39 protein-coding genes (1 of these 39 only partly in view) are annotated in these 57,671 nt (G+C 66.8%); 13 read left to right on the top strand and 26 right to left on the bottom strand.

The features are described 5' to 3' along the window. Positions 1-1,850 (top strand): FAD-dependent oxidoreductase (locus JSV65_00240; protein ID UCH34817.1); only part of this gene is annotated, 1,850 nt, incomplete at its 5' end. Positions 1,851-1,928: 78 nt separating this feature from the next. On the opposite strand, the gene JSV65_00245 is transcribed toward JSV65_00240, so the two are convergent. From JSV65_00245 to JSV65_00270, 6 genes are all read right to left on the bottom strand, one after another. Next, positions 1,929-4,709 (bottom strand): HAD-IC family P-type ATPase, encoded by a 2,781-nt coding sequence (locus JSV65_00245; protein ID UCH34818.1) that lies wholly within the window; start codon positions 4,707-4,709, stop codon positions 1,929-1,931. Positions 4,710-4,773: 64 nt separating this feature from the next. Next, entirely contained in the window at positions 4,774-5,142 is a 369-nt protein-coding gene (locus JSV65_00250; protein UCH34819.1) for a VOC family protein, read from the bottom strand. A 266-nt stretch (positions 5,143-5,408) separates the two neighbouring features. Beyond that, positions 5,409-6,413 (bottom strand): Gfo/Idh/MocA family oxidoreductase, encoded by a 1,005-nt coding sequence (locus JSV65_00255; protein ID UCH34820.1) that lies wholly within the window; start codon positions 6,411-6,413, stop codon positions 5,409-5,411. Positions 6,414-6,781: 368 nt separating this feature from the next. Next, on the bottom strand, positions 6,782-7,711 hold the full coding sequence (locus JSV65_00260; GenBank protein UCH34821.1) for a stage 0 sporulation family protein: 930 nt from the start codon (positions 7,709-7,711) through the stop codon (positions 6,782-6,784). 25 nt (positions 7,712-7,736) lie between these two features. Further along, a complete protein-coding gene (mfd, locus tag JSV65_00265) occupies positions 7,737-11,630 on the bottom strand; it encodes a transcription-repair coupling factor (protein ID UCH34822.1) in 3,894 nt (1,297 codons plus the stop codon). A gap of 171 nt (positions 11,631-11,801) precedes the next feature. Further along, positions 11,802-12,440, bottom strand: coding sequence for a phosphoribosylglycinamide formyltransferase (locus JSV65_00270; protein UCH34823.1), 639 nt, complete (start codon positions 12,438-12,440; stop codon positions 11,802-11,804). Positions 12,441-12,698: 258 nt separating this feature from the next. On the opposite strand from JSV65_00270, the gene JSV65_00275 reads away from it, so the two are divergent. The 5 genes from JSV65_00275 to JSV65_00295 all read left to right on the top strand — a co-directional run bounded on the left by JSV65_00275 (position 12,699) and on the right by JSV65_00295 (position 17,948). Next, a complete protein-coding gene (locus tag JSV65_00275; protein UCH34824.1) occupies positions 12,699-13,550 on the top strand; it encodes a ComF family protein in 852 nt (283 codons plus the stop codon). Between the two features lie 82 nt (positions 13,551-13,632). Continuing rightward, positions 13,633-14,511: a hypothetical protein gene (locus tag JSV65_00280; protein UCH34825.1), complete on the top strand. Its 879-nt coding sequence runs from the start codon at positions 13,633-13,635 to the stop codon at positions 14,509-14,511. Between the two features lie 15 nt (positions 14,512-14,526). Then, positions 14,527-15,630, top strand: coding sequence for a type IV pilus twitching motility protein PilT (locus JSV65_00285; protein ID UCH34826.1), 1,104 nt, complete (start codon positions 14,527-14,529; stop codon positions 15,628-15,630). Positions 15,631-15,785: 155 nt separating this feature from the next. After that, the gene (locus JSV65_00290) at positions 15,786-16,868 is read left to right on the top strand and encodes a type IV pilus twitching motility protein PilT (protein UCH34827.1); all 1,083 of its coding nucleotides are present in this window, start codon (positions 15,786-15,788) and stop codon (positions 16,866-16,868) included. 15 nt (positions 16,869-16,883) lie between these two features. Continuing rightward, a complete protein-coding gene (locus tag JSV65_00295) occupies positions 16,884-17,948 on the top strand; it encodes a type IV pilus twitching motility protein PilT (protein UCH34828.1) in 1,065 nt (354 codons plus the stop codon). A 74-nt stretch (positions 17,949-18,022) separates the two neighbouring features. Here JSV65_00295 and JSV65_00300 read toward each other — a convergent pair whose 3' ends face one another. From JSV65_00300 to JSV65_00320, 5 genes are all read right to left on the bottom strand, one after another. After that, a complete protein-coding gene (locus JSV65_00300; protein ID UCH34829.1) occupies positions 18,023-18,649 on the bottom strand; it encodes an aminoacyl-tRNA hydrolase in 627 nt (208 codons plus the stop codon). A gap of 289 nt (positions 18,650-18,938) precedes the next feature. Next, a complete protein-coding gene (locus JSV65_00305) occupies positions 18,939-20,525 on the bottom strand; it encodes a glycoside hydrolase family 9 protein (GenBank protein UCH34830.1) in 1,587 nt (528 codons plus the stop codon). 229 nt (positions 20,526-20,754) lie between these two features. Then, positions 20,755-21,951 carry a FecR domain-containing protein gene (locus tag JSV65_00310; GenBank protein UCH34831.1) on the bottom strand — a complete coding sequence of 399 codons (1,197 nt, stop codon included), beginning with the start codon at positions 21,949-21,951 and terminating at the stop codon, positions 20,755-20,757. A gap of 79 nt (positions 21,952-22,030) precedes the next feature. Continuing rightward, complete coding sequence (locus JSV65_00315; protein ID UCH34832.1) at positions 22,031-24,868, bottom strand: CHASE2 domain-containing protein; 2,838 nt, start codon at positions 24,866-24,868, stop codon at positions 22,031-22,033. Between the two features lie 115 nt (positions 24,869-24,983). After that, positions 24,984-25,442, bottom strand: a complete 459-nt coding sequence (locus JSV65_00320; GenBank protein UCH34833.1) for a CBS domain-containing protein — start codon at positions 25,440-25,442, stop codon at positions 24,984-24,986. Between the two features lie 497 nt (positions 25,443-25,939). Here JSV65_00320 and JSV65_00325 point away from each other — a divergent pair, with 497 nt between their 5' ends. From JSV65_00325 to JSV65_00335, 3 genes are all read left to right on the top strand, one after another. After that, a complete protein-coding gene (locus JSV65_00325) occupies positions 25,940-26,284 on the top strand; it encodes a hypothetical protein (GenBank protein UCH34834.1) in 345 nt (114 codons plus the stop codon). Between the two features lie 517 nt (positions 26,285-26,801). Continuing rightward, a complete protein-coding gene (locus tag JSV65_00330) occupies positions 26,802-27,809 on the top strand; it encodes a zinc-binding dehydrogenase (GenBank protein UCH34835.1) in 1,008 nt (335 codons plus the stop codon). A gap of 159 nt (positions 27,810-27,968) precedes the next feature. Next, positions 27,969-30,092, top strand: coding sequence for a hypothetical protein (locus tag JSV65_00335; GenBank protein UCH34836.1), 2,124 nt, complete (start codon positions 27,969-27,971; stop codon positions 30,090-30,092). Between the two features lie 431 nt (positions 30,093-30,523). Here JSV65_00335 and JSV65_00340 read toward each other — a convergent pair whose 3' ends face one another. The 4 genes from JSV65_00340 to JSV65_00355 form a co-directional block, all read right to left on the bottom strand. Continuing rightward, the gene (locus tag JSV65_00340; GenBank protein ID UCH34837.1) at positions 30,524-30,784 is read right to left on the bottom strand and encodes a BON domain-containing protein; all 261 of its coding nucleotides are present in this window, start codon (positions 30,782-30,784) and stop codon (positions 30,524-30,526) included. Between the two features lie 82 nt (positions 30,785-30,866). Next, a complete protein-coding gene (locus JSV65_00345; protein ID UCH34838.1) occupies positions 30,867-31,748 on the bottom strand; it encodes a hypothetical protein in 882 nt (293 codons plus the stop codon). Between the two features lie 296 nt (positions 31,749-32,044). Next, a complete protein-coding gene (locus tag JSV65_00350) occupies positions 32,045-35,056 on the bottom strand; it encodes a hypothetical protein (GenBank protein ID UCH34839.1) in 3,012 nt (1,003 codons plus the stop codon). 122 nt (positions 35,057-35,178) lie between these two features. Beyond that, positions 35,179-35,394, bottom strand: coding sequence for a hypothetical protein (locus JSV65_00355; protein ID UCH34840.1), 216 nt, complete (start codon positions 35,392-35,394; stop codon positions 35,179-35,181). Between the two features lie 200 nt (positions 35,395-35,594). Between JSV65_00355 and JSV65_00360 the strand changes: the two genes are divergently transcribed. Further along, a complete protein-coding gene (locus JSV65_00360; protein UCH34841.1) occupies positions 35,595-36,539 on the top strand; it encodes an aldo/keto reductase in 945 nt (314 codons plus the stop codon). Between the two features lie 74 nt (positions 36,540-36,613). Here JSV65_00360 and JSV65_00365 read toward each other — a convergent pair whose 3' ends face one another. The 5 genes from JSV65_00365 to JSV65_00385 form a co-directional block, all read right to left on the bottom strand. Beyond that, a complete protein-coding gene (locus JSV65_00365; protein UCH34842.1) occupies positions 36,614-37,009 on the bottom strand; it encodes a hypothetical protein in 396 nt (131 codons plus the stop codon). A gap of 165 nt (positions 37,010-37,174) precedes the next feature. Then, entirely contained in the window at positions 37,175-37,504 is a 330-nt protein-coding gene (locus tag JSV65_00370; protein UCH34843.1) for a hypothetical protein, read from the bottom strand. A gap of 666 nt (positions 37,505-38,170) precedes the next feature. Beyond that, on the bottom strand, positions 38,171-40,231 hold the full coding sequence (locus JSV65_00375) for a right-handed parallel beta-helix repeat-containing protein (GenBank protein ID UCH34844.1): 2,061 nt from the start codon (positions 40,229-40,231) through the stop codon (positions 38,171-38,173). A 136-nt stretch (positions 40,232-40,367) separates the two neighbouring features. Beyond that, complete coding sequence (locus JSV65_00380; GenBank protein ID UCH34845.1) at positions 40,368-41,480, bottom strand: PD40 domain-containing protein; 1,113 nt, start codon at positions 41,478-41,480, stop codon at positions 40,368-40,370. Positions 41,481-41,604: 124 nt separating this feature from the next. Continuing rightward, positions 41,605-43,380 (bottom strand): hypothetical protein, encoded by a 1,776-nt coding sequence (locus JSV65_00385; GenBank protein UCH34846.1) that lies wholly within the window; start codon positions 43,378-43,380, stop codon positions 41,605-41,607. Positions 43,381-43,831: 451 nt separating this feature from the next. Between JSV65_00385 and gyrB the strand changes: the two genes are divergently transcribed. From gyrB to JSV65_00400, 3 genes are all read left to right on the top strand, one after another. Next, positions 43,832-45,811 (top strand): DNA topoisomerase (ATP-hydrolyzing) subunit B, encoded by a 1,980-nt coding sequence (gyrB, locus tag JSV65_00390; protein UCH34847.1) that lies wholly within the window; start codon positions 43,832-43,834, stop codon positions 45,809-45,811. 168 nt (positions 45,812-45,979) lie between these two features. After that, complete coding sequence (gyrA, locus tag JSV65_00395; protein UCH34848.1) at positions 45,980-48,742, top strand: DNA gyrase subunit A; 2,763 nt, start codon at positions 45,980-45,982, stop codon at positions 48,740-48,742. Between the two features lie 148 nt (positions 48,743-48,890). Continuing rightward, entirely contained in the window at positions 48,891-50,210 is a 1,320-nt protein-coding gene (locus tag JSV65_00400; GenBank protein ID UCH34849.1) for a hypothetical protein, read from the top strand. A 225-nt stretch (positions 50,211-50,435) separates the two neighbouring features. Here the strand turns inward: JSV65_00400 and JSV65_00405 are convergent, their stop codons facing one another. From JSV65_00405 to JSV65_00430, 6 genes are all read right to left on the bottom strand, one after another. Continuing rightward, entirely contained in the window at positions 50,436-51,398 is a 963-nt protein-coding gene (locus tag JSV65_00405) for a hypothetical protein (protein UCH34850.1), read from the bottom strand. A gap of 254 nt (positions 51,399-51,652) precedes the next feature. After that, positions 51,653-54,292 carry an insulinase family protein gene (locus tag JSV65_00410; protein UCH34851.1) on the bottom strand — a complete coding sequence of 880 codons (2,640 nt, stop codon included), beginning with the start codon at positions 54,290-54,292 and terminating at the stop codon, positions 51,653-51,655. 90 nt (positions 54,293-54,382) lie between these two features. After that, positions 54,383-55,132, bottom strand: a complete 750-nt coding sequence (locus tag JSV65_00415) for a PASTA domain-containing protein (protein UCH34852.1) — start codon at positions 55,130-55,132, stop codon at positions 54,383-54,385. A gap of 65 nt (positions 55,133-55,197) precedes the next feature. After that, positions 55,198-56,259, bottom strand: a complete 1,062-nt coding sequence (gene mltG, locus JSV65_00420) for an endolytic transglycosylase MltG (protein ID UCH34853.1) — start codon at positions 56,257-56,259, stop codon at positions 55,198-55,200. Further along, a complete protein-coding gene (ruvX, locus tag JSV65_00425; GenBank protein UCH34854.1) occupies positions 56,246-56,683 on the bottom strand; it encodes a Holliday junction resolvase RuvX in 438 nt (145 codons plus the stop codon). The genes mltG and ruvX overlap by 14 nt, the downstream gene beginning before the upstream one ends. Then, positions 56,680-57,671 carry the 3' portion of a hypothetical protein gene (locus JSV65_00430; GenBank protein ID UCH34855.1) on the bottom strand. The gene runs 403 nt beyond the window's last position, so 992 of the gene's 1,395 nt are visible here — the last part of the coding sequence; the start codon falls outside the window, past its right edge; the stop codon is at positions 56,680-56,682. Before JSV65_00430 ends, ruvX begins: the two co-directional genes overlap by 4 nt.

Here is a 57,671-nt window from a genome sequence, read left to right on the forward strand (position 1 = left end):
ACGGGCATGTGGCCGCGCGCGGGGGCGCTGAGTTCCGCATGGGACGTGAGGCGCAGTCCGAGTTCGGCGAGCGCAGCGCGCCGGAGCAGGCGGACGGCATCACCATGGGCACGAGCATCACCGCGCTCGTGCGCAAGGCGTCGCATCCCGTCGAGTTCGTTCCCCCGCCGGGCACGCCGAAGTACGAGGGCGGCACGGACTGCCTGTACTCCCACGCGTCGTGGAATCATCGCGCCGAGTTCTGCTTCATGTGGGTGACGGAGACCGGCGGCAACCTTGACACCATCCGCGATGACCACGAGATCTACGAGGAGCTGCTGCGGCAGTTCTACAGCGTCTGGGATCACATCAAGAACGGGCCGCACGCTGACGAGGCGCGGAACTGGGAGCTGGTGTGGGTCAGCCCGAAGGCGGGCAAGCGCGAGAGCCGCCGGTTCGTGGGCGACTACATTCTGACGCAGACCGATATCGAGGAGGCGCGGCTGTTCGAGGACCGCGTGGCCTATGGGGGGTATGCGCTCGACATTCACGACCCAGTTCGCACGCGCGCGAGGATCATCTTCCACTGCATCCCGCCGCTATTCAGCATTCCCTACCGGTGCCTGTATTCGCGCACCATCGGGAACCTGATGCTGGCGGGGCGGCTGATGTCGGTGACGCATCTCGCGCTGGGGGCGGTGCGGCTGATGAAGACGCTGGCGACTGCGGGGCAGGCGGCGGGGGCGGCGGCGCATCTGTGTCGGAAGTACGATTGCCTGCCGCGCGATCTGTATCCGGAGCGGGTGGGCGAGCTTCAGCAGCTTCTGCTGCGGCGCGACGCGACGATCCTCGGCCTGCGCAATGAGGATCCGGACGACCTGGCGCGGTCGGCGAAGGTGACCGCGACGAGCGAGGCGGTGTTTGAGTGCGCGGAGGCCGGCGATTTCCTGCCGTTGGATTGCGCGCGCGGGGTGGTGCTGTGGAATTGGCCGGAGAAGCTGGAGCGCATCGAGCTCTACGCGCGCAACGAGTCGGACGAAGCGCAGCGGCTGGAGTCGTCGGTGTCCGCATTCGCGCCGGAGCGCAAGTGGAAAGCGCCGGAGGAGCACATCCCCTACTCCGACCCTGGGCCGGGCAATCGCATGGAATGGGGGAATGACAACACGATTGCGAAGTTCGCGGCGGTGGGTAGTGCTTCGGCTGAGATTGGGCCGCGCAGCGAGGGGTGGGCCGCGTTCGAGTTCTCGCCGCCGCTGGAGTTGCCGCCCAGGGATGAGACGAGCGACGAGGGCCGATGCGCGCTGGTCATCGCGCCGGCGGATGGCGTCAGCCTCGCGGCGAATCGGTGGGCGACGGACTTCGCGCAGCGCTGCGAGGCGCGGGAGGGTGACGCCGCCTTCACGACGATGCCGGAGCCGCTCGCGATACGCATTCAGCCCCGCCCGGTGCACGGCGAGGCGATGAACGTCATTAATGGTTACAACCGGCGCTTCTGCACCAATCCCGTAGACATGTGGATGTCGGCGCCGGGCGCGCCGCTGCCGCAGAGCGTGGTGCTGGAATGGCCGGAGCCGGTCAGACTCGGGCGCGTGCACCTGACGTTCGACACGCTCAATAGGTCATACCTCGGCATGCCGTTCAACTGCGGCGGGCGGGTGTCGGAGATGTGCGCGCGGGATTACTCGCTGGAGGCGGAGGTCGACGGCGAATGGCGCACGCTTGTTGAGGAGCGCGGCAACTACCGCCGTTTCCGCGTCCACGAATTCGCGCCGGTGACCGCGTCCCGCCTTCGTCTCACCATCCGCGCCGCGAACGGTGACGGCTGGGGCGCGCGCGTGTATGAGATCAGGGCGTACGAGACTCCGGGCTAGTCGCGGAGCGCCTGTCACTCAGGCGTCAGATGCCGACGGAGGCGGCACTCCCGATTCCACCTCCGGTGAATGCCGCATTCATCCTCGCTCCAGTGCGCCGCGGTTGCGGGCAAACCATTTGGATACTTCCATCGCGGCGACGCCGCCGAGTGACACGAAGAAGATGCACACCGCGCAGTTCAAGTGGATCGGTCGCGTGCCGAAGATGGCCTGAAGCGGCGGCCAGTAGATGACCAGGGCCTGCGCGCCGATCGCGGCGAACACCGACACCAGCAGGAACGGGTTCGTCCGCAGGGGGATCGCGAACACCGACCGCGCCAGGCTGCGGCAGCTGAAGGCGTGCCACATCTGGAACATGACCATGTTCGTCATCGCGACGGTCCTCGCGTCGGCGAGGGTCAGGCCGATCAGTTGGGCATAGCGAAACGTGGTCAGCGTGCCGAGGCTGAAGGCGGCGCCAACGACTGCGGTGTGCTGGGCGACGACCCAGTTGAAGAAGCCCGCGCGCAGGCCGCGCGGCCGGTGCTGCAGGAGATGCGCCTCCCCCGGTTCGACCGCCAGCGCGATGTGCTGGATGCCGTTGGTGACGAGGTTGATCCACAGGATCTGCGCGGCGGTGTACGGCAGCGGCCAACCCAGCGCGATGACGGCGAGAATCGCGACGACCTCCGCCGCCCCGCTGCTGATGAGGAAGAAGCTCACCTTGCGGATGTTCTCGAAGATGTAGCGCCCCTGCTTGACGGCTTCGTAGATGGTGGCGAAGCTGTCGTCGAGCAGCACCATGTCGGCGGCCTGCTTGGCGACTTCGGTGCCGACCTTGCCCATCGCGACACCGAGGTCCGCCTGGCGCAGAGCGGGCGCGTCGTTGACGCCGTCACCCGTTACCGCAACGATGTAACCGCGCTTGCGCAACTCCTGGACGATGCGCAGCTTGTGCAGCGGCGTGACGCGCGCGTACACGGCGACATCATCGACGTGCGCGGCGAGTTCCTCGTCGGACATCGCCTCGACCTCGCGGCCGGTGAGGATGCGCGGGTCGTCTTCCGGCGAGACCTCGGCTTCGAGGGGCTGCAAGATGCCGAGTGCCATCGCGACGGCGCGCGCGGTGGCGACGTGATCGCCGGTGACCATGACGACGCGGATGCCCGACTCCTGGCAGCCGCGCACGGCCTCCGCCGCCTCAGGGCGCGGCGGATCCATGAGGCCGATGAGGCCGAGCAGTGTGAGGTCGGTGACGGCGTCTTCCGTGACCCCGGGCTCGTGCCACGGCCGATGCGCGACGGCGATGACGCGCTGGCCGGCGTCGGCCATGCGGTGCGCTTCGGCGAGCCAGCGCTGCGCGTCGAGTGGCTCCTCCCCTTCCCCGTACGGCACCCACTGCTTGGCGCAGCGCTCGATGATGACCTCCGGGCTGCCCTTGGCGAAAAGCATCCAGCCGCCCCACCTCTCGTGCACGGTTGCCATAAACTTGCGCTCGGAACTGAAGGGCACTTCGGCCTCGGGCGGGTGGGCCTGCTTTTCCTCGAACAGGCGCGGCGCGCGGACCGCGACCATATCGAGCAGGGCGGCTTCGGTGGGGGCCCCGTCGAGGTGCGCGAGGCCGTGCTCGTCAATCATGCGCTCGGCGTTGTTGCAGAACAGCGCGGCGCGCAGCAGATCGCATAGGGCGCCCTCGCAGGCCGACTCGGAGCCGGGCGGCGTTTCCTCGACGAGCACCGGCTCGGACTCGCCGGCGCTGACCTGATCGGCGCCCGCTTCGAGCGTCCACGGCCCCCAGGCGACCATGCGCACGGCCATGTGATTGAGCGTCAGCGTGCCCGTCTTGTCCGAGCAAATGACCTGGGTCGAGCCGAGGGTCTCGACGGCGGGCAGCTTGCGGACGACGGCGTTGCGCGCGGCCATGCGGCTGACGCCGACAGCGAGCGTGATGGTGACCACGACGGGCAGCCCCTCAGGGATGGCGGACACCGCGAGCGCGACGGCGGTGAGGAACATCTCGGATACGGGAATCCCCCGCAGAGCGCCGAGGGCGGTGGCAACGACGACGAGGCCGAGAGTCGCGAGGGCGAGGACGCGGCTGAAGCGGCGGATGCGACGCTGGAGCGGTGTTTCGACGCGCTCGATGCCGGTGACGGTTTCGGCGATCTTGCCGAGTTCGGTGCTCGGGCCGGTGCGGACGACGACGGCCTCGCCGCGGCCCTGGAGGACGAGGGAGCCGGCGAAGAGCATGTTGCGCTGGTCGGCGGGCGGCACGTCGGGGTCGGGCAATGGATCGGAGGTCTTCTCGACCGGCAGCGATTCGCCGGTGAGCAGGGATTCGTCTGCGAGCAGTTCGTTGGCGCGGAGGAGCCGGGCGTCAGCATCCACGCCCGCGCCGGCCTGCACGAGCACGAGGTCGCCGGGGACGAGCTCTTCGCTGGGGACGCGGCGCGTACGCCCAGCACGGCGCACGCGCGCGGTGGGGCTGGTGAGGCTGCTCAGGGCGTCAATGGCGCGGTTGGCGCGGAACTCCTGAACGAACCCGATGATGCCATTGAGCACGACGACGAAGAGGATGACGCCGGTGTCGGTGTAGTGGCGCAGTGCGAGCGTGACCGCCCCGGCCACGAGCAAGACATAGATGATCGGATCCCTGACCTGATCGAGGAGCAGGCGCCACGCGGGCAGGGCGCGGCCGCGGGCGATGCGATTGGGGCCGTACTGCTCGAGACGCTCGCGGGCCTCCGCGTCATCGAGGCCGTCGGGCCCGACGCCCACGAGCAGCAGCATGTCGTCGGTTGTGGCCGTGAGAGTCCGCTCGCGGGGGATCTCCTCGGCCATTGCCGCTGCCTGTTCGGTTGACGTCGTTGCTGGGGTCATTATGGTGTGGCGTCGGCGCAGAGCGGCCGGCGGCGGCAGCGTGGTCGCTGGCGCCGAAGCGCGATTACGCAGCGTTCGGGTCGTCTGCCCACAAACCGACGGGGTTGCCCTCGGGATCGACGCAGAGGGCGAAATGGCCCATGCGAGGCACGGCCGTCTTGGGCACGACCACCTGTCCGCCGAGCTGTATCACTTTCTCCGCATAGTCGGCGACGGACTCGACGCTGACATAGTTGATGATGCTGTGGTGGGGCGTACGCTTCTTCATGAGGGCACCGTTAATGCCTTCGCCTTCGGGGGCGGCGTTGATCATCATGAAGTCGTCCATGCCCGGGGCGGCCTGTATCTTCCAGCCGAAGAGGCCGGAGTAGAAGTCCTTGAGCCGGTTCATGTCCTGCGCCGGGATCTCGAAGTGAACGATAGTATTGGGCATCTGCGTTCTCCTGGAATCGTGTTGCCTGGCGATAGGAGAAGCAGTTCGGGCGCGGGTGCGGTCATCCTCCGCGCGCCGTGGGCGATGCAAGTGACAATGCGGCTGGCGGACAGGGACAGGGCCGGCATTGCTGCCGGCCCTGAGGCGCAGAAACAGCGTGTGACGCGGGAAGGCGTCAGCCCGGACTGCTCACGCACCAGAGCGCGTCGGCGGGAACGCCGCGTGGCGTCGCGCGCGCAACCGGGACTGGTCAGGAATTATCCGGCTTAGACCTTGACCTTGACCGCGCGGCCCAGCTTGCCGGAATCCCAGGCCGCCTCGGTGAGCTGGATCACGCGCAGGCCGCCGACGGCGTCGGACTGTACCTCGGCTTTGCCGCGGATGGCCTCAATGAAGTTGCGGTCGGCGTTGCCGGTGCCTTTGGCTTTGCCGGTGACGTCCTGGAGCTTGCCGTCCTTCTGCAGTAGGATCTTGCCGCCGCGCAGGTAGAGCGCGCCCTTGTCGCCCCAGATCGAGAAGTCCTCCCACCAGCCCGGGGCATGGCCGACGACCGAGATGTTCGCCAGCGCGCCGCCCTGGAACTCGACCGATATGGCGGAGAGAATGTCCACGCGCGCGCCCATGTTGTCAATGTACGCGAAGACCTCCTTAGGCACGAGGCCGGTGGTCCATAGGATGATGTCTATGAGGTGGCTGCCCGAGTCGTTGAGCTGGCCGCCGCCGGCCAGCGCCGGGTCGCCGCGCCAGCCGTAGCCGGGATACCAGCTCTGGGCCTGCATGGCGGAGACGAAGTGAACCTTGCCCAGCACGCCTTTCTGCACGGCCTGGCGGACGTAGCGGTAGCCGCCGTCGTAGTGACGCTGGTAAGAGACGACGACCACGAGTTTCTTCTTCTTGGCGGTTTGAATGATCTGCTTGGCGTCATCCACGCGGCAGACCATGGGCTTCTCCAGCAGCACGTGGAGGCCGCGGTTGAGCGCCTCCATCGCCTGCTCGAAGTGAACGGTGTGCGGGGTCGCGATCTCCACCGCATCCAACTCCACTTCATCGAGCATCTGCTTGTAGTCCGAGTAGGTCGGCAGTTCGGCGGCTTCCGGCGCGCGCTCGACGAAACGCTTGAGGCTGTCCTCGCTCGTATCGTTGAGCGCGACGACCTCGCATCTCGGCACCTCCAAGAGGCGCTTGAAATGCCCGACAGCAATTCCCCCACACCCAATGAACCCGACGCGAATCTTGCCCGCCGGCTTGCGGGCCTTGGTGCTCTTTGCCACTGGCGCTCGCTCCTTCTACGCGCCTCCCCGGCGCGATTTGAAAGACACAGTTTCGACGCGCCCGCGCGGACGCCTCCACCGGCAGCAGAAAAACCCGGTACGCCGTTCCCCGGCACGAGCGGGCTCACGCCGTCCGAAATCCGGGCAACATCAGGAAGCGGAGATGGCCGGTGCGTTTGCCCGAGCGACCGGACCGCGCCCGCGCGGCCAGGAACCCCGGCCTTGCTGCTACCGCTGGGTCAACATTACGATGGCGGATCCCGCGTCTCGCGCGGTCAGGCGCGCGCACGCCCAGACAAGCGCACGGGGCGTGACTTCGCCTGAAGTCGCGAGGCGTAGCGACACATCGAAACATAATTGACGGAGCACTAGCCTTGGTTTCCCTTGGGCTTGCGGGAGCGGCGCCGACGCGGCCGACGCCGCCGCGAGCGCGGGCGCGCCTCGCCTTGCGCGTTGGGCTTGGATGACGCCTCAGGCCTCGGCTTCGGCTCCGGCTCGGGCTCAGGAGGAGCGCACTCCGCGGGATCCACCTCAACGCGTGTGCCGTCGTCGAGCACGAGAGTGATGGTGCGTTTGATGACGTTGACTTCGGCGACCTTGCCGCGGCCCTTGGGGATCTCGATTTCGCTGCCGACGCGCGGCAGTTCAGCCTTCGCCTGCTTGTAGCACTCGTACTCGAAGTTGAGGCAGCACATGAGGCGGCCGCAGCAGCCGGAGATCTTGAGCGGGTTGAGGGCCAGGTTCTGCTCCTTGGCCATCCTGATCGCCACGGGTTGCAGACTGGAGAGGAAAGACGCGCAGCACAGGGGGCGCCCGCACGGGCCGAAACCGCCGAACAGGCGGGCCTCGTCGCGCACGCCGACCTGATGCAACTCGACGCGGGTCTTGAATTCGCGGGCGAGATCGCGCACGAGCCGCCGGAAGTCCACACGTCCGTCGGCGCTGAAGTAGAAGACGATCCGCGTGCGGTCGAACGTGTAGTGGGCCTCGATCAGCTTCATCGGCAAACCGTGCTGCTGTATCTTCTGCGCGCAGACCTCGACGGCTTGGTGCTCCCGCTCGCGGTTTTCCTCCTCGCGCTGGAGGTCTTCTTCCGTGGCCTTACGTTTGATCGCCCGCAGCGGCTGCGTGATCTCCTGCTCGGGAATATCACGCGCTTCCGCGACGACCTGGCCCAACTCCAGTCCGCGCTGAGTGGGCGCGATCACGGCATCGCCTTCATGCAACTCGATGCCGCCGGGATCGAAATGGTAGATCTGCCCGGCGGAACGGCATGTCACACCGACAACGGTTGGCATATATCAATCCTCGCGGAACTGTGACTCAGGCGTCAGCCCCTGTTTGCTCCCTTTCGACGCGGGAGAGCATTCTTCCCGCGTGGAGGACGATTTCGCTGCTCAGGGCAAGCAATTGCTGCGGCGACAGGCCGAGGGTGAGTAACTCGATGCGGTCGTGGCTGGCCACCGGGCTGGCCTGGCGGAACTCGCGGTCGCGCACGGCGGAGAACTGCCCCTGGAGCTTGCGCTGGGCGACCGAGGTCAGGCGCCGGTCGGGGGCGAACCGGATGGTCACCTGACGCCGCTCGCTCGTGATGCCGGCCACGCCGACGGCGAGGCAGTCCAGTTTCAACTGGATGAGCCGGAATAGGCCGTCCACTTGCGGCGGCAGCGGCGCACCGAAGCGGTCCGCCAGTTCCTCGCGCAGGTCTTCCATCTGCGCTGCGTTGCGCACCGCGGCCATGCGGCGGTAGAAGTCAATGCGCTGGTTGAGGCTCGGCACGTAATCCTCGGGCAGATAGGCGTCCACGGGCAGGTCGAGCGAGACCTGGCGCGCCGTCGGCACCGGCTCGCCCTTTACTTCTTGCACCGCCTCCGCGAGCATCTGGGTGTAGAGCTCGAAGCCGACGGAGAGCATGAAGCCGTGCTGCTCCGGCCCGAGCAAGTTGCCGGCGCCGCGGATTTCGAGGTCGCGCAGGGCGATGCGGAAGCCGGAGCCGAGATGCGAGAACTCCTTGATCGCGGCGATGCGTTTCTGCGCGCGCTCGGTGAGCCGTTTGTGCGGGGTCCACATGAGATACGCGTAGGCCTGGCGGTTGGAGCGCCCGACGCGCCCGCGCAGCTGGTACAACTGCGCCAGACCGAACAAGTCGGCCCGGTCAACCACCAGCGTATTGACGTTGGGGATGTCGAGCCCGCTTTCGATGATCGTCGTGCACACCAGGATGTCGTGTTTGCCGGCGTAGAAGTCGAGCATGACGCGTTCGAGATCGGCCTCGCGCAGCTGACCGTGGCCGATGGCGATGCGCGCGTGGGGCACGAGTTGGCGGACGTGCTCGGCGACATGGCCGATGGATTCGACGCGGTTATGGACGAAATAGACCTGGCCGCCGCGCTCGAGTTCACGCAGCAGGGCCTCGCGGACGACCTCGTCGTCGCGCGATAGGGCGCGGGTGCGGATGGGCAGGCGTCCTTCGGGCGGCTCGTTGATGACGCTCATATCGCGGATGCCGGAGAGCGACATGTGGAGCGTGCGCGGAATCGGCGTGGCGGTGAGCGTGAGCACGTCCACGATCGTGCGCAGCTGCTTGAGCTTCTCCTTGTGGCGCACCCCGAAGCGCTGCTCCTCGTCGACCACGACGAGGCCGAGGTCCTTGAACTCAACGTCGCGCGACAGCAGCCGGTGGGTGCCGATGACGATGTCCACGGTGCCGTCCGCCAGCCCCTCGACCACTCGCTTCTGCTCGACGCGCGAGCGGAAGCGGCTGAGCATCTCGACGCGCAGCGGATAGGGCGCCAGGCGCTCGCTGAAGGTCGAGAAGTGCTGCTGCGCGAGAACCGTCGTCGGCACCAGCACGGCCGCCTGCTTGCCGTCCATGACCGCCTTGAAGCAGGCGCGAATGGCGACTTCGGTCTTGCCGTACCCGACGTCACCGCACACCAGGCGATCCGTGGGCTTGGGGCGCTCCATGTCGCTCTTGACGTCCGCGATCGCCGCGAGCTGGTCCGCGGTCTCCTCGTACGGGAAGCCCACCTCCATCTCTTGCTGCCACGGCGCGTCGGGGCTGAAGGCGTGCCCCGGCTGGGATTGGCGCGCCGCGTACAGCGCGACGAGTTCGCGGGCGAGTTCCCGCGCCGAGCGCTTCGCGCGTCGTTTGGCGCGCTCCCAGTCGGCCCCGCCGAGGCGGTGTACCGCCGGAAGCTGGTCCTCGCTGCCGATGTACTTCTGTACGCGATCGAGTTGGTCAATCGGCACATAGAGCCGGTCCTCGCCGGCATAGTGCACGGACATGTACTCGCGTTCGGCGGTGTCAACCACCCGGCGCACCAGCCCTTCGTAGACGCCGATGCCGTGGTTGATATGCACGACGTAATCGCCGGGCGCGAGCTCGGTGAGCGAGCTGATCGGCGCCCCCTCGAGGTGGCGGCGGCGCAGCGAGCGGCGAATCTTCTGCCAGCCGAAGACCTCCTGATCGGTGAGGCAGACCAGGCCCGCCTCGGGCAGCGCGAAGCCCTCGGAGATCTTGCGCGGCGTGATGAGAACCTGGCCCGGCTCTACGGCGCCGGCCTCGTCGCGGACGATGCCGCTGACGCCCGCCTCGGCCAGCAACTCGGCCAGACGCTCCCCTTGCAGGGTGGAGATGATGACACGCTGATGGTCGCGCTGCCAGCCGCGCAGCACATCCGCCAACTCGGCCGGGCGCGCGCCAAAGCGCGGCACGGGTGACGGGTCAAGTGAAACCTTCGTCTGCGGCGAGCCCGGCCAGAAGCCGTTGTCGTCCGGTTCGAGGAGCGAGAAGCTGAGCGTCGGGCGATCTCGCAGGCGCTGCTTGCCTTCGCTCGACGGGAGATAGAGTGGATCCGGCAGAGGCAGGAGAGATCCATCCTGGAGTCGCAGGCGGTACGCTTGCGCCAGTTCATGCTCGAAGCGCTCGTAGTGCTCGGCAATGAGGGACGGCTCGTCTATGACGACCGCGGCGCCCGCCGGCAGGTAATCGAGCGCGGTGAAAGCGCCCTCGTGGAGGAACGGCAAGTAGTACTCGACGCCCTGGAAATACGTGCCCTGGCTCATGCGCTCGAGGTCGTGCTCGACCTTGTCGCGCAGCCGGCGGGCGGCATCGGGCCGGCCTTGCTGCTCCAGAATTGCGAGTTGCTCGCGGAGCGCAACCGTCATCATCTGCTCGGCGCGAGCCGGATCACCCGCGCCGCCGAGACTCGCCTCCAGCACCAACTCCTGGGCGGGCAGCAGGTCGAACTCCGGTATCTCCCCGGTGGAGCGCTGGGTTTCGACGTCGAGGTTGCACAATCGCTCGACCTCGTCGCCGAACAGCTCCAGGCGCAGGGGCTGCAGGGTCGTGGAGGGATAGATGTCAACGATGTCGCCGCGGATGCTGAACTGGGCGGGGTGTTCGACCATTTCCTCGCGGGCATAGCCGAGGCCGGTGAGGCGCGCGGCGAGGTCGGTCAGGTCGAGCGGCTGCCCCTTGCGCAGGACGAGATGGGCCCGCGCCAGCACGGCGGGCGGCACGGTCTGGTGGAGCACGGCGGGCGCGGTCGCCACGACGGTCACGGGCTCTCCGCGCAGCAGGCGGTGGAGGGAGTTGAGCCGGTCGCGGATGATGTCGAAGTCCGGTGAGAATTCCTCGTAGAGGAGAATCTCGAGCGACGGCAGGAAGGAGACCCGTTCGGCGGGCTCAGGGGAGACGTGTTGATCCGGCGCCGAGCCGGTGAACGAGACGATGTCATCGTAGAGCTGCTCCGCCTGCTCGTTGTTGTACGTGATGATGAGCAGGGGGCGTTCGGCCCTGGCCGCCAGGCCCGCGATAATGCAGCCCTTGGCGGCCCCGGTCAGGCCCTCTACGTGCCCGCGATATCCGTCTCGGCGAAGGTTCTGGGCAAAGTCGCTGAATTCCGGCCACTGCCCGAGGGCGGGCAGTAGTGCATGCATGTACTTAGTATAGCACCGCGCGGCGGACGACGCAACGCAAGCGGGACTGAACTGTAGAGGAAGCGGGGCCGCGGCCCCGCCTTCGCTCGCCCGGATTGAGTGGGGCGCGGCTACCGGCGACAGCTGAGCGCGGATGTGCGCGCAGCGTGGGGCCATCCGTCCGAAGGCAGTCCAGACCGCGGCGCGGAGGCGCACCGGCCCACTATGGAGTGCGGGAGTTTTAGTCGCCTGTGGCGACTCACTCCCGCTTTGAAACGCGCCTGATGACCACAAGAGCGGCGATGAATCGCCGGACTCCAGAGTCGGCTGCGGCGAGTGAACCCTTCGTGCGTTGCGGCCTCACATGTACGGTTCGGACCCGAATCTGCACAATCTGCGCAACCCGCGAAAGCTGGGCAAATCCGCGGATCGTCTACTGTTCGAGGGCGACCCGGTGAGCCGCCCCTACGCCGCAGGCGGGAGCACGCGCACGCGGTTGCCTTTGATCTCAAGCCGCCCCTCGGCGAAGAGCTGGATTGCCTCGGAGTACGCCTGATGCTCCTGCTCGAGCACGCGCGCGGAGAGGGTCTCCGCGGCGTCGTCGTCGAGCACCGGCGCGGTGCGCTGGACGATGATCGGGCCCGCGTCAACTTCCTTCGTGACGAAGTGCACGGTGCAGCCGGTGACCTTCACGCCGTAGTCGAGCGCCGCCTGGTGCACGCGCAGGCCGTGCATGCCCTTGCCGCAGAACGAGGGAACGAGGCTGGGGTGGATGTTCATGATGCGGCCGTCGAAGGCGTCCACGAACTCGTCGCTCGTGATGCGGAGGTACCCCGCCAGCGCCACCAGCTCCTCGCCGCGATCGCGCAGCTCTTGGATGATCGCTCGATTGAAGGCGTTGCGGTCGGGGAATGAGCGAGGATCAATAGACACCGCCGGCACACCGGACTGGCGCGCTCGCTCGAGGGCGTAGGCGTCCTCGACATCGCTGATAACGACGACGACCTCGGCGTCGAGACGGCCGTCGGCGGCGCGGTCCATGATTGCCTGAAGATTCGTGCCGCCGCCCGACGCGAGAACGCCGACCTTGACCTTGCGTGCCATCGGGAAGTCACCTCCGTTGAGGGGGAGTGGTTGACCCGCTGCGAGCGCATTATAGCGCGCGCCGCCGGAGGGTGCAAACGAGGAACGGGGGCGTGAGTGGAGAAGGAGCAGGCGACGTTATCCGCGGGCGAGCGGACAGGGGATGGCAGAAGCGGGGCGTTGCATCGGCCGCGACACGGCGCGGGCGAAAGCCCTCGCCGCGCTCGGGATGACATGCGGCATGAGTGGGTTGCGCACGGCAGCACAGGGGCCTCGTCCATGCACTGGCTGACCAAGGGCTTTCTGGATCTGCTGTTTCCGCCGCGGTGCCTGGTGTGCCGGCGGTTCGGCGGCGCGGCGCTGTGCGCGGAGTGCGCTGCTGAGGTGACGCCGATCGCGCCGCCGATGTGCCACCGCTGCGGGATGCCGTTCGACCCGCAGGCGCGCGGCGGCCCGCTGTGCGCGTCGTGCCGGCAGACGCAGCGACTGCCGTACGTCATCGGCCGCTCGGTGGCCCGGTATGAGGGCCCCGCGCGGGAGGCGGTGCACCGGCTGAAGTATGACGGCAAGCGCGTGCTCGCGCGCGTGCTGGGCGAGATGATGGCGGCGGCGATGCTGGACGGCAAGGCGCAGGACAGCGCAGCCACTTCGTTGGACACGACTTCAGAGACCGGCGACCCGCCCGCCGCCGCGGCGAGCGCGCCTCCAGCGATCCCTTTCGACAAGCTCTCGCTGATCCTGCCCGTCCCGCTGCATCCGGTGCGCGCGAGCGAGCGGGGATTCAACCAGGCGGAGCTTCTCTGCGCGCCCCTCGCCGAACGTGCGGGCGTGCCGATCGCCGTCCACTGTCTGGAGCGCGTGAAGCTGAACGCGCCTCAAGTCGCGGTGCCGGCGAAGATGCGGCGCGCGAATGTGCGAGGGGCGTTTGCGGTAACCGATCCCGCGGCCGTCGCCGACAGGACGGTGCTCGTATTCGACGACGTGTGGACGACCGGCGCGACACTGCTGGAATGCGCGCGCGTGCTGCGGCGGGCCGGGGCCTCGGCCGTGCACCTGCTGAGCCTGTGCCGGGCGGTTCTGCATGAGCGGCAATCGCCGGCGACCGGTCGGATGACAACGGGTCACGATTGACCCGCGCACCGGCTGGAGGTATAATCACGTTGAGAGACCACGGGGCCCCGTTAAACCATCGGTCTTGACCGACAGCACCCCTGTGATTAACCTGACTTACAGCCGCACTCCACGCAGCGCAGGGCGTCCCGCTGCCCGCTGGTACCGCCTACTATTCGCGGCGCTCCCGGTGCTGCTCGCCGCCCACATCGGGCTGGCACAGACCAGAGCGGAGCAGGCCGAGCCAGCGCAAGCGCCCCCAGCCAGCCCGAACACGTCCCAGGAGGCGACCGCGCCAGCCCCGTTCCGCGCGGTAGCGCTGGTCGATTCCGACGGCGGCATGGAGGCGGTCAGCATGTTGTTTCCGTGGGCGCAGGACCACCAGGAAGTGACTTCGATCGTGGAGCATATGAGTCAACTGGGGGGCTGGGACGTTGTGGATTTGAAGATCGAGGACGACCGGTTCGTTTCGGCCTGGGACTTGGCGATGGAGAAGGACCCGCAGGGGGAATTGCAGACATACGTCGAGTTCAGCGCGGCGGGCGTGGTGAACCACGAGGAGCGCTGGATTCCGCTGGATCCGTTCATCGTGGCGCTCAAGGATTACAGTCCGATGCGGCTCGCGCTCGCGGTGGGCGAGCAAGTTGTCGTGGAGGGACCGGGAGATTTCGAGGATAACACGGTAAGAATAGAGTGTAATCGTCAGCTCGGCTCGATTCTATACGACATCACCGTCAAGGATCCCGATCTGACCTCAACCGGGGTGCCCGCTCATCCGGCGGCACCAGTGGTGCCGGCGCCGCAGGTTGTGCCGCAGCGGCGCGCGCCGCTGCTGGCGGGGCTGCTGGTCGGGCTCGCACTGGCGGTGGCGACGGGTGTGGCGCTGACGCTGAGGCGGAAGGGCCTGTGGCCGTGGGCGGCGAACAAAGGCGGCGACAAGCCTTGCACCAGCGACCCGGCACCGAACGCACAATCGGACTAAGAAGGGGAGACGAAAGTGGCAGTTGAGCTTGAAGAACTATGCAGATTCGCGGTCGAGAGCAAGGCATCGGACCTGTTCATCAAGGCCGGGGCGCCTGCGGCGCTGCGGGTGCACGGGCGGATCGTGCCCACTGACTTGCCCGTGCTGCTGCCGGAGGACACGGAGCGCATGGCGCACTCGATCATGACGGAAGAGCAGGTCGCGCGCTTCCGCGAGTACCACGAACTCGACCTGGCATTCACCCTGGGGGACCTGGCGCGCTTCCGGTGCAACGTGTATCAGCAGCGCAATACGATGGCCCTGGTGCTGCGCATCGTGCCCCTCGAGATCTACACGCTCGAAGAGCTGGGGATGCCGAAGATCGTGAGCGAGATGGCGATGAACCGGCAGGGGTGCATTCTGGTCACGGGGCCGACCGGCTGCGGCAAGTCGACCACGCTGGCGGCGATGATTGACGTGATCAACCGCACCCGCCGCTGCAACATCATCACCGTCGAGGATCCCATCGAGTTCGTGCACCAGGACCGCCTTGCGGTGGCGAGCCAGCGCGAGGTAGGGATCGACACCGAGTCGTTTTACGACGCGATGAAGTACGTGGTGCGCGAGAGCCCGGACGTGATCCTCATCGGCGAGATGCGCGACGCGGAGACGATGCGCGTGGCGCTGACCGCCGCTGAGACCGGTCACCTGGTGTTCTCCACCGTGCACACGACGAGCGCGGGGGACACGGTCGAGCGCATCGTCAATATCTTCCCGCCGCACGAGAAGAACCAGATCTGCCTGCGCTTGTCCACGACGCTGGTGGGCATCATTTCGCAGAAGCTCTCGCCGCGGAGCGATGGCACCGGGCGCGTCGCGTCGGTCGAGGTGCTGGTCAACACGCCGACGGTGGCGAAGCTGATCGAGGAAGGACGAACGTCGCAGATCTATAACGCGATCAACGAGGGCGGCTATTGGGGCATGCAGACGATGAACCAGGCGCTGCTCAAGTATCTGCGCGCGGGCATCATTACGGAGGAAGACGCGGAGGCCTATGCGGGCAACCGCACGGAGCTAAAGCAGATGATGCGGCGGGGGGCGCAGGCCGCGGCGGGCGCAGCGGAGCAGCCTTCGGGGTAGCCGAGCCGCGGCGCACGGTGGCGCGGCTCGCGACGCAAGCATAGAGCGTTCGGTACCAGCGGAGCGCCGCGCCGAACTCTTCCGGACCATGTTCTCTGGGTGCGCACCCGAACCGACGAGTCACGCCGGCAATACAGGGGCCTCGATAAGACACGATGCACATTGACGAACTGCTGAAGCTAGTCGTGGAGCGGCAGGGGTCGGACTTGCACATACGGGCGGGGGAGCCGCCCGTCATTCGAGTTCACGGCGATCTGCAGCGCACCGACTACCCGCGCCTGAATTCGGCGGATGTGAAACAGATCGTTTATGACATCCTGAGCGACGAGCGGCGCCATCGCTTCGAGCGCAACATGGAGCTCGACCTCGCATACGCGATTCCCGGGCTGGCCAGGTTTCGGGTGAACGTGTTCCGCCAGCGGCGCAACGTAGGAGCGGTATTCCGACTCATCCCGATCCGCGTTCAGACCATAGACGAACTGGGGCTGCCGCAAGTTCTGAAGCGAGTGGCGCTGTTGCCGCGCGGCCTGGTGCTTGTCACCGGCCCCACCGGCAGCGGCAAGTCGACGACTCTCGCCGCGATGATTGACCACATCAACGAGAACCGCAATGTCCACATCGTGACCATTGAAGACCCGATCGCGTTCATGCACAGCGACAAGCAGGCAGCGGTCAACCAGCGCGAGGTGGAGATAGACACGCATACCTTCGCCGACGCCCTGCGGCACGTCATGCGGCAGAACCCGGACGTGATTCTGGTGGGCGAGATGCGTGACCTGGAGACGATGCAGCTCGCGATCACCGCGGCGGAGACCGGGCACCTGGTGTTCGCGACGGTGCACACGACGGACGCGGCGCAGACCATGGACCGCATCGTGGACGTGTTCGAGCCGGCGCGCCAGGAACAGATCCGCATGCAGCTCTCGGTGGTGATCCAGGCGGTGATCTCGATGACCCTGCTGCACCGGCAGGACCGCCCGGGCCGCGTGGCGGCATTCGAGATCATGCTCGCGACGCCCGCCATTCGCAACCTGATTCGCGAGCGCAAGACTCACCAGATTTACTCGATGATCCAGACCGGTCACGAGTTGGGCATGCAGACGCTGGACGCGCACCTGCTGGAGCATTGCCGCAGCGGCATCGTCGCGTTCGAGGATGCGCTGGCGAAAGCGTCGAACCCCGCCGAGTTCCGGCAGCGCGCGCGCCTGACGACGGAAGCCGCCACCGGGGCGATGTAGGGGCGAACGGAGACGATGGCGATCCAGATCGACGAATTGCTCACGGAATGTGTCAAGCGTGACGGTTCGGACCTCCACATCAAGGCGGACAGCCCGCCCCTGCTGCGCATCTACGGCGACCTGTACAGCATGGACCTCCCGCCGCTGACCTCCACTGAATCGCGCGAGCTGGCGTACAGCGTCTTGAGCGAGGAGCAGATTGCGCTGTTCGAGCGTGACTGGGAGATGGACCTCGGCTACGACATCGAGGGTGTGGGGCGCTTCCGGGTCAACACGTTCGTGCAGCGCGGCAACGTCGGGGCGGTGTTCCGCTCGATTCCGCTGCGCATCTCGACCATGGAAGAGCTGGGGCTGCCGGCCGTGTGCAAGTACTTCGCCGAGCGTCCGCGCGGCCTCGTCTTGGTGACCGGTCCCGCAGGCTGCGGCAAGTCAACGACGCAAGCCGCCATGCTCGACTACATCAACAAGACCTATCCCTGCCACATCGTGACGGTGGAGGATCCGGTTGAGTTCATCCACGAGGACGAGCGCGCCCTGATCAACCAGAGGGAGCTGGGGACTGACACGCAGTCGTTCGCGAATGCCCTCAAGTTCGTGCTGCGTCAGGACCCCGACGTCATCCTCATCGGCGAGATGCGCGATCTGGAAACGGTGCAGCTTGCGATCACGGCGGCTGAAACGGGGCACCTAGTGTTCGGGACGCTGCACACCACGGACGCGGTGCAGACGGTGGACCGCGCGATTGACATCTTCCCCACCCACCAGCAGCAGCAGATCCGTATGCAGCTTTCGGTGAACTTGCTCGGGGTGGTGTCGCAGATCTTGGTCAAGCGCGCCGACAGCAGGGGCCGCGTCGCTGCGTTCGAAACGCTGGTGGCCATCCCGGCGGTGCGCAGCTCCATCCGCGAGCGCAAGACCCACCAGGTCGCGTCGGTGATCCAGACCGGCGTCAAGCAGGGCATGATGACGCTCGACCAATCGCTGGCGGGGCTCGTCAAGGCAGGCATGGTCACCTACGACGAGGCCGGCAACAAAGCGAAAGAGCCCCAGGAGTTCGCCAACCTCTGCGCCAGCGACTAGCGCGCGTGATGGATGCGGACGAGCCGATGTGCGGCGATTCGGCGTCATCCGCAGCCTCGGTGTTTCGACCACACTCAGTTGAAGCGGTTCATCGCTTCGGTAATGCCGACGGAGACCCATGCCTCGACCGCGTCCGCTGCGCGCGCGATGGCGGCGGCGATCACCTCTTGTTCCTCGCGCGCGAAGCGACTGAGCACATAGCTCACTTGATCCATGTGCGGCGGCGGCTCGCCGACGCCGATGCGCAGGCGGGGAAACTCCTCGTTGCCCAGCGCCTCAATGACCGATATGAGGCCATTGTGCCCGCCCGCGCTGCCCGAACGGCGCAGGCGGATCTTCCCCAGCGGCAGGTGGACGTCGTCGCACACCACGAGGAGCCGCGATAGCGGCACCTTGTAGTAGTCCGCCGCCCCACGAACCGCTGCCCCACTGCGGTTCATGTAGGTGTGCGGTTGGATCAGGATGACGCGCTGGTCGGCCAGTCGCGCCTCGGCCTGAGCGCAGCGGAACTTGCCGCGGCGCAGGCGCGTCTGCGCGCGCGCGGCGAGCAACTCGACCACTTCGAAGCCGACATTGTGCCGCGTCGCGAGGTAGCGTCCCCCGGGATTGCCGAGGCCGACGACGAGCAGCGGGCTTGAGGCGGACGCTTCCGCTTGTTGCGCCACAGCATCGCGCTTGCGCCGGAGCAGGCTGAATCGCATGGCCCTTGAGTTCAATAAACGCGGCGAATGAACCTGCCGCAAGGGAGCTTGCGCCGTCGCTCCAGTTTGCTTGGGCGATCCGGTCGGGCATGTCGGAAGTCGCCGCTCAACGTCCGTGCCCCGCTCGGCACGTGAGCGCGGGCGGCGTGCACAGCCGAGGGGCCCTGGCTGACGAGGCAGCGGTGTGCCGGATGATCGCCGGCAGGCGGGACGCCTGCGCCGCCAGCACGATAGGGCACAGCATGCTGTGCCTCTACGGCTACGGCCCGGAGGCGCACGATGTGACAGGTCACGTTTCGCTCAGCGCCAGCAGGTAGTACGCGTTGTGGGGCAGCCATGGTTCTGTCGAGTGGTAGTCGTTGCCCTGGAGATCGAAGCGGGGGGCGTCGCGCTCGACGCTCTCGCGGACGTAGCCGTTACATACCGCCCCGGGGACGGCACCGCGCTCGCGCTCACGGATCGCATTGTAGCGGTGGTGGTACTGCGGCGGGTTGAACCGCCCGGCGCCCTCCAACATGCAGACGGCGAACGGGTTGCAGCCCAGCACCCAGTTGATCTGCGCCCACGCCAGTTCTTCTGCCAGCCGAGCCTGATCGCGCACGGCGGCATCGGGCGACCGGTTGAGGAGCTTCGCCGCGAGCAGGAGCGCCCAGGCCTGTGACAGATACATTGAGTTCTGCCCAACGTACCAGGCCTTGGGTTCCACATAGGGGTAGAACACGTTGTGGGCGTCCCATTGCATGATGCGGAAGGGATTATCGCTCAGGCCAGCGCTGAATTCGAGATACTTCGTGAGCGCCACCTGTATGTCGGGAGCCAACTGATCCTGGGGCAGGCGCAGCGCAAACTCAGCAAGCGCAGCCGGGACGAAGCCCTGGTCAACGATGTGGGGATCGTGCAAGCTGCCGTCCGGACGCTGTCGGCTGAGCACGGCGCGAACCAGCCGCCGCGCCTGTTCGACCCTGGCGTCTCGTTGTTCGGGCCATTCCAGATGGGCGAGCGCGGCGGCGGCCTGCTGGATGACCGGCAGATCCGCTCCCGCCGCGGCATCGTCGAGACGCCGCGCGCATTCCAGCCACCTGGATTCCCCGGGGCGCAGGTTCTGCAGTGTGGCGAAGGCGAGCAGCGCCACTCCCGGGTGATGCCCGAGCGAGGGCTCGCCGCGAATCGGCCGGTCGTCGTCGGTGCCCGGACGATTGTCGGTCTCGTCCTCCGGAGCCCCCCACCAGCCGTACCCGGAGAACACGTCGCCGCGCAAGAGCCCGGTCTTCTCATCCTGCATCTTGGCCAGCCACGCCCCGCCCCACGCGGCCTCATCGAGCGGCGGCGGCGCCTGCTTCAACGGCCACGGGCGGAGCAACTCGTGGCGGCCGGCCTTCGCAAGCGCGACGACCGACAGCGGCGTGTAGCCGTTGTACTTGTTGTAATCGCCGGCATCATGCCAGCCCCCGACAGCATCGATGTGCGAACCGTCGGGAAGGCGCGCGTCATCCATGTGGCAGGGCCGGTGCCATCCCGGCACTTCGGTGCCGCAGCGCTGGTAGTAGTAGAACGCCGCCGCAAGCGCAAGCGATTCACGAGCGGTTCGACGCGGGGTGACGGCCACCGGGGCATAGCGAGCTTCGCGCTCCGCGATGGCGATTCGCAGCTCATATTCGCCGTCGCGGTCGAAGCCGCTGAAGTCGCTTCGCCAGTAATGCCCGTCCCACAGCGCGCCGCCTCCGACGTGGTCCAGATCCGCTTCGTAACACAGAGTGCCGCGAGCGTCCACGATTCCCAGTCGGCCTCGCGCCCCGTCGAGGTCCTCGCCCGCTCGAACCACGACGGACTTCGGCGCACCGACGTCGAACCCGACCTGATTGATCAGAACCTCCATCGCTGCGTGTGCCTCCACGGAACCTCCGTTACCAGACGCGCATCAACAATGGCGCGCGTGCCATGCAAGGGTCAGGGATACGATCCCGAACGCGGGAGCGCGGGATGACCAGGCGTCCCACGCGCGTCGGGCGCGAGGTTGGAGATGCGAGCAGGCCCCGCTGTCTCATGGGGCCGCACCTCGCGCCAGCGGCAGCCTGGCCGACAGCCACGGTACGAACGCGTTCCCCCTATCGCGGCTCGGACGAGGGGAGCGCCGTCGGAGGCGCGGAGGGAGATACGATGGCGCTCGCGGCCACCTGCCCGGACGTGACGGTGATACGCGCCGATACGGCACTCTCCGCCGGGCGCCACTTCGCGACGACAGCGCCATGTTCGGTGCGATGACCGCCGATGATATCGCCGGAATCCACGACCAATTCGACTGGCGTGCCATCGGGGACGAGTTCCCCGTCGGGATCGCGCAGCACGGCCTTGACTTCCATAACCCCGGGGGCATCGTGGGGATCCTTGCTTGGACGCCACGTCAGCGCGATGACATCCGTCGGGTTGACGTACGCGACCGCGCGCGACACGGTGGTCCGCCGACCGCCGAGCGACGCGACGATGGTGATCACATTCTGTTCCTGCACCAAGCGCGCGCGACTGCGAAAGACGCCGTTAGCGCCGACGCGCACGGGCTCGCCGTTGACGGTGACGGTGGCTGCCTCTTCCGTGCGCCCGCGCACCGGGGCGAGTGCCACCGAGGTACTCGAATCCGGGGCGGGCTCGGTAACGGTCAGCAGCGGCCCGATGACGTCGGCTTTTCCGCGCCAGCGCTCGGCTTCCGCCTCGGACATGTTGTGCACTTCGAAGCCGCGCTTGCCGACCACCGCGCACTTGCCCGATCGTCCGGACTCGACGGACTGGGCGACGCCGTCACCGATGATCTCGACTTGCCCGTCGTAGACTTCGAGGCGAGTCGTACCGTCGTGCAGCACTTCAAGGCCGAACACGGTGCCGCGGACGGCGGCGACGATGGTGGGTGTCTCGACTTCGAACTTGGAGCCAGGCTGCAAGGCGCCCCGGATGCGAATCCAGATCTCGCCGAGATTGAGGCGGAAATGGGTGCTCCGGGTTTTCCTGACCTTATTGGCGCGGCACCGTTCGACGACGAGTTCACTGTTGGGGCCGAGTTCGATGCGTGATCCGTCAGCCCAGTGGAGTCCGATCAGCCCCTGGGGCCCGGTGCGAACGAGATCGCCCGAGCGCACCAGCATCCCAACCGTCGCGTCCCGGGCGTCGCCGCCGCGCAGCACCTGCACCGGCCCCGCACGCTCGTCAACCACCGCCAGCATCTCGACGATGGCGAGGGTCTGCGCGCAGACCAGCAGCAGGATCACAGCGAGCACGGCGGCAACAATAAGGATGACAGCGGATCTGTACATGAGGCTCGCTTCGCGCCTCCTGTGCGCCGGGCGCCTCCGGCCTTCTTTCTACCCCTTCAGCGGGCGTGGGAAACGCTTGTCAGGCGCCTCCCGCGGCGTCGTTTTCACCCGGCCTCTGAATCGGCAGGGCAAAGGAGAAAACCGAGCCCTTGCCGGGCCCTTCGCTTTCGGCCCAGATGCGCCCGCGGTGGGCCTCAACCAGGCCTTTGGTCAGGTAGAGGCCGAGGCCGGTGCCGCGGATGCGCTTGGAAGCATCGCTTTCCAGGCGATGATAGCGTTGGAAGAGCTGTCCTCGCTGCGCCTCGGTCATCCCCAGCCCGTGGTCGGCCACGGAGATCAGCACCTCCCCGTCCTCGCGCCTGCCGCTGATGCGCACGACGCCGCCATCGGGCGAGTACTTGATCGCATTAGAGATGATATTCGTCAGCACCTGCTCGATACGATCGCCATCGGCCTCGATGGTGGGGAGGTCTGCCGGGAAGTCCACTTCGAAGGTGTGCGCCTCCGCCGAAGCCGAGTGCAGCTTGACGAGCTTGTCCGCGATCGCCGTGATGCTGACCTGTCCCCAGTTCATGGGCAGTTCCCGGCCCGCCTCGATGCGCGACGCGTCGAGCAGTTCGTTGATCATCGTCAGCAGGCGGTGGCACTCCGACTCGATGATCTCCAGGAACTCGCTTCTCGTCGCGGCGTCGAAATGCCCCTCCACGTCTGAGCGCAGCGTCTGGGCGAAGCCCTGCACCGAGGTCAGCGGCGTGCGCAGCTCGTGCGAAACGAGCGACACGAACTCCGTCTTCATGTCCGACATTTCCTGGAGCAGCGTCACGTCGCTGAGCACGGTAACCACGCCGACCGGCCGACCCTGGTCGTCGGATATGAGCGCGGCGTTCGCCGTCAGCACCAGTCGCTTCGGCTCTTCGATGACGACCTGGCCGGTCACCAGTTCCCCGTCGGCATCGTGGGCGCTCTCGGCGACCGCCGGCAAACCGCCAACGTCGAAGTGCTCCGCCAGCGGGTCGCCTTCGACCTCCCTGCCGCTGACGCGAAACATCCGCTCCGCCGCGGGGTTGACGTAGAGCACGCGGTCGTCCGTGTCGGTCATGATCACCGCGTCCGCCATGTTCTCGAGCAGCGCCTCGACGCGATCCTTCTCCAGCGCGAGCTGCGAGTAGGCCTTGACGAGTTCGCGGTTGGCGATTTCGACCTTGCCCTCCAGCTTCTCATACAGCTCGACGTTTTCCAGGGCGACTGCCGCCTCCTGGGACAGGGCGTTGAGCAACTCGAGATCGCGTTCGCCGAACGCCTCCTCGCCGGGGCGGCGCACGACCTGGACGACGCCGACGACCTGATCCTGCCGGCGCAGGGGTATAAAGGCCACCGGCCCGACGGCGAAGTCCGCGGCCTGCGCGACTTCGCGAGCGAGCGCCGCATCGGCCGTCGCGTCGGTTGTGAGGAGCGGCACGCCCTCCTGCCCGACTCGCCCCAGGGTCCCGCCGCCTACCCGCACGCGCGCGTCGCGGCCGCCGTCCGCGAGAACAAGCTCCTCCCCGTCGAGGTCCATGAGGTACACGTCGGTTTGGCGCGCGCCCACGAGCTGGGTGATCTCCTCGCGCACGGCATCGAGGACCGGCTGGCGCGAGGTGCTGGCCGCGATCATGCGCGTCGCCAGCGCGAGGGTGCCGAGGCTCGATTCGGTGCGGATCTTCTCGCGGTCGCTCACGCGGTAGCCGTCCGCGGCGACGACCAGGCCCACGGCGAGAGCCGTCAGCGCCGGCGTGACGACGTTGATCCACAGCCCCGCGCGTTGAAACAGGTAAACGCTCACCACCACGATCAACACGGCGACCGCCCCAGCGCCAATGAGCGCGCCGAACGGCCGCAAGCGCGGCAGGGCCAGTCCCAGTGCGAGGGCGATTCCCAGCGCGAGCAGCGCGTTGCCCGCCGCGCCGAGAGGCCTGATGAAATCGCTTTCCAGGATCGTCCGCATGACGTGGGCGTTGATCTCCACGCCCGGGCAGGCCGGCGCGAGCGGAGTCGGGCGCGTATCGGACAGGCCGGTGGCGGTGAACCCGACGAGGACGATGCGGTTGCGGAAGCGCTCCGGGGACACCTGGCCGGCGAGCACTTCGTCATACGCGACCCAGGGGAAGACCTTGTAGCCGCCGGCGTAGGAGATTAGCATCTCCCCGGCGCGCGTCAGGGGAATCGAGGTATCGCCCAGGCGCACGGAGCAGCGGCGGCCCGTGGTGCCGATGCGCACGTCCGGCGCGGGCTCGATGCGGCGAATGACTTCGAGCGCCAGCGACGGGATCGGCTCGCCGCCGTGATCCATGACCAGCGGCGCGCTGCGCACGACGCCGTCGCGCTCCGGGAAGACGTTAACCGCGCCCGCGCCCGCCGCCGCGGAGCCGAGCTCGGGAGGCGGCTGCCGCAGCTCAGCCATGCGCAGCCCGTACGGCCCGAGTTCGACCGGGTGCTCTCCCTGGAGGAAGCACATCGCCAGGAAGACGTTCCCCGCGTCGCGCAGCGCGTCGGCGAATTCAGGCGTTTCCGCGACGGGTCGTGAGGTGGCAGGAGTCGGGCCGGGAGCCGTCGCGGCGCGCCCGAGCGGCGCGGAGCCGTCCCGTCCCGCGAGGTCGCGCGCCGTGCCGCCGAAGAAGAGGATGTCGAAAACGATTGCCCTGGGTTCCGCGCCCGCGATGCGGCGAACCAGGTCGGCGTGGCGCGACATTGGCCACGGCCAGGGGCCGAGCCGGTCGAGACAGCTGTCGTCAATCATGACGACGATGATGTCGCGCGGCGGCACGCCGGGGGCGCGGGCGGCCAACTGATGGTCGTACGCCCGCCACTCCAGCCCGCTCAGCGCGCCGCGCGCCGAGAGCACGGCCGCCAGTATGCCGAGGCCCAGCGCCCAGGCCAATCCTGACCGGTATCGTGATGCGCGGAACACGGTTTACCCCGCGGATTCCTCGCGCGCTCTGATCCCTGCTCGCTGCTCGCTACCAGGTGCTGCCCGCCGCCGGCTTGCCGCTCCCCTACTCGCTCTCCGCCAGGGTTCTCACGATGTCGCCGCGGGTGACGACGCCGGCGATGCGGCCGGCCTCAATGATCACGATGCGGTTGACGTTGCGCTCGGTCATGAGGGTCGCGAGTTCCTCGACGGAGGCGTCGGGCGGCGCGGTGACGACCTTCTCGGTCATGATATCCGCCGCGGCGACGGCGAGCATCTTCTGGATTTCCTGCTCGTAGTGGGCGGGGTTCTCGAGGAAAATCACCCCTTCGAGGAAGGGGATGTAACGCGGGAAGCGCGGGCGCGCGGCGCGCACGACGAGGTCGGCCTCGCTGATGATGCCGCGCAGCTTGCCGTCTTCGTCCACGACGGGAACGCCGGAGATGTTGTGCTCGGAGAGGAGCTTGGCGATTTCCGAGACGGGGGTCTCCGGCGTGACGGTGATCACGTCTCTCGTCATCAGGTCGCGTGCTTCGACGGGCATAGGTCACCTCGCTCGAGCGTTCGTGCGCGTGCGGTCTGTGCTGCTGGCGGAGGTGTTCGCCGCGAGGCGGCGCTTGCCCTGCGGGCAGAGCAGGACAGGCGGATGAACCGCGGGAGCCGTAGGGGCGGCCCTGAGCGGCCGCCCGTGCCTTCCGGATATTCACCGCGGAGAACGCCGAGTCCGCAGAGAGATCCCCTTGCTCTCGGGCGCGGTGTCAGTGGGAGCAGGCCTGTCGTAAGCGGCAGGCCAACCGGGACAATCGCGCCAGCGCAATGGGTGGTGGTTCCCGGTTCCACCTCCCGTTTCACTCAGCAGGACCCGGCCGTCATCGTACGCCCGCACCTGGGCTCCCGACGGATGGCCTCCCTGCGACGGTGCGCCGGAACTGCGCCGAGGGCTGGGAATTGTCCTCAGATCCCCACAGGGGACGCCGGCTTGAACCACGAATGCTCTATTTATCCTATGCCAACACGCAGGCCCTTGGCGGGGAAACGCACATGATAAAACGTCAGAGCGGCAGCAAGTCCTTCACGGACGGCCTGAGAGCCATCTCGCCGTTCCTGGTGCTGTGTGTGGTGTACTATGTTCTCGCCGTCCTGATGAAAGTCTCCTTTAAGATCTGGATTCCGGTGGCGCTTGCCGCGGCTATTGCCGAGGCGGTTTTCGTCCTCGGCCGGCTCTACACGCCCTTCCTGGTTGACAAGAAGGGCAGATGTACAGGAAGCCGCGACCGTGGAACGGCTAACGACATGGAGAAGTGCCGCCATTATTCCCCAGGCAGCCGATCGGGTGGCTGCGGCCATCGCCAGGAGAATGGCGGGTGTCATCTGCGTAGGGCATAGCTGCGCAATTCACACGGAATTGCGCGGCTGGTGAGAGTCACAGGCGCGTGCCCATCCGCGTCCCGTTTGAAGAGCTGCACTGCCCCGGCTGCATCACGACCACTGAGTTTCGCCCCCATCCCGAAACCTCAAACAGGCGACCTGCCCCCATCGCGACCGGTGCGTCCGTCCGAGTTACGGCAACAGCCTCTCAGCGGCCACCCGTGCGGTTTGGATATTCACCGCGGCCTCGGCGAGGCCGCGCCCAAGAGCGGCAGGCATGGGTCGGCGGCCGATATCTCCCGCGCGGCTGGAAACCGCAGCACCCGCGCAAGAGCGGCGATCAATCGCCGCACTCCAAAATGCCAGCGAGTCAGGCAGCAATGGTGCGCACCATCAGGGCCTACCCCCAATCCCCCACGGCGGCGCAGACACGATGCGGGTAATGGTAAGCTCTCAGGGGAGCGCGCCCCGAGTCACCGGAGGAGAAGAGCGTGCAACAGGAGCGCGGCGACCGCGCGGGGAAACAACGAGGTCTATGAAGGCAGCGGTATTCCGGGATAAAGAGGACGTGCGCATCGAGGAGGTGGCGACGCCGGAGCCGGGGCGCGGCGAGGCGCTGGTGCGCAACATGGCCTGCGGCATCTGCGGCAGCGATAAGGGCCTGTGGATGAACCCCGGACCGAAGCCGGGCATCCACGGGCACGAGGCGGCGGGGATCGTCGAGAAGATCGGCGCGGAGGTCGGCGATGTCAGGCCGGGCGACCGGGTCACGGTGATGGCGGTGAAGGGCTGCGGCGAGTGCGTGGACTGCCGGCGCGGGGAGTTCGTGTGCTGCGAGGAAGGGCCGCAGGGCCTCACGGGCGGGTTCGCCGAGTACCAGGCGGTGCCCGCCGAGCTGGCGCTGCCGCTGCCGGACGGGCTGCCGTTCGAGGCGGGGTGCCTGCTGACGGACGCGCTGGGAACGCCGGCGCGGGCGGTGCGGCGGTCGGGCATCGAGGCGGGGGAAATGGCGGCGGTGTACGGCTGCGGTCCGATCGGACTCAACGCGGTGCAGATGCTGAAGGCGTACGGCGCGCTGGTGATCGCGCTCGATCCGATCGCGTATCGCGTCGAGGCGGCGCGGGAGCTGGGGGCGGATTTCGGGATTGACCTGAGCCGCGACTCGGCGGTGAACGCGATTCGAGCGATCACACGGGTGGGTGCGGATTACGTGTTCGAGTGCTCGGGGCACGGGGGGAAGGAAGCGCTGGCGTCGGTGCGGCGCGCGGGGAAGGTCGCCTTCGTCGGCGAATGCCCAAAGCTGGAGATCAGCCCGTCGGAGGATCTGATTCGGCGGCACGTCGAGGTGTTCGGCACGTGGTACCTGACGCGGACGGATTATATACAGAACGTGCGGCTGGTGGAGAGCGGCGCGGTGGATCCGATGCGGATCGTGACGCACATCCTGCCGTTCGAGGAAATCGGGCGCGGGTTCGACGTGTTCTGCAATCATAGGGAGCAAGCGTTGAAGGTGGTGCTGCGGTTTGGTGGAGAGGGAATCTAGCCGCGAAGGATGCCGAGGCGAGAGCAAGGCGATGGGTTCCACCCTCACCCGGCCTCTCCCTGAGAGAGGGGTAAGAATCCTGTCGCGGAAGGCGTAGAAGGACATGGACGCGATGCGGCGGGCGCAGGCACGCTCGCCCTACATTGAAAGGATGGAGCGATGGCGGAGAAGGCAACGGCGGAAGCAGGGACTTATGGGCAACTGATGCGGGAGTTCGTCGCGCAGAAGGACGGGCTGCCGAGCAGCGACGTGCGGGAGGTCGTGGTTGATGCGGCGGATCGCGTGTGGGTGCTGACCCGGCGCGGCGCGGCGAGCTTCGACGGCAAGAAATGGAGCGCACACAAGCTCCCGCAGGAGATCGTTGACCCACAGGGCCTCGGCGGGCCGGAGGCACAGGGCCTGGCGGCGGTCGGGGAGACCATTTGGATCGGCGGCGCGGCGGGGCTGTGCCGGTGGAACGGGAAGGCGTTCGAGCCGGTGACGGACGGCCCCGCGAACCCGGTGTCCTTGCTGCGCGGGTATCAGGGCAAGCTGTTCGCCGCGAGTGCCGATCACATCGGCATCCACGACGGCAGCGCGTGGCAGATGGTCAAATACCCGCAACCGTTCGGCGTGACCGACATGCTGCTGGACGGCGACGGCGTGCTGTGGGTGGCGACGGACGCGGGCCTGTGGCGCTGGGACGGGTCGTCGTGGGATGGCTTCGCGCCGGGGCGCGCGCACGCAGGGCCGCCGGCGATGGGCGTCAGCGCGCTGGCGCTCGACGCGCGCGGGACGCTGTGGGTCGGCACCAACGCGGGCATCGGGCTGTTCGACCGGGAGGGCTGGTGGGAGCACGTCAAAGGCAAAGATGGGCTGCCCTACGAGCAGGTGACGTGCATCAAGATCGCCCCCGACGGCGCGGTGTGGACCGGCTTTCCGATCGGCTGTGCGCGGCTGCGCGAGGGAGAGTGGGACTACTTCGCCAACCTGCGCTGGCTGCCGCACGACGAGGTGCGCGGGATCGCGCTGCGCGCCGACGGGTCGGCGTGGGTGGCGACGCATCAGGGGTTGAGCCGCATCTACGAAGAGCCGATGACGCTCGCGCGCAAGGCGGCGTACTTCGAGGAGCGGATTCAGAAGCGGCATTACCGCATGGGCTTCGTGGCGGACATCGATCTCGGCGCGCCGGGGGATGTCGAGGACTTCACGTACGAGGCGACCGACAACGACGGCCTGTGGACCGCGCTGTACGTCGGGGCGGAGTGCTACCGCTACGCGGTCACCGGCGAGCAGGAGGCGCGCGACCTCGCGCGGACGTCGGTGTACGCGATGGTTGATCTCGAGCAGAAGACGACGATTCCCGGCTTCCCGGCGCGGGCGATCGTGAAGAAGGGCGAGCCGAACACGCGCAAGTCCGGCGGGGAGTGGCATGATTCCGCAGACGGCGAGTGGGAGTGGAAAGCGGACACGAGTTCGGATGAGATTGACGGGCACTTCTACGCGTACGCGTTGTACTACGACCTGGTCGCCGACGACGCGGAGAAGGAGGACATGCGCGGGGTGTGCCGGCGGATCATGGATCACATCATCGACCACGGGTACCTGCTGGTGGATCTCGACGGCAAGCAAACGACGTGGGGCGTGTGGTCGCCGGAGCTGCTCAACGGGCCGTGGGAGGCGCAGCGCGGGCTCAACTCGCTGGAGATCCTGTCGTTCCTCAAGACGACGTATCACGTGACCGGCGACGAGAAGTACCAGGAGCATTACCTCGGGCTGGCGCTCGACCATCACTTCGCGTTGAACACGCTGTATCAGAAGGTCATGTACCCGAGCAGCGTCAACCATTCCGATGACGAGCTGGCGATCGTGGTGTACGATCCGCTGCTGCGCTACGAGACCGACCCGGCACTGCGGGCGATCTACGTCGCGAGCCTGGAGCGGACGTGGCAGTGCGAGCGGCCGGAGTACTCGCCGTTCCAGAACTACATCTACGGCGCGGTGACGGGGAAGTTCTGCGATGTCGAGGAGTCGCTGAAGACGCTACGCGACATACCGTGGGACACGGTGCAGTATCGGATGAAGAACTCGCACCGCGCGGACCTGGTGGCGGACGTGCGGATGGGGCGATTCGGGGAGGCGCAGGCGACGACGGTAATCAAGCCGCACGAGCGCGCGATGCTGAAGTGGAACGGCAACCCGTATCGCATGGACGACGGCCGCGGCGGGACGGGCGAGGACGACGGGGCGTTCTTCCTGCTGCCGTATTGGATGGGGCGGTACTACGGATATGTGAAGGAGTAAGGACTCGCGCAATCCGAGCTTGCCCCGAACGCAAACCAAGGGAGACCGCGGCCAAGTGCGCGGCGGAGGCGGTGCAGCCTCCGCGCCGGAGGCGCACGGTCACCGTGAGAGCAGATCCCGACCGGGGATTCTCGCGCAGACCGAGATTCTTCACTGCGCGGCTTTGCTTACGCTCGCCGCTTCGTTCAGAATGACATCTTGCGGTGGCTGTGTGCGGAGCACAGCCGAGGCATCCTGACCCATCCTCTGCGCCACGGGCACGCAAGTCCCTGGGAGGGAGAGGGGTTGCGGCGGGCATAGGCATGCCCGCCCTACACGCCGCGCGGGCTGAGGGCTACGGGGCTTCAAGCCATCGCAAGCGGGACGCTTGCGCCACCGGATGTGGTCGCGAGGCCCGCGCGGGCTGAAGGCCGCGCGTCGCAATGAGACCGCTACTTCTTCTCGCCCTCGCGGAAGAGTTCGCGCGTGGTATGGGCCTCGGGCTTGACCTGGAGGCGATTGCGGACGAGGGTGACGCCCTCGATTTTGCCCGCGATCTCGGCGGCGGTATCCTTCAGTGCGGCGGTCGGCGCGGTGCCGTCGAGGAACACGACGCCGTTGACGAACTTGATCTTCAGGTCAAGGCCGGCGGTGTCTTCGTTTTCGTGGAGCGCCTTGCGCACCTCGTGCTCTGCATGTCCGTGTTCCGGCATGTCTTTCTCCGATGGCGTCCGGTGATGCCGGCGCCGAGGGCAATCGGACAAGTCGTCGCTCCCGCGGCGCGACGGTCACGCCCTATTGCAGGATCATCTCGATGTCGCCGGCGATGCTCATGTTGACCTCGGGCTGGTCGGCCGCGGGCGTCATCTTCATGACCTGATCCATGTGCATCTTGCTGTACGGCGTGCGGCCGGCGTTGTAGTCGAACAGCTCGTACCCGCTGAAGCTCTGCTTGATGCTCTCCAACTTCGCGTCGGCGCCGCCGCGCATCTGAGCGGTGCCCTTGAGCGCGATGCGCGCGACATCGGCGTCCTTGTACTTCTCGGTGCCGATGAACTTGTAGGTGAAGTTGACGGTCAGCTCCATCTTCTCGCCCATCACAGCCATCGGGATCTTCAGGGAGTTCGACCAACTATCGCCCGGGGAGACCGGCCCCTCCGGAAAAACGACGCTCGCCTCCTGCATCGTCGCGGGGTCGAAGCCGCCGAACATGTCGCCGAGGCCGCTGAGGTCAACCTCCAGCACCTGGCCGCGAGTGTTCGTCTTTGACTTGATCGGCTTGCCCAGCGCGTCCATGCCGGGCATGCCCTGGGGCAGATCCATGGGCTGGCCGTTGACCATGAGGGTCATCTGGCCCTGCTCCATGACCATCTGCGCTTCCATGCCCATCATGGTAGTGTTGACTTCCATGCGGTCGAGCGTCATCTCTTGCGACGCGACGCCGTCCTGGGTGACTGCGGTAGTCTTAATCCGCATGCGACCGTCGAGGCTCAGGTCAATCGGCATTTCGCCCTGATTGGCGGTACGCATCGAGCCCTCAAAGGCGCCCTTCATCACGTAGTTGTCCACGGCGCCCGCAGTGTACTTGTAACGCAGCACCAGGCCTTGCGCCTGCGCCGCTGCGCCGACGAGCACGATCGCCAGCAGAACCGCAATTACCGCACTCCTTGTTCTCATAGCCTTCCTCCCTCGCATTCTGCTGGAAACGGTAACACCGCCAGGGGAAAACGTCAATATAGGTGGTGTGAGAGGTGCAGCCTCGAATCTCTGTGACGTCGCGCAGATGACCTACTCTCCCTGCTAGGGACTTGTGCGCATGTGGCGTAGAGGACACAGGTGAGCGTAGAAGGCGTCGCCATGCACCCTCACCTGGCTCGCCGCAGGCTCGCCGCCCTCTCCCTGACAGGGAGAGGCATGGAGCAGCCTGCGCCCACACCATGGAAAATGGGGCACACCGGAGGGCCGACGGTCGCTCAGTTGCCCGCTCCGAGGTACGGTTGCACCTCGACGAAGTTGAGCATGGTCTCCTGGCCGATGGGGCCGCCCGGTTCGGTCTCGGTTGACCAATCGGAAATCGTGATCCTGGCCTGAAGTCCCTTCGCGCGGAAGACGCGCCAGTGGTAGTTCATCCACGCGCGATGCTCGGCGTTGAACGGCCCGAGGTGATGGCTGTAGCAGTTCGGGAAGACGTGCTGGAACGACTTGTCGTCGAGAAGGTTGACGCCGTTGAGCGTGATGGAGACGGCGTGCCGCTGCTGCACGGACTTGCCCTGTGTCAGGTCGCCGTGGTCGGCACTGTACATCTTGAGCGAGTAGAGGCATCCGGGCTGCAGGTGCTTGATGGTCTGGGAGATAACGTTGGGCCGCTCGGAGCTGCGCTTCATCAACAGGAACTGATCGCCCTCGCTGGTCTCGGGGTAACGGCCCGCGAGCCAACCGTAGCCCTGCATGCTGGCGACGGAGACGCTGCCCGGTTCGGCTGCGGTCACCATCCAGCCCGCGAGCCCGTCGGCGAAATCGGGGTTGTCCAGGTGCGGCAGGAGGTACGGGGCATCCGAGAGCAGGCCGGTCTTCCCCTCGATGCAGTAGTGCCGATAGAGCTGCGCGGCCCAGCGGACGTTCTCCTCGTCGGAGTAGCTCGACAGGTACTCCATGACGCCGTAGAGGCCGTCGAACGCCGGATCGTTGGCGAGCATGTTGAACTGCAGGTCCATCCAGACCTTGTAGTCAATGCCGGGGTCGGTATTGAGGCTCTCGGGCGGCGCGGATAAGTAGCCGAAGCAGACGATCATGTGCTTCTCGCAGCCGGGCTGGGCCTCGCGCCAGGCGAGCATTTCGTCCCTCAGAGTCCGGGCCAGATATGCCCGCGCTTCGGCCTCGGTCGGCTGCTCGGGGAGGTAACGCTCCCAGGCGAAACGCGACCCCGCGTCCATCACGACCTGGATGAACTCGCGGCTGGCGGTGCCCTCGTACATGCTGCCGCACCAGGGGTAGAAGGCCTTGCCCGTCAAGCGCGGATTGCGGACGATGCGCCGGAGCGCCTCGGTCCATGCCTCGTACTTCTCGCTGTCGCCCCCGAAGAACTCGTCCGCGATGACGCCGTCGGCAAGCGGATCCTGCATCCCCATGTTGGCGCTCCAGTACGCTTCGGCTTCATCGGCGGTGACCGTTGCGTCGCGGGCGAGCCCGGGCACGCCGGATGAGACGATCCAGCGCTTGCCGGCGCTCTTCCACTGCTCCATGTACGGGCGATATGCCTCAGAGGCGCCGGCGACTATGGTATTGCAGTGCGGCAGGACGTACTGCTGGAGGAAGTCCCAGTCATACGGGCCGTACTCGCTGACGTGGGGATCCGCCTGGAATTGGCAATACACGAGTTCGGGCACTGCGCGGACGGTCAGCGATTTGAGCCGCGCCTCGCCGTCACAGGTGACGCGTAGGTTGTGCTCGCCGGCGGGAAGAAACCGCATCGCCTCAACCACACCGTCCGTGGATGGCGCATGCACGATGACTTCGCCTGCGGCGTCGCCGTCGAGCGATATGATCGCCGAGCCGGACGCGGGCACAGTCGCATCCGAGGCGAAGAACACCCAGCCCTCGCGGGGGTTCGTGAACGCATAGCTTCGCGCGGGCCGCGCGCCCGGTTCGACGTGGAGCAATTCGGTGACGAAGTTGTTGAGCACCTTGAGATCCGCGCTTGCGCCGGCCCACCGGGTCGGCTCCGGCCAGGTGACCGATTCCGCGAGCGCGGTCCCGAGCGGGTTGCCGGCGGCGTCGCGGGCGATCGCGCGGACCTCGTAGTCTCCCGGTGGCAGATCACCGACCGCCAGCGACGCGGAGGCGATGTGCTGCTCCGCGAGGACCTGCGCGCCGGCGCTGTGCAGGGCGTTTTCGTCGCCCGGTGCCGTGAGTTCCACAGTCACGGTCGCCCCTGCGGCAAGTTCGCCCCAGGGCTTCGTGTCCACATCCATGACCAACTCTCGCTTGTGGTAGAGGACGATGACCTTCACCGCCTGAGCCACTTCCGTCATCCTTTCGAAGGAGTATAGCAGCGCGCCGCTGGCGGCGTCGCGCAAGGTCCAGCGATAGGTGCGCATGCCGGAGCGATTGACCGGAAAATCCATTCCCACGCGTGCGGCGGTGCGCCTGGCGAGCAGGATGTTCTCATCCCAGGAGAGTTGCGCAGCATCAACGTCGCCCAGGGCGAACCCGAGTCCCCGTGGGGCGGGCGAATGATTGGCGACCGTCATGAATGCGCCGCTCCGCCGGCCGACGCTCAGGGACCCGTGCCCGACTGCTTCGACCGCAAGCGGCCCGCCGGGGATGACGAGCTGGCCATATGCCTCGGGGTTTGCCCAGTCGCCGCCGGTGTCGGCCCAGCTATCACCCTCCTCGCCGCCGACGGTGCGCAAGCGCTCGAAGTTGACGCGCCAGCGCATGCCGACCTGGGGCGAACGCGTGATGCCGACGGCCGAGAACGGCACCGCCAGTTCAATCGCGTAATGGTCGCTGCCGCCGCGTGCCGCCGCCTGGATCGCGCCAGGATCGAGGCGTCCGCTCCCACGAAGCAAGAACTCCTTGGTGCCGATGGAATTCACCCTGATCTGGTAGATCTGAGCGATGCCGCCTGCGGGGTCGAAATTGAGCTCGATGCAATCGTCGCCCCAGATGTTGTCGCTCACAGCGCTGGCCTGCATCTGATCCGGCTGCGGCTCGGTGCAGTGAAAGGCGAGGTAGAGGTGGTCGAGATCGCTCAGCGCGCGCACCACGGTCGGCTGTGAGGCGGGCTGGCCGGTGTCCTGGATGACGAAATCACCCGTGACGCCGGCGCGGTACCAGGCATCGTCGGAGAGATCGCCGTCTATGACAGGCGCGTCGGCAACCGCCGCGGCGTGCAGCGTCCTCGCCTGTGGCGCGGCCGGCGACCACTGCGCGAGGCACAGAAGGCCGGCGAATGCGAGCGGAATGATGTGAAGCGGCTTCATGCCATGCACCTCCAGGCGTGCAGCGTGTGGGCGGCGCCCCGACTTCTGCGACCAGACCACCGTGTGCCTCCGGACTCTCCGTTGATGCTTGCTGCGCCGGCGGGCGGTGACGGCCCTTTGCGTCAGCTCGAGTCATCGCCCTCGATGATGTGGATCAGCCGCACCTCGCCGTACGGCGGCTCGCCGCGCACGACGCGCTGCAAGCGCTTGCGCAGCGCGTCAATCTCATCCTCGCGCAGGGCGCGGTACACCGCGACCGGAAGGTCGCGCGTCATCCAGTAGCGCACCTCGGCGACGAGCGTGTCGACTACCGGATCGGCGGACTCTTCTCGCTCCATGAGTCGGTCCCCTCAATGCGCGACGCGATGGTGATCCGGACAACGGGTCTGGGCTGATGTTCGGCGCAGGTTTCCCGCGGCCCTGCACGCGGGTAGTGCCGAGCGCGTATCACTTCGCGACGGCGTGATCTCCGTGCGAGACAGGCACGGCGCCGGCGGCGGCGAAATGGAAACACAGCATAGATTACGAGGGCAGAGGCATGGACAGGCGACAATTCATCAGGACGATTGGCACGGCGATACTCGGCGGGGCGGCGGGGGCGACATGGGCGGAGGATCTGGTCGAGAGGAGCACAACCGGAATGAGGACGCGAAATCTGGGGCGCACGGGGCACAGGAGTTCGCTCGTTACATTCGCGGGATATGCCGTCCACGGTGTGAGCCAGGCCGAAGCGAACCGGGCGGTCGCCGAGGCGATTGACGCGGGCGTGAATCACTTCGATGTCGCGCCGAGCTATGGCGATGCGGAGAAGCACCTCGGGCCCGCGCTGGAGGGGAAAAGAGATCGCGTGTTCCTCGGCTGCAAGACGCTGGAGCGACAGAAAGCTGGCGCGGCGAAGGAGTTGCGGGCGTCACTGAAGACGCTGCGCACGGATCACTTTGACCTCTACCAGGTGCACGGGCTGGACAAGCCGGAGGACCTGGATACCGTGCTCGGGCCGGGCGGGGCGATGGAAGCGTTCCTCGAGGCGCGTGACGCGGGACTGATCCGGTTCATCGGCATCACGGGCCACAGGCCCGCGGTGCATCTGGACGCGGTGAGGCGCTTCCCGTTCGACACGGTCATGGTGCCGGTCAATTTCGTGCTGGAGCATCACCATCAGTTCACGGTGGAACTGCTGGCGGAACTGGCGCGGCGCCGCATTGGCGTGATTGCGATCAAGGCGCTGGCGGCGCGGCCGTGGGCCAAGGACGAGCAGCGAGAGTACCCGGGGTGCTGGTATCGGCCGATCGACGATGACCGCGAGGTCGAGCTGGCGCTGCGGTTCACGTTGTCGCAGCAGGTGGCGACGGCGGTTCCCCCGGCCGACGTACGGCTGGTGCGGAAAGCAATCGCAGCCGGCAAGCGGTACCGACGCCTGGATCAGGCCGGCGAGGCAAAGCTGGCTGCCCTGGCGGAGGAACTGAAGCCGATATTCGGGTAGAGACACACGAGTCGCGAGAAAGCTTGCCGATGACGGACGCAAACGACGCTCGTTGCCGGAGCGGAGTCTAGTGGTTACCGAGAGGTGTCCGGCGGGAAACCGGGCTCATAGACGCGGACGCGGCCCTCTCGGGATACTTCGAGCAGCACCGCGTGGTATCGCGAGACCTCGATCGATGTCCAGTTCCTCTGTGAAGCGCCCGGCGGCGTGAATCGGATTTCTGTGTCCCTACCGAAGTAGTCACGGAGGGTCCGCAGAATTCGCGAAGCGCGCGGGCGCTCCTTGGCGAGTTCGTCTATGCTTGCCTCCGACGATTCGTGCGCGAGAGAGTAGTCGCGGGCCTCAGCCGCGAGATCGACCAACTGGTGCACTATTCGCGCGCGATTGAGAATCCGCTCGTGCTCGGCTTTGTGAGTGCGCCAGTACCACCATTCATCCACCATGCTGGAGCCAAGAACCAGAGCTGCCAATGCGCCTATCACCGCGAGAGTGATCAGGGCGGTGCGACTCAGTGAGCCAGCCCGAGCATCGATAGGAGCCATCAGTGTTCGGTACCTCACGCCCAAGTCCACACGAGCAGTCGCTGGGGTGACATGCCAGCGTCAGTGGCAAAGGGCGTTTCGGGTTGATGCGTATCACGCTGGGCCGAACGCCCAGCGCAGGAGCCGGATCGCCAGGACGGCGAGCAACGCCAACCCGGCCAGATACGAGACGAACGTGAGCGCGACGGTTGCGATGAGGAGCCACCGCGGTAGGTCCACAGCAACTGCGCCGTAGCCCACCGTTGATGCCGTCACGGCGACGGCCGCGAAGGCAGCCGCCGGCTTACCCGTCGTGAGCGCCGCGAGCACTCCCAGTCCTGCGAGGGCGGCGACTATCCCCGCGAGCAGTGACAGAAGCGTTCTCGTTGCCCTGATCAGCGCGCAGTCTTGTCGCGCCGGCTGTGAACTCCCCTCATTCTTCATGAGACGCCCCCTTGAGCACTTCGCGTGCATGCCGTGCATGGGTCTATTCGCGGTGCCGTTGACCGAGCACATTCTAAGGCGCACGCGGTGGGCTGTCAATTGAGGAGAGGGCAGTGTGACTTGGGAAAGCGGGCATGTGGCGCTACCTGTGCGGGCGCGGTTTCTCCTGAAGTCGCGGGAATTCGCGCGGTCGGGACTTGTCCGCCGGAGGCGGAGACCGCGCGACTAGGGAACGGCGGGCATCGGCCCGCCCGCCCTACTGCGGGCGGGCGGCCGCTGAGGGCCGCCCCTACGGGATGGCTTGCGTCTGCCCCAAGGGTTGTGGGGATTGTGAAACATGCGGGCGGCCACGAGGGCCGCCCCTATGGGAGCCAATCATTGGCCATCCATATCATCTGCGGATGAATCCGTCTTCGCGCGGCCGATCCGGGCGGGCGATCCATGAGCGCCCGCAATTGCACACGCGGGGGAGGCTGGGCCACATGCGCCCCGGTTGGCCGGGGCGCGCCCAGAGGGTTCGCGGCCTCTGGTGAGGCCGCGCCCGAGGTTTCGCAACCGAGGACGGTTGCGCCACCAGGAGGCGGCGCGCCCGAGGAGCGGCGGGCTTGGTATGGTGCGCACCCCCGGCGAGATTCTTCGCTTCGCCCCGACCAGTCGAGGCTGCGCTCAGAATGACATCTTGCGATGGCGGCATGCGCAAACAAGACCCATCGCGGTCAGGGGCGGGGATGCGGGAGGGCGGCGCGGGCCGACCCGGGACAGATCGATCGGCTCGAATCCGAGCGACCAGGCCGGAGAGTCGGGCGCCAGCGTGAAGTCGTCCGCTGCGGGGTCGGCCAACTTCGGATCGGCGACCAGGCTGTGCTCGTCCATGCCGCGCTTGCGCCATTCCTCCAGCGAAGCGCCCGCGAAAGTGATCGATCGTCCGCCGGCGTCGAAGTACAGGTTGCGGTCGAAGGCGAAGTTGCCGTTGCCCCAGGACCCGTGCAGCAGAGGGCCTTCCGCGTAATACACGATGTTGCGCTCGAAGGTGAAGGAACGATGGTCTTCCTCGCGCGTGCGCTGAAGCTGGCCGTCCTGGGCGAGAGCGAAGATGTTATTGCGGATGACGTTGTCGCGCCCGTAATGCTGATGGAAGCCGCCGGTCTTGGTGCGATAGACGACGTTGTTCTCGACCAGAATCCCCGTTGAGCCCTCGTCGAGGTAGATGCCCCAGCCGCCATAGGTGGCGGACCAGGAATCGTGGATCAGGTTATGCCGCAGCACCGTGCCGGGTGAGATGCCGAGGGTGTAGATGCCGCCGAGGTCGCTGAGCAATCCGCGCCCAACGTGATGAATGTGGTTGTACTCGATTCGGTTATTGACGGCGTCGCTCGGCCCATAGCCCCAGGTCCAGCCGACGGAGACGCCGGTGTAATAGAGATCGTGGATGTGGTTGTGGACGACCTGGTTATGCCCGCTGTTGCCGATCCAGACGCCGACGGCGCTGTGAAAGATGCGCCCGCCGTCGGCGATCTCGTTGTCGGCGACGACGGTGCGGGTGGTGCCGTGCCCGACCTTGACGCCGCCGGCGCCGAGGTCGAACATGGCGCAGCGGGTTATCGCATTGCGCTCGGAGCCGCCGGCGAGCTCGACCGCGTAGGTGCCGAGGTGCGCCACCGTGCAATCACGCACGGCGCATCGGCGGGCGCCGTGCAGATAGACCGCTCCGGGGACGTTCACTGCCGCCTGGCTTGCGCCGGCGCTCTCCGGCGGTAGGGTCCACTCGGTGTGCATGAAGGCGAGGCCCTGCAGGCGGACGTGCTCGACCCACTGGCCGATTTCCGGATCGCCCTCGAAGCGGATCAACTGCGTCAGGCGCGGCGCGACGATGGAAGTCCGTTGCGGGCGTTCGCCGGGCATCGGAATGTAGTAGAGCGTGCCGCTCGCGCGCTCGAGGTACCATTGGCCGGGCGTATCGAGCGCCTCGAAGACGTTCTCGACATAGTACGGCGCGCCGTCCGGCCCGAAGCCCTCGGTCAGGCGAAACACGCTGGGGCGAGCAAACGTGACGGTGCGGGAACCCTCGTCCACACTCGCGATGGGAAGATGCGAGTCCACCCAGAGATGCAGCGCCACCACCTCGACGTCGCCGAGGTCCCGCCACTGTCCAAGGTTCTGCTCGGCGAACAAGGCCTGGGTGTGGCCCTTGTTCCACGGCGCGTCGGGCGCGACGCCCACGAGGCCGGCGAAGCGATACAGGCCATGCTTTGGCAGGCGAGTTCGCGGGCGGCGCTGGTCGTTGACGAAGAGCTGCCGGAAATACCACTCGCCGCCGGCCACCTGCGGCAAGTGGGCAGCCCAGGCCTGTCGGCCGTTGACCTCGGTCGGCCGCCAGTCCGTGAGGGCCGCGCCGCCGCTGAGCACCGGAGTCTCGGAGCCGTAAGCGGCATAGGTAACGGGACACTCTCTCGTGCCTGAGTCCTCCGGGGTCATCACAAGCGGTTCGGCCAGGAAGTAACAGCCGCCGCGGATCCAGACGCGAACCGGCTGCTTCAGCCCTCCGTCGCGGCGCTTCAGTTCCCGGATGGCGTCCCGGGCGCGAGCGATCGTGGCGAAAGGGCCGTCTTCGCCGCGCTCGTCCGCGTCGGGCAGCGTGCCCGACCACGCGTCATTGCCGTGGGGTGCGACGTAGAGAACGACGGGCGAACGAGCGTCATTCGAAGCGCGTGCGGCGTTCGTAGGCATGGCAATCAATACTCCAATCACAGCGGTCCGTAGTATCACTGGTCGCAGTCACCGTTACGGCGTATTCAGCTATAGCGCGCGCCGGAGGCTCGAGCGCGCTCCGCGCGACGCGTGGACTCGTCGCGAGCAATCGGCGCTAGACGCACACCCAGCCGTGGCGCGGCATGTAGTGCTTGCCCGCGACGCACGGCTCGCCCTGCCACTCCAGCGAGAGGCGCAGCGCTTCGCGCATTTCGTCCGGCACGTGTGCGAGATAGACTTGCGGGATGCCGGTGCGGTTCGAGGTGTAGATGACGAACCTGCCGTCCGGGCTGATCGCCGGCTCGGGGTGACCGCCCCACGAGTCGCCGTCGGCCGCGCCGGCGTCACACAGGAAACTGAAGCTGCGCGTCGGCACGTGGACGAGCATCAGGCCTTCGTCGGGCCAGTTGGTGTCGGCGACGATCCATTCGCCGTCGAGAGAAGCTCCGGAATGCCAGAAGTAGGGCCCGGCGACAATCGGCTCGGGCCGCGGGTCGCCCTCGGCGATGGACATGATGGCGCGGCCCGGCGGCAGCAGGCATCCCTGCATGCGCCCGGTCTTGCCCAGCCAGGCGCAATGGGCGAAGCGCTGCATGGGGAACTCGCGCGGCTCGCCGCCGTCGGCGTTGATGACCCACAGGCGATGCTTGCCTTTGATGGTGCCGCCGAAGCTTACGACGTCGTGACCGGGATCGCACGACACGTGATTGAGGCGCGGGGCGGCGCACAGCAGTTCCGCGCCGGAGCCGTCAACGGCGAGGCGGAACAAGCCGGTCTCCTCACCCACCCGCATGGTGCAGAAGAGATATCGCCCGTCGCCGGTCTGGCCGGCGCACCCGACTCCGCCGGGCTGCGCGCCTTCGGCCTCGACGTGGAGCACTTCGTCGAGCGCGAAGGAGTCCATGGCGACGCGCTTAAGCGTCGTGCCGTGCATGTAGTACACGTGGCGTCCGTCGCGGGAGAGGGCGATGCCGTAGATGCCGTCGTCGTCGGTGAGCTGGGTCATGTTCGTGCCGTCAACGTCCACGCGGTAGATGTCCGCGGGCGCGCCCGGCCGCAGCTCGCGCTGCCGCGAGATGATGACCGTCCCGCAGTCCGGCGTGAAGTGATTGTGCTCGAAGTACATGTTCCAGGATCCCCTGGGGTACGAGGTGAGCTGCACGACGGTCACGCCGCCGCGCGGGTCGGTGCGGAACACGCGCTCCGAGTTGCAGGTCTGTCCGCGCAAAGCAACCTCCTATCCATTGAGTCCCGGCTGCCAGAGAAGCAGCCGGGACTGTTGTCGAGCCGGGTGTTCGTGAGCAAGATCCTGCGGCCCGCGCGCCCTCCGGCAACACCTGAACCCCATTCGTTCACCGTTCGGCGAGCCAGTCGAGGATCGCAAGGAAGACTCGGCGTTCGGCGCCCTCCAAGTCTTTGGAGTAGCCGTAGTAGGAGCCGGAGAAGGCGACTCTTCCCTTGCCGTGCGTACCGACGACGTAGACCGGATCGCCGAATGTGTTGCGGATGACGACGGCGCCTCGTGGACCGGGCTTGAAGATCATGTGGTCGAGGAACTCCGGCGTAAACGTGACGCCGGTGGCGAGGCCGCCGAGGGCGTCGTGCGCCGCGACGATCTCCAGGTCGGTCTCGACGACGTGGCGCTCGGCCTCGACGTTGTTCGTCGGCTTGTCGCGCGCCGCGATCTCGGACACGGGACTGGCCATGAACCAGGCGGTATCGTGAACCAGGAACAGCCCGCCGCCTTGTTCGACGTAATCGCGCAGCGCCTGCACGAAGCGATGCTCCGGCGGCAGCGCCACGTTGAAGTTCTGCAGCACGATGACATCGAGTTGACGAAGATACTCGAGTGCCATGCCGCGCAGTTCGTGCACTTCGAACTTGCCGGCCTGCTCGACGAGGTCATGCATGCGCGGCTTCATGCCGTAGAGGGCGAGCTGGAGCTTGTCCGTGTTGCGGTCGAGTTCGGTGACGCCGAAGGTATCGGGGGTCTCGCGCTCCTCGTGCTGCAGGTCATAGCGCCCGGCGGCGATCTCGCGATTGGCGCGGGTGAACCACTCCCAATAGGCAGCGTGATCGGGCTTGTCGTACCTCGGGCCTTCGTAGAACACCCAGTAGCCGTCGGAGACGTCGGAGATCATCACCGCGTTCTTGCCAGAGAACTCGGGGTCGGCGCCGGCGACGACAGGATCGATGCCGCCCATATAGAGCAACGGGATATCGCGCTGCTCGACGAACCGGATGCCGGCCTGCAATTCCTCACGATTCGCCGCGAGAGAGTCCTCGTGAGGCACGAGGGCCGAGGGCCGGCCGTACGTGCAGGCGTCGGCGAGGATGAGGGGCGCCTGCACGGTGGCCCATTCCGGGTAGATCGCCTCCGTGATGAAGAGCGTCCCAGGAGCAGGATAGACGATGAACTGGAACCGCGGATTGACGGCGTCCACCTGTTCGCGCAGGGCACGGCACCGCGCCCGCCAGGACTGGATCTGGAAGTCGCGGAACGCATCGTGCAGGCCCTGTTCCGTGAGCCAGGGATACCGTTCCGCGGGGGCGAGGTCGGGTAACTCGATGCCATTGGCGTCGGCGAACTCGCGGAAGATCTTGTCGTCGTACGAGAGGTCGTAGCAGTTGCCCCGCTTACCCGCCGCGTAGTTCTCGTAGTCCAGGAAGACGCCGACGACGGACGGCACTTCGACGCTCACCTTGGCGTGCCCGACGATCTTCTCGGTCATCCACTCCCACAGCTCGTCCGCATTGGGGCTGTAGAGATCCTGTTCGTCGCCAGTGGCCCAAACGAGCTTGGTGCCGGTCTTGGCGGCGAGCGTTCCGCGCATCCACGCCATGTAGTAGATGTCGTGCTTCTGCGCCCACTCGGCGACGCGGCGGACCCGGGTCATGTCCTCGCCGCCGATGCGCGGGCAGACGACGTTGAAGCCGGCGTCGGCGATTTCGCGGACATGGTCCTCGGTCATGACCCATCCGTTGGCGGCCATGAGAACCTTGTCCACCAGCACGCGGAGCTTGTCCGAGCGGCCGAGATCCTCGCGCGCCGCAGCGGAGACCAGCCCGGTCAAGAGGCTGCCTGCCACCGCCAAAGCGGCCAGCAGACACATGACGCGAACGCTCATCAATTCCGCCCTCCTTCGCAGATGCCGAGGGGCCGCCCCGGCGCCGACATGGTCGGATTCGCGGTGGCGACGGCTGCCTGGATGAGTCTTCGCCGAGCCGACGGCGGCTCCCTGCGGGGGCCGAACGCCAGTGCCGGAATGGCCTGTGAGCGGGGTGTCTGTCGGGGTCAAGGCGCCCTTGTGGGTGCTTCGGCGGCGGCGCGCCAAGGGGTCGGAAAGCAGGCCGGTCGAGGGCGCTTTTCGGTGCGGTTTCCGCAGCGCTGAGCCTTGACTCAGAGGGCCTATTTTGGTATCATATTCTTGGCCGAGAAAGGGTGCTGTCCGGCACCTTTTCTTGCTTTCCCAGTGGAATGCTGTGGGCCCCCGGAGGGCCGCTCCCTCTCGTACCCCCAGCACTCCCGCTGATCGTAATCACAGCCGAAATCACAGCATCGAGAGTGGGAGGAAGCCTTTGGCGCGAACCCGAGTCTCCAGCTCAACTACAGGTTATGGTGCCAGCCAGATTCAGGTACTGAAGGGCCTCGAGGCCGTGCGCCGCCGGCCCGCGATGTACATCGGCGACACGGGCGTGCGCGGCTTGCATCATCTCTTTGTCGAGGTGGTGGACAACGCGATAGACGAGGTGCTGGCGGGACGCTGCACCAAGATCGACGTCGTTCTGGCGAAGGACGGATCGGTGCGGGTGGAGGACAACGGGTGCGGCATCCCGGTGGACAAGCACCCGGAGGTGAAGCGGCCGGGCGTCGAGGTCGCGATGACCATGCTTCACGCCGGGAGCAAGTTCGGGGGCGGCGGATACCGAGTCGCAGGCGGTCTGCACGGTGTTGGGGTCTCGGTCGTCAATGCGCTGTCCGAGTGGCTGGAGGTGGAGGTTCGCCGCGACGGCAAGGTGTGGGAGCAGCGCTTCGAGCGCGGCAAGAAGGTCGGCGAGTTGAAGGCGACGGGCAAATCGACCCGCACCGGGACGATCGTCACCTTCAAGCCGGACCCCGACGTGTTCGAGACCACGGAGTTCAATCCGGAGACGATGACAGCGCGCCTGCGCGAGCTCGCCTACCTCAACCCGACGGTGAAGATCACGTTCACCGTCGAGGAGACTAAGGACAAGCAGGAGTTTCACTACAAGGGCGGCATCGCGGCGTTCGTGGAGCATCTCAATCGGCTCAAGGACGCGCTGCACCGGGTAGCGCGCTTCGACGGGCGGCGGGAGGATGTCGAGGCCGAAATCGCCCTGCAGTACAACCACGGTTTCCTGGAGAACATACACTCCTACGCCAACAACATCCACACCGCGGAGGGGGGCACGCATCTCTCGGGCTTCAAGACGGCGCTGACGCGCGCCATCAACGCATACGCGCGCAAGGCGGGGCTGCTCAAGGAGAAGGATCCCAACTTCACCGGCGATGACGTGCGCGAGGGCCTGACCGCGGTTATCAGCGTCAAACTGTTGAACCCGCAGTTCGAGGGGCAGACGAAGACCAAGCTTGGCAACACCGAAGTCGAGGGGCTGGTCAGCTCAATCGTCTACGAGGGATTGAGCGCCCATTTGGAGGAGAACCCGAGCGCGGCGCGGCGCATTGTGGACAAGGCGATTACCGCGTGCCGCGCGCGCGAGGCGGCGCGCAAGGCGAGCGAACTGATCAAGCGCAAGAGCGCGCTGGAGGGGACGAGCCTGCCGGGAACGTTGTGGGATTGCTCGGAGCGTGACCCGGCGAAGTCCGAGTTGTTCCTGGTCGAGGGCAAGTCGGCGGGAGGCGCTGCGAAGCAGGGGCGCGACAGCCGCTACCAGGCGGTGCTGCCGCTGCGCGGGGTCGTGCTCAACGTCGAGCGCGCGCGCCTGGACAAGATGCTGAACAACGAGGAGATCGCCACGCTGATCAGCGCGTTGGGCACGGGCATCGCGCAGCGGGAGGGCAACGGGAACGGCAACGGGGATGACAGCGAGACCGCCGGCGAGGCGAGCGCCAAACTCGACCTGTCGCGGCTGCGCTATCATCGCGTCATCATCATGGCAGACGCGGACGTGGACGGAGCGCACATCCGGACGCTGCTGCTGACGTTCTTCTTCCGCTACATGCGGCCGCTGGTGGAACGGGGGCACCTCTACATCGCGCTGCCGCCGCTGTACGGCGTGCAGAACGGGCGCGAGATGCTCTACGCTCACAGCGACCAGCAGCTTCAGGAAATCCTGAAATCCTCGGGCAAGAGCGAGTCGTCGGTGCAGCGCTACAAGGGGCTGGCGGAGATGTCGGCGGACCAGTTGGCGGACACTGCGATGGATCCCGAGAAGCGCACCGTGCGGCAGGTCACGATCGAAGACGCCGAGCGCGCGGACGAACTGTTCAGCATACTAATGGGGGACAAGGTGGAGCCGCGCAAGGACTTCATCGTCACCCACGCCAAGGAAGTGACCGACGTAGACCTGGTGTAGGCGGCGATGAGGCTGCCGCGCCATGGTGAGGTCCCACCCGTATGCGGCGTTCCCGGTTACCGCGACGGGGACGCGGCGGCGCGAACGGTCGAAGCTCCTGCGATTCCTTCGTCTCGAAGCGTCCTGGTCGAACGCACCAACCCTTAAGCACCAATCGGAGCACGAATCATGCCTGAAGCCTTAGCGCAGCCGGACCTGATCCCGATCGAAGACGAGATGCGCGACTCGTTCATGCAGTGGGCGGTAAGCGTCATCGTGAGCCGCGCGCTGCCCGACGTGCGGGACGGCCTCAAGCCGTCGCAGCGTCGCATCCTCTACGCCATGCACGAACTCAACCTCGGGCCGAGTTCGGCCTACCGCAAGTGCGCCAAGGTGTGCGGCGACACCCAGGGCAACTATCACCCGCACGGCCAGGAGGTGATCTATCCCACGCTGGCGCGGATGGCGCAGGATTGGAACCTGCGCTACCCGGTGGTTGACGGGTTGGGCAACTTCGGGTCGGTGGACGGCGACCCGCCGGGCGCGATGCGTTACACGGAGTGCCGCCTGTCGCGCTACGGTGTGGACATGCTGGCCGACATCGACCAGCGCACGGTTGACTTCATGCCCAACTTCGACCAGAGCAGGCAGGAACCGTTGGTGCTGCCGAGCCGGTTTCCCAACCTGCTGTGCAACGGGTCGGCAGGCATCGCAGTGGGGATGGCGACGAATATCCCGCCCCACAACCTGGGCGAGGTAGTTGACGCGTGCGTGCTGCTGATTGACAACGAAAGCGCGACCCTGGATGAAGTGATGCAAGTGCTGCCCGGGCCGGATTTTCCGACCGCCGGGTTGATCCTGGGTATGCGGGGCATTCGCGAAGCATACGAGAGCGGGCGCGGCTCGATCATGATGCAGGCGCGGGCGACCATCGAACCGCTGGAGCGAGGGCGCAACGCTATCATCGTCACCGAACTGCCCTACGGTGTGAACAAGGCGCAACTGGTGCAGCAGATCGCGGATCAGGTGCGCACCAAGCGTCTCAACGGGGTCGCGGCGCTGCGCGACGAGAGCGACCGCAAGGGCATGCGCATCGTCGTCGAACTCAAACCCGATGCCAACCCCAATGTCGTACTCAACCACCTCTATAAGCACACGCGCATGCGCAGCGTGTTCCCGGTGAATACCGTCGCGCTGGTGGGGCAGACGCCGCGCACGCTGGGCATCGTCGGCCTGCTCCAGCAGTTCCTCGGGCATCGCCGCGAGGTCGTGACTCGCCGCGCGCAGTACCAACTGGAGCGCGCCGAGGAGCGGGCGCACATTCTCGAGGGATACCTGGTCGCCCTCAAGCATATAGACGAGGTGATCGAACTCATCAAGAAATCGCCCGACCCGCCGACGGCGCGCAGCCGGCTCATGGAGCGCTTCGGGCTCACCGAGGTGCAGGCCCAGGCCATCCTGCAACTCGTGCTGCAGCGGCTCACCAACCTCGAGCGCTCCAAGATCCAGGAGGAGTATCGGGAGGTCATCAAGCGCATCAACTACCTGCGCGACCTGCTCGAGAGCCCGCGCAAGATCATGCGGGTGGTCAAGGACGAACTCCTGGAGCTGAAGGAGAAGCTCGGCGACGAGCGGCGCACGCGCATCCACCCCGACGAGGCGGAGGACATCTCGATCGAAGACCTCATCGCCGAGGAGGACGTCGTCATCACCGTCACACGCGACGGTTACATCAAGCGGCTGCCGGTGGACACGTACCGCACCCAGGGGCGCGGCGGCAAGGGCGTGGTTGGCCTCACGGCCAAGGAAGAGGACACGGTGGAGCATCTGTTCATCGCCTCCACGCATCAGTACGTCCTGTTCTTCACCAACCGCGGCAAGGTCTATCGCGTGCGCGCGCATGAGATTCCGGCGGCGAGCCGCCAGGCGCGCGGCACGGCGATCATCAACCTCATCCCGATCGAGCCTGGAGATGTGGTCACTGCCACTCGGTCGGTGAAGGACTTCGCCGCCGACCGGTACCTCTTCATGGGTACGCGCCAAGGGATGATCAAGAAAACGAGTCTCAAGGAGTACGACACGCGGCTCAAGGGCGGGATCATCGCCATCAACCTACACCAGGGCGATTCGCTGGAATGGGTGAAGGTGACGGACGGCGAGCAAGATATGATCATCGCCACGCGGCAGGGGATGGCGATACGCTTCCCCGAGAAGCAGGCGCGCCCGATGGGGCGGGCCGCAGCCGGCGTGCGGGGCATTCGTCTGCGCCCGAGGGATGAGGTGGTCGGGATGGAGGTGTGTCGTAAGGACTACGACCTGCTCGTCGCCACCGGGAACGGTTACGGGAAACGCACGCTGCTCGACGAGTACCGCAAGCAGGCGCGCGGAGGGGTGGGGATCAAGACCCTCCAGGTGACGCGGAAGAACGGCCCGCTGGTGGACATGAAGGTGGTGGAGCCGGATGACGAGGTGCTGCTGATCACCGCGGAGGGCCACATCATTCGGCAGCCGGTAGGGACGATCCGCCGCACGGGGCGCTCGGCGCAGGGGGTGCGGCTGATCCGCCTCGACTCAGGCGATCGCGTGGCGGGCCTCGCGCGGGTGGTGAAGAAGGAAGACGAGGACGCGCGAGCGACGGACTCTGCGTTCGAGTCAATCGAGGAAGCGGCATCGGCCACTGAGTCTGACGCAGGACGGGCGCCCGAGCGAACGGAGGCGCGCCCGGCGCCTGCGGCGCGCGCGCGCGGTAAGGCGGCGACTCGCAAGACGCCGGCACCCAAGAAGCCCGCCGCGGCCAAATCAAAGAAACCGGCTGCGCGCAAGCCGACCCCGAAGAAGGCGACGGCGCGCACCAAGGCAGCGCCGAAGCGCACCGCAAAGCCTGCGGGCAAGAAGGCAGCGAAGCCGGCCGGTCGCGCCGGCAAAGCTCGGAGCAGCAGGAAGCGCCGCTGAAGGGGCGGGGCAGCGCATTCCCAGCCGACGCACCGTTGACGCCGCTCGGCCGCGGCTGAGCTTCCGCGGCGCTCCGCTCGTCCAAGCCAGGCCGCCAGCAGGCCCGCGCCCCGGAGGTGTCGAACCCAGGGGCGAGGTCCTCGCCCTCATGATCCGTCTCCCACAAGCCGAGCTTAAGCTTGCGCCGCGTGCCGCTTCACGCCTCGCGCTGTATGCCTTCGCTGCACTCCTCGTTGTCATCAACCTCGTCGCTTTCCGCCACGCCATCGGTTGGGACGTATTCTACAACACGGACAGCGAGGTGATGCTCGGCGTTGCCGCAAAGGCGGGATGGCGCGAGGCGCTGGGTTGGATCACAGGGCCGTGGGTCGGCGCTCCGCTTTGCCTTTACTACCGCCCGACTTCGAGCTGGCTGATGTGGGCGGAGTGGGCGCTCTTCGGCTGGAATGCCGCCGGGTATCAATGGGTGGGCATGGGCCTCCATATTGCGTCCGTGCTGCTTTTCTGGCGCATCGCGGCGCGGCTGTTGGGCAGCGAATTGCTGGCGGCCGTGGCGGCGCTGGTTTTCACCGCGCGGCCACGCAATGTGCGAACGCTCGCGGTCCTGACGGCTCAGCCGGACCTGGTGGCGGCGGTATTCATGTTCCTGTCGCTGCTCCTGCTGTGCGTCGGCCTGGGCGCAGCATGCCGCGCCCCTACAGCCGGTTCGGCTGGGAGTGCCAGACAATGGCGGCAGGCGGCGGTCATCGGCGCTTCGCTGATGGCCGCTTTGTTGTCGCTCGGCGGAAAGGAAATGGCGCTGAGCCTGCCGCTGCTTGCGAGCCTGATCATCGTCTTCGACCGGCGGTCAAGCAGGCGAGAAAAGTTGATGCTGCTCGGGGCGTACTGGGCCGCATTCGCCGCGTTCATGCTGCTGCGGACGTTCGCCATGTCGGGGCTCGGGTACATTCCGAAGGGATGGCGCGACCCGATGCAGGCGATGACGACGTTCGGGCGCTCGGCGGGGTTGTACTTCGCCTACCCCTTTGCGGCGTCGGTGCTGACCAGGGAATGGTGGCCGTTGGCGATGTTCGCACTGATCGGGGGGTATGCCGCGGCTGCCTGGCGGCGTCCGCCGCTGCGCCAGGAGCGCACGGTTCTCTACGTCGCTGTGCCCGCGTTGATCGGTGCGGCGCTCGGCGCTGCGGCGCTGTGTTATGAGACGTGGGCCGGGATCCTGACGTGGTATCCGTGGCGGCTGTTGGGACTGATGCTGCTGTACGCGGCCGGAGCGGCGCTGATCATCGCGCGTGATCGTCGAGCGGCGCTGTTCGTCCTCTTGTGGGGGCTGTTCGCGTTCGTACCGGCGGCGTACCGCGTGTTCGACTGGTCGGGTAAGTTCTTCTACATCCCACACACGTTCTGGGCGCTGGCGGCGGCGCTGGCGGTTGATGCTGTGATCCCACTGGCGCGACGGCCGGCCCGCTAAGCACTACCACGACGGTGCGGGGGGCTACGGCAACAGATTCATGCGCGGACAACGCGGCTTGGGCATCGCGCAGGCTGCGGCACCAGTGAGTAGATGTTGGCGCTGCGGCCGGAGCGAACGGCCCTATAGAGATTGCTCACTGCGTTCGGAAGAGCAAGGACATCGTGGGCACGAGGCCTGCCTCAGCGATGCCGTCCGTCCTCGTCGTTCAGACCCGTGAACGTGCTACTGTTGCTCAACAGTGTACTGTGTGCTCCGGATGTGGTCTATCACGAGGGTGCCCGGCGGGAATTGCAGCTCAAGATCCTCGGGCGAGAGCTTCGTATCGGCATCGAAGGACAGGACGCGCATGTCGCCTTGGATGGTACTCCCATCTTCGTGCTCGACGCGTCGAGTCATGTGAGTTGGGATCCACGCATCGCCCGCTTTCGCCACGGTCTCGATCCGAAGCTCCATGGTGTTCTTGCCGGCGCTGCGGTAGGTGACGATCCTGGGGAGGAAGCCGTGGACGTCGTCGATCCAGTAGTATAAGTCCCGCTTGTTGCCGTCTTCGAATAGAAAACCGAATCCCCTCACGCCAAATTGCCGCTCGGGGCCTGCTCGCAACGTGCGGCCCGATTCGGCCGCCGTACGCAGCTGCTTCCAGTTGATGACAATGGGACCGGACCCACGGATGGCGGACAGAGGGTGCCTTCCGTCGAATCCCCTCCGGTCCGTGTTGTTCCCAGCCGCGGGCAATATCTGAGCCGTAAGTATCTCCTCTGCCGACGAGGCGGAATCTCCGCGCACCGCCGCGAGCCGTATCTCCCGCCCATCAGTCCACGTGCGAATGCGCGGCATGGTAGCCTCGTAGTCGTAGTCTGCGGTCGCCGGCGCGAACGACGTGCTCAGGTCCTCGAAGTAGGCCGTCTGGGGCGCGACGTACTTCATGAGGAATCTCCGCGTCGTCTTATCCTCGGCAGTGACCTGTTTGTACTCCACTTCAGCAATGAGGTGCTGTATCGCGTCATAGTTACGCTGCATGCCCTCCGCTCTGGTCGCGGCTTCCGCCTCGGCGTACCCGACGATGTCCTGTGGCCGTACGCGCGAATGCGCCGCCAAGCCATGACTCACGAGACGCGGAGCGCCGAGTGTCGCTCCGCCAATAAGCGCCAGACCGACCGCCACATACATCGTCTTTGCCATCATCCCGACCCCCTCCATGACATCCACAGGCTGTGCACTAGGCCGATACCCGCTGGCGTGCCAGAGCCAACGCCGTGGGCCAACTGCCCATCACCTACTCTACGAGCATATTGTCTTCCCCAATCCGACTCTTTCTAAGCTTCCCCGAGCGGGCCCGACAACCTTCGGGAGGAAGCGCACAGGCATCGCGAGCAACTGTTCGCAGCAGTCCCGTATCGAGGAGGGGGTATGACCGTCGACGCCATACATAAGAGACCTCAGTCCTCGTACGGCCCGGCGACCGCAACCGCGGACTCGCGCGGATCGCTGCACCGCGCCGCGACCTCCATCACGTGCTCGGCGGTGACCGCCTCGACCAGGCTCCGATAGCGTGCGAGGTAATCGAGGCCCAGATCCCAGTAGGCGACGTCGTGGATCGCATCGGCGACGCCCTCGTTGGTCTCCAGGCGCAAGGCGAGGCCGCCGATCTGGTTGGATTTGGCGTCGGCCAACTCGTCGGCGGGCGGGGGCTCGGAGCGCAAGCGGTTGATCTCCCGGCACACGCTTTCCAAGGCGCGCTCGACATGGGCCGGGCTGACGCCGGCGCGCAGCTTCCACAGCCCGCGGCCGAGGCACGCCTCGACGCTGCTCCCGGCGTAGTACGCCAGCCCTTGATCGTCGCGCACCGTCTTTCCCAGTCGCCCCATCAGTCCCAGGCGGCCGAGGATATTATCGGCGAGATTGAGGGCGGTGAAATCGTCGTCCGTGCGGCTGATCGCGCGGTATCCCAGCGCGATGTCAACCTGGGATTTGTGCTTCATGGTGCGAATGCGCCGGGCGACGTTTGGGGGATCGCCGGGAGGGGCGATCTCGAAGTCGGCGACGCCCGGCACCGCCCAGTCGCCGAAGGAGCGTTCGACGAGCTCGAGCACCTCCCGCGCCCGTTTGTCGCCGACGACGGCGACGATCATTGTCTGCGGGCCGTAGCAGCGTCGGTGGAACTCGGCGAGGTCTTCGGCCGAGAGCCGCGACACGGTCTCGAGAGTCCCGCTGATGTGGCGACGATAGGGGTGCCCAGGCGCGTAGGCCAGCTCGTGGAGGTCATGCTCCGCCATGGCATGGGGGTCATCGAGTTCATCCTTGATGCCGGTTATGATCTCGTTCCGCGCCAACTCCACTTGGTCCGACGGGAAGGTAGGCGCGCGCAGGCAGTCGGAGAGAATCTCCAGCAGGAGAGGCAGATCCGCCTCGAGGCCCTTGGCTGCGAAGGAGACGCGCTCCGACGAGCACCAGCAGCCGATCTGGCCGCCCACGGATTCCACGACATCCGCTATCTCGTCGCGGCTGCGGCCGCCGGCGCCGCGGCGCAGGGTCGTGGCGGTGAAGTTGGCGAGACCGGCGGTATCGTCGGTTTCCAGCGCGCCGCCGACCTTGAGGCTTCCTCGCACCACGATCGCGGGGCTATGCTTGCTCTCGTTGACCAGCAGTCTGGCGCCGTTGTCGAGGAAGGACTCCTGGACGCGCGGCAGGGCGGGGTCGCCGCCGGTGGCGAAAGCCGGACGGTCTATGACGCTGTAGAGCATCGCCACCTCCTTGCCGGGGGCACGCGTTTCCGGCGCGGGAGCAGTGGGCTCGAAAACGCCCACGGTGCGGTTGTCGGCACGCAGGTACTTCTCCGCTGCGGCACGCACGTCGTCCGGCGTGAGCGCGGCCACCGCATCCAGAACCGCCGTGAGATAACGGTAGCCGACCGTGGACTCATAGTAGCCGAGCGCGCTTGCCTGGCTGGAGACGCCGCTGGCGCCGTAAGCGTACTGGGCGCGCATCTGACGGATGGCTTTGGCCAGCTCGGCGGGCTCGGGCGCCTCGGCGCGCAGGCGCTCGACCTCCTCGAGGGCCCGGCATTCCGCGTCCTGAGGGCTGACGCCGTCGCGCACCATCATACGAAAGTGAAACAGCCCGGGGTCTATTCCCGGAGCGAGATAGCACCCGATTGATGACGCCAGCCCGCCTTCCACGAGGGCGCGATAGAGGCGAGAACTCCGTCCGAGATATACGCCGGAGCCGAACCCGACAGGCTTGGCCCCGCCCAGGATCGCGTCGCACGCGATGAGCGCGGGCAAGTCGGGATGGCCGATCTCGGGGACATGGTAGGCGAGTTGCACGCGAGCGGCGGCACCGGGCTTGCGCAGGGATACGCGCCGCTCACCGGACTGAGATGGCTCCTGCCCGCGCAGTGCAGGCGGTTCCGGCGCCGCGGCGATGGGGTCGAAGTAGCGATGCACCAGTTCCGCCGCCTCGGCGGCGGCGAAGTCGCCGGCGAGCACGAGAATGCAGTTGCCGGGCGTGTAATACGTGCGGTAGTGGTGATACAAGTCATCGCGCGTTATGGACTCCAGATCGCTGCGCCAACCCAGCACATGCCAGCGATAGGGATGAACGCGGAAGGCGGCGGCCTGCACCTCCTCGTAGAGCAGGAAGCCGGGGTCGTTCTCGCTCATGGAGCGCTCGGAGAGGATCACCGTCCGCTCGGCGCCGACGTCGTCGGGGCTGAACCTGGCGTTGACCATGCGGTCGCTCTCGATGCGGGCGGCGAGTTCGAGATGCTCGCGCGGCAGGGTTTCGAGATAGACCGTGTGGTCTTCACTGGTGAAGCCGTTGAGATAGCCGCCGAGCCGGCTGACCTGGCGCATGATCTCGCCTTTGGCGAAGCCGTCGGTGCCCTTGAACAGCATGTGCTCGACCCAGTGACTCACGCCCGTGATCCCGGGCAGCTCGTTGCGCGAGCCGACGCCGTACCAGGCCCAGAACGTGACCACGGGAGCGGCGTGTATCTCCTTGATGAGCACGCGCAGTCCGTTATCCAGGACGATGCGCTGCACCTTATCTGCTATCGCCGTTGACGTTCGCTTTGGCATAGTTGGGGCTGGGTCTCCTCGATCAGGTTGTCACTTGCGAGGGCCGGCAGCGCTCTTCACACAGCCGTAGCTCGCCGTGAATACGTCGGCCTAGAACCGCTTTTCCTCGATGAGCTTGTCGTCCACATAGACGCGGGCGGTTGCCTCGCCCTGCCCCGTCACGACCTGGGTGATGGTCGCCCCCGGATCGTGGAGCGCGTTGTAGGGAATGGTCATCCCGCGTTCATCTTCGACCTCGATGCGCACCTCGGCGGGCCGTTGTCCCGCTGGCAGGGTGACCTGCACGACGGCATAGTGGGGTTGCGCCGGAGTTTCGGGGGCCTCGCCGGCAGCTTCCTCGGGCAACACGCGCGGTTGTGGGCCGGCGCTGACGACGAGTTCGACGCCCTCGCCGCGCGGGATGCGGACATCCGGCGCAGGATGCTGCTGCATGACCAGCCCCGCAGGCACCGCTTCGTTGTAGCGGCGCCGGATGCGGGCGAGGCGCAGATCTGCAGCGGAGACTGCCTCGCTGGCGCGTGCGAGGTCCATTTCGCGCACATCAGGCATGGCGACGGAGGGCGGGCCGTCGCTCAGGACCAACTCCACGGTCCGGCCCTGACGCACAGTCCGACCCGCTTCGGGCGCGGCACTGATGACGGCGTCCGGGGGCAATTCCTCGTGATGGCGCCGGGCGGTGATCTGTCCCACCAGGCCCCGGCGCGCCAGGATCTGCTCCGCTGCGCGAACATTGATGCCAACAACATCGGGCACCCTGATCTCGCGCGGCGCCATCCCCAGCCATAAGTACAAGCCGCCGACTACCAGGGCGACCACGGCGGCGACCAAGCCCAGCAGCATCAGCACTCCCCACCACGGGGAGGGCGGAGGTATGGGGGGCTCTCGAGGCGGTTGCTGGGGGGACGTCATTGGCTCTCCTGCGCCCGCCTTTCGGCGCGGGCGCGCGCGATAGCGCGCAGGTGCTCGGCGTAGGTGCGACTGAAGATGTGAGACCCGTCCGGGCGCGCGACGTAGAACAGGTACGGCACGACTGCCGGGTGCAGTGCGGCCTCGATGCTCGCTCGACCCGGGCTGTTGATCGGGCCGGGGGGCAAGCCGGGATGCAGATATGTATTATAGGGTGACGGAAGCTTCAGATCGTCGTAGGTCAGGCGTTCCTTGCGACCGGCGCCCAAGGCGTACTGGACGGTGGCATCGCACTCAAGCTTCATGTCCAGCTTGAGCCGGTTCGTGAGCACGGCAGCGACGATCGGGCGGTCGGCGTCAAGCTTCGCCTCGCCCTCGACCATAGAGGCCAGGGTGATCAGCTCGTGCAGCGACGAGATGGGCGAGTCGGCAGCAGACCCAGGGTTTCCCCGGCCGACCTCGGCGGGGTGCCGCCCCTTCAGCACGTCCTGCCACACGACCTCGTCGAAACGAGCAAGCATCATCCCGACCAGGTCGCCGCTTGCCCCGGGATGCCGCGCCACCTTGTAGGTGTCGGGGAAGAGGTAACCCTCGAGGCCGCGTTCAGGGCGCGGGAAAGTGATGTTGAAGTCGCCCGGCGAATCCACCACGCTCAGGAACTCGTCCTGACTTCCCAGCCCCTTGGCCTCGACGAGTTCCGCGACCTGGCGCAGGCACAGCCCCTCGGGGACGGTGACCCATTCCGATATCACCGACCCGCTCTGAATCGTGCGCAGTATCTCCACGGTGTTGATGTCGCGGCGCAGGGCGTAGTCGCCGGCGATTGCCCGCCGCCACCCGTCCCCCCAGGCCGCGGCGAGCCGGAACGCCGACGCGCTGCGGATCAGCCCGTGAGCCTTCAACGCCGCCGCGACGTCGCGCGTGCCAGCTCCCTCCTCGACGGTGAAGCGTATGGTCTGCCGCCCGCCGCCGACGGGCACATAGAGCAATACGTAGAGCCAGCCTCCAAGGGAGGCCGCCAGGACGAGGACTGCGATAATCGCGTATCTAGCCGCCTTCACCGCGCTGGTGTCTTTCGGTCTCCAGGTAGTCTTGCAGCATTACTGCCGCCGCCATCTTGTCGCGTACGAGCTTGCGCTTGGCCCGGCTCACGTCGGCATCCAGCAGCGTGCGTTCGGCGGTCACCGTCGTGTGGCGCTCGTCCCAGCGGATCACCGGCACGCCGGCCGCTTTTTCGATGAGTTGCGCGAACGCCAGCACCTTGTGGGCCTGCGCCGTGGGCTCGCCGCGGGAGCTGTACGGGACGCCGACGACGATCTCGCGGACACCGTAGGACCGCGCCATCTCGACGATGCGCCGAACGGCCGCTTTGTTGCTGTGGCGCTCGATCGTCTCGAGCGGTTGGGCCGTCAGCCCCAAGGGGTCGCTGACAGCCACGCCGATTCTGCGGTCTCCGACATCCAGTGCTATGATGCGGCTGGTCATGAGGTCGGACGATTCTCCTCAAGGGCGGCGTATGCTATCGCGCAAGCGATGGTGCCGAGGGCGCTGGCGCCGGCGACGATACCCGAGTCGTTGACGATGACGGCGACGAAGGCCCCGGCCGTGCTCCCGGCGAGGCCCGCCCACAGAGCGGGCCGAACTGCCAGGACGGCGGCGAGGCGCGCGGGAGGCCGCATTACCAGCCACAGCGTGGCGGCCAGCACCGCCAACGTCATTCCATTGTACGGCGCGATAGCGAAGATGTGAAGGTTAGCCGCGAATTTACGCGCCGCGATCTGCGCCGCCGCCGTGATGCCTGCGGTGCGCATCGCATGAGCGGAGTCGCCGAAGTGTGTCCATGTGCGAGCATCGCCGAGAAGATCGAGCGCCATGAGTGCGGTGCCCGCCGCCGCCGCCGCCGCGAGCCCGGCCACCCAGTGGCGGAGGCGGGGACGACCGCGCCGGACCGCCATCCATGTGATGGTAAACGCGAACGCAGCTGTGACGCCGCCTCCCCAGTTCGCGCCCCAGTACGGTGCGCCTATCGCCAGGCCGACCAGCATCAGCCACAGGCCGAGCATCCAGACGGTTCCGCGGCCACCGCCGCGCTGTTGTGCGAGAGCCGTTGACCCGATCGCCGCGCATGCAATAGCGGCACCCATGACGTCATTGCCGATGCCGTGGAAGCGACCGCCGAACATGGGGTTATAGCTGATAACGCAATTGCCCAGCAAGCGCGCGCCCGTTACGGCGTCAATGGCGATGACGCCTGCGGTGGCGGCGAGCAGCGCGCCGAGCGCGGTCATGGGAGGGCTGCGGTACGATGCCAGCCAGGCGAACGCCGCCGCCAGCGCCGCCGCAATGACATACGGCTGAACGAGGCCCCCGGGATCCAGCACCGGCAGCAACAGCAGTGCCAGCGGCAGGCTCATGCCGAGGAGGAGAATCAAGCGCAGGCGCCGCCGCGCCGTCAGCGCGCGCTGCGGCCGGA

It is taken from the genome of Armatimonadota bacterium, assembly GCA_020354555.1.
In the GTDB taxonomy this organism is placed as follows: domain Bacteria; phylum Armatimonadota; class Hebobacteria.

Coding starts and splice junctions, on each gene's coding strand:
- JSV65_00245 (UCH34818.1), bottom strand. CDS start 4,709: ATGACCCCAGCAACGACGTCAACCGAACAGGCAGCGGCAATGGCCGAG.
- JSV65_00250 (UCH34819.1), bottom strand. CDS start 5,142: ATGCCCAATACTATCGTTCACTTCGAGATCCCGGCGCAGGACATGAAC.
- JSV65_00260 (UCH34821.1), bottom strand. CDS start 7,711: ATGCCAACCGTTGTCGGTGTGACATGCCGTTCCGCCGGGCAGATCTAC.
- JSV65_00270 (UCH34823.1), bottom strand. CDS start 12,440: ATGGCACGCAAGGTCAAGGTCGGCGTTCTCGCGTCGGGCGGCGGCACG.
- JSV65_00275 (UCH34824.1), top strand. CDS start 12,699: ATGCACTGGCTGACCAAGGGCTTTCTGGATCTGCTGTTTCCGCCGCGG.
- JSV65_00290 (UCH34827.1), top strand. CDS start 15,786: ATGCACATTGACGAACTGCTGAAGCTAGTCGTGGAGCGGCAGGGGTCG.
- JSV65_00295 (UCH34828.1), top strand. CDS start 16,884: ATGGCGATCCAGATCGACGAATTGCTCACGGAATGTGTCAAGCGTGAC.
- JSV65_00300 (UCH34829.1), bottom strand. CDS start 18,649: ATGCGATTCAGCCTGCTCCGGCGCAAGCGCGATGCTGTGGCGCAACAA.
- JSV65_00305 (UCH34830.1), bottom strand. CDS start 20,525: ATGGAGGTTCTGATCAATCAGGTCGGGTTCGACGTCGGTGCGCCGAAG.
- JSV65_00310 (UCH34831.1), bottom strand. CDS start 21,951: ATGTACAGATCCGCTGTCATCCTTATTGTTGCCGCCGTGCTCGCTGTG.
- JSV65_00320 (UCH34833.1), bottom strand. CDS start 25,442: ATGCCCGTCGAAGCACGCGACCTGATGACGAGAGACGTGATCACCGTC.
- JSV65_00325 (UCH34834.1), top strand. CDS start 25,940: ATGATAAAACGTCAGAGCGGCAGCAAGTCCTTCACGGACGGCCTGAGA.
- JSV65_00330 (UCH34835.1), top strand. CDS start 26,802: ATGAAGGCAGCGGTATTCCGGGATAAAGAGGACGTGCGCATCGAGGAG.
- JSV65_00335 (UCH34836.1), top strand. CDS start 27,969: ATGGCGGAGAAGGCAACGGCGGAAGCAGGGACTTATGGGCAACTGATG.
- JSV65_00340 (UCH34837.1), bottom strand. CDS start 30,784: ATGCCGGAACACGGACATGCAGAGCACGAGGTGCGCAAGGCGCTCCAC.
- JSV65_00345 (UCH34838.1), bottom strand. CDS start 31,748: ATGAGAACAAGGAGTGCGGTAATTGCGGTTCTGCTGGCGATCGTGCTC.
- JSV65_00350 (UCH34839.1), bottom strand. CDS start 35,056: ATGAAGCCGCTTCACATCATTCCGCTCGCATTCGCCGGCCTTCTGTGC.
- JSV65_00355 (UCH34840.1), bottom strand. CDS start 35,394: ATGGAGCGAGAAGAGTCCGCCGATCCGGTAGTCGACACGCTCGTCGCC.
- JSV65_00360 (UCH34841.1), top strand. CDS start 35,595: ATGGACAGGCGACAATTCATCAGGACGATTGGCACGGCGATACTCGGC.
- JSV65_00370 (UCH34843.1), bottom strand. CDS start 37,504: ATGAAGAATGAGGGGAGTTCACAGCCGGCGCGACAAGACTGCGCGCTG.
- JSV65_00375 (UCH34844.1), bottom strand. CDS start 40,231: ATGCCTACGAACGCCGCACGCGCTTCGAATGACGCTCGTTCGCCCGTC.
- JSV65_00385 (UCH34846.1), bottom strand. CDS start 43,380: ATGAGCGTTCGCGTCATGTGTCTGCTGGCCGCTTTGGCGGTGGCAGGC.
- gyrA (UCH34848.1), top strand. CDS start 45,980: ATGCCTGAAGCCTTAGCGCAGCCGGACCTGATCCCGATCGAAGACGAG.
- JSV65_00400 (UCH34849.1), top strand. CDS start 48,891: ATGATCCGTCTCCCACAAGCCGAGCTTAAGCTTGCGCCGCGTGCCGCT.
- JSV65_00405 (UCH34850.1), bottom strand. CDS start 51,398: ATGATGGCAAAGACGATGTATGTGGCGGTCGGTCTGGCGCTTATTGGC.
- JSV65_00410 (UCH34851.1), bottom strand. CDS start 54,292: ATGCCAAAGCGAACGTCAACGGCGATAGCAGATAAGGTGCAGCGCATC.
- JSV65_00415 (UCH34852.1), bottom strand. CDS start 55,132: ATGCTGCTGGGCTTGGTCGCCGCCGTGGTCGCCCTGGTAGTCGGCGGC.
- ruvX (UCH34854.1), bottom strand. CDS start 56,683: ATGACCAGCCGCATCATAGCACTGGATGTCGGAGACCGCAGAATCGGC.